At 55.1% G+C, this 57,671-nt stretch carries 42 protein-coding genes and 3 pseudogenes (1 of these 45 running past the window's edge); 23 read left to right on the top strand and 22 right to left on the bottom strand.

From position 1 onward, the window contains the following. Both tnpB and QRN85_RS23430 read left to right on the top strand, forming a co-directional pair. A protein-coding gene (gene tnpB, locus QRN85_RS23435) for an IS66 family insertion sequence element accessory protein TnpB (protein ID WP_284760353.1) crosses the window boundary here: on the top strand, positions 1-325 show its 3' portion. It extends 29 nt beyond the left edge of the window; 325 of the gene's 354 nt are visible here — the last part of the coding sequence; its start codon lies off the left edge, out of view; its stop codon occupies positions 323-325. A gap of 56 nt (positions 326-381) precedes the next feature. Beyond that, positions 382-591 (top strand): annotated as a pseudogene (locus QRN85_RS23430) (transposase domain-containing protein); the annotation flags it as partial. 70 nt (positions 592-661) lie between these two features. Here the strand turns inward: QRN85_RS23430 and QRN85_RS23425 are convergent. After that, positions 662-3,638: pseudogene (locus tag QRN85_RS23425) on the bottom strand (Tn3 family transposase). A 691-nt stretch (positions 3,639-4,329) separates the two neighbouring features. Here QRN85_RS23425 and QRN85_RS24550 point away from each other — a divergent pair. From QRN85_RS24550 to dpdD, 9 genes are all read left to right on the top strand, one after another. Beyond that, positions 4,330-4,722 carry a DUF736 family protein gene (locus QRN85_RS24550; protein ID WP_350225091.1) on the top strand — a complete coding sequence of 131 codons (393 nt, stop codon included), beginning with the start codon at positions 4,330-4,332 and terminating at the stop codon, positions 4,720-4,722. A 176-nt stretch (positions 4,723-4,898) separates the two neighbouring features. Further along, a complete protein-coding gene (gene dpdE, locus QRN85_RS23420; RefSeq protein WP_350225090.1) occupies positions 4,899-8,099 on the top strand; it encodes a protein DpdE in 3,201 nt (1,066 codons plus the stop codon). Beyond that, positions 8,096-10,663 (top strand): protein DpdF, encoded by a 2,568-nt coding sequence (dpdF, locus tag QRN85_RS23415; protein WP_284760352.1) that lies wholly within the window; start codon positions 8,096-8,098, stop codon positions 10,661-10,663. Before dpdE ends, dpdF begins: the two co-directional genes overlap by 4 nt. Then, positions 10,660-11,559: a protein DpdG gene (gene dpdG, locus QRN85_RS23410; RefSeq protein WP_284760351.1), complete on the top strand. Its 900-nt coding sequence runs from the start codon at positions 10,660-10,662 to the stop codon at positions 11,557-11,559. The genes dpdF and dpdG overlap by 4 nt, the downstream gene beginning before the upstream one ends. Next, positions 11,559-14,684: a protein DpdH gene (gene dpdH, locus QRN85_RS23405; protein ID WP_284760350.1), complete on the top strand. Its 3,126-nt coding sequence runs from the start codon at positions 11,559-11,561 to the stop codon at positions 14,682-14,684. The genes dpdG and dpdH overlap by 1 nt, the downstream gene beginning before the upstream one ends. Before the next feature lies 1 nt (position 14,685). Next, positions 14,686-15,408: a hypothetical protein gene (locus QRN85_RS23400; RefSeq protein ID WP_284760349.1), complete on the top strand. Its 723-nt coding sequence runs from the start codon at positions 14,686-14,688 to the stop codon at positions 15,406-15,408. Positions 15,409-15,513: 105 nt separating this feature from the next. Next, positions 15,514-19,959, top strand: a complete 4,446-nt coding sequence (gene dpdJ, locus QRN85_RS23395; RefSeq protein ID WP_284760348.1) for a protein DpdJ — start codon at positions 15,514-15,516, stop codon at positions 19,957-19,959. After that, positions 19,956-20,495, top strand: coding sequence for a phospholipase D-like domain-containing protein DpdK (gene dpdK, locus QRN85_RS23390; protein ID WP_284760347.1), 540 nt, complete (start codon positions 19,956-19,958; stop codon positions 20,493-20,495). The genes dpdJ and dpdK overlap by 4 nt, the downstream gene beginning before the upstream one ends. 4 nt (positions 20,496-20,499) lie before the next feature. Beyond that, the gene (gene dpdD, locus QRN85_RS23385; protein ID WP_284760346.1) at positions 20,500-22,746 is read left to right on the top strand and encodes a protein DpdD; all 2,247 of its coding nucleotides are present in this window, start codon (positions 20,500-20,502) and stop codon (positions 22,744-22,746) included. Between the two features lie 116 nt (positions 22,747-22,862). On the opposite strand, the gene QRN85_RS23380 is transcribed toward dpdD, so the two are convergent. The 10 genes from QRN85_RS23380 to QRN85_RS23335 are packed head-to-tail and all read right to left on the bottom strand — an operon-like array spanning position 22,863 to position 31,247. Further along, positions 22,863-23,663, bottom strand: a complete 801-nt coding sequence (locus QRN85_RS23380; protein ID WP_284760345.1) for an HAD family hydrolase — start codon at positions 23,661-23,663, stop codon at positions 22,863-22,865. Continuing rightward, positions 23,620-24,531, bottom strand: coding sequence for a Pycsar system effector family protein (locus QRN85_RS23375; protein WP_284760343.1), 912 nt, complete (start codon positions 24,529-24,531; stop codon positions 23,620-23,622). The genes QRN85_RS23380 and QRN85_RS23375 overlap by 44 nt, the downstream gene beginning before the upstream one ends. Further along, a complete protein-coding gene (locus tag QRN85_RS23370) occupies positions 24,528-25,091 on the bottom strand; it encodes a VUT family protein (protein ID WP_284760342.1) in 564 nt (187 codons plus the stop codon). The genes QRN85_RS23375 and QRN85_RS23370 overlap by 4 nt, the downstream gene beginning before the upstream one ends. Positions 25,092-25,105: 14 nt before the next feature. Next, positions 25,106-25,807, bottom strand: a complete 702-nt coding sequence (queC, locus tag QRN85_RS23365) for a 7-cyano-7-deazaguanine synthase QueC (RefSeq protein ID WP_284760340.1) — start codon at positions 25,805-25,807, stop codon at positions 25,106-25,108. A gap of 13 nt (positions 25,808-25,820) precedes the next feature. Next, positions 25,821-26,177, bottom strand: coding sequence for a 6-carboxytetrahydropterin synthase QueD (gene queD / locus QRN85_RS23360; RefSeq protein ID WP_075856540.1), 357 nt, complete (start codon positions 26,175-26,177; stop codon positions 25,821-25,823). After that, positions 26,174-26,806: a 7-carboxy-7-deazaguanine synthase gene (gene queE, locus QRN85_RS23355; protein WP_284760336.1), complete on the bottom strand. Its 633-nt coding sequence runs from the start codon at positions 26,804-26,806 to the stop codon at positions 26,174-26,176. The genes queD and queE overlap by 4 nt, the downstream gene beginning before the upstream one ends. Next, entirely contained in the window at positions 26,803-27,924 is a 1,122-nt protein-coding gene (gene dbpB, locus QRN85_RS23350; protein ID WP_284760335.1) for a DGQHR domain-containing protein DpdB, read from the bottom strand. The genes queE and dbpB (QRN85_RS23350) overlap by 4 nt, the downstream gene beginning before the upstream one ends. Continuing rightward, positions 27,842-29,209 (bottom strand): tRNA-guanine transglycosylase DpdA, encoded by a 1,368-nt coding sequence (gene dpdA / locus QRN85_RS23345; RefSeq protein ID WP_284760334.1) that lies wholly within the window; start codon positions 29,207-29,209, stop codon positions 27,842-27,844. Before dpdA ends, dbpB (QRN85_RS23350) begins: the two co-directional genes overlap by 83 nt. Beyond that, positions 29,206-30,330: a DGQHR domain-containing protein DpdB gene (dbpB, locus tag QRN85_RS23340; protein ID WP_112978557.1), complete on the bottom strand. Its 1,125-nt coding sequence runs from the start codon at positions 30,328-30,330 to the stop codon at positions 29,206-29,208. Before dbpB (QRN85_RS23340) ends, dpdA begins: the two co-directional genes overlap by 4 nt. Then, positions 30,327-31,247 (bottom strand): DUF6884 domain-containing protein, encoded by a 921-nt coding sequence (locus tag QRN85_RS23335; RefSeq protein ID WP_112998293.1) that lies wholly within the window; start codon positions 31,245-31,247, stop codon positions 30,327-30,329. Before QRN85_RS23335 ends, dbpB (QRN85_RS23340) begins: the two co-directional genes overlap by 4 nt. A gap of 373 nt (positions 31,248-31,620) precedes the next feature. Between QRN85_RS23335 and QRN85_RS23330 the strand changes: the two genes are divergently transcribed. Both QRN85_RS23330 and QRN85_RS23325 read left to right on the top strand, forming a co-directional pair. Next, entirely contained in the window at positions 31,621-33,825 is a 2,205-nt protein-coding gene (locus QRN85_RS23330; protein WP_284760328.1) for an McrB family protein, read from the top strand. Beyond that, entirely contained in the window at positions 33,825-34,907 is a 1,083-nt protein-coding gene (locus tag QRN85_RS23325) for a 5-methylcytosine restriction system specificity protein McrC (RefSeq protein WP_350225089.1), read from the top strand. The genes QRN85_RS23330 and QRN85_RS23325 overlap by 1 nt, the downstream gene beginning before the upstream one ends. 12 nt (positions 34,908-34,919) lie before the next feature. On the opposite strand, the gene QRN85_RS23320 is transcribed toward QRN85_RS23325, so the two are convergent. Next, a complete protein-coding gene (locus QRN85_RS23320; RefSeq protein WP_284760327.1) occupies positions 34,920-35,609 on the bottom strand; it encodes a GIY-YIG nuclease family protein in 690 nt (229 codons plus the stop codon). Between the two features lie 917 nt (positions 35,610-36,526). Between QRN85_RS23320 and wrbA the strand changes: the two genes are divergently transcribed. Next, entirely contained in the window at positions 36,527-37,123 is a 597-nt protein-coding gene (gene wrbA, locus QRN85_RS23315) for an NAD(P)H:quinone oxidoreductase type IV (protein ID WP_113098916.1), read from the top strand. A gap of 610 nt (positions 37,124-37,733) precedes the next feature. Here wrbA and traA read toward each other — a convergent pair. After that, on the bottom strand, positions 37,734-41,090 hold the full coding sequence (gene traA / locus QRN85_RS23310; protein ID WP_284760326.1) for a Ti-type conjugative transfer relaxase TraA: 3,357 nt from the start codon (positions 41,088-41,090) through the stop codon (positions 37,734-37,736). Positions 41,091-41,283: 193 nt separating this feature from the next. Between traA and QRN85_RS23305 the strand changes: the two genes are divergently transcribed. From QRN85_RS23305 to QRN85_RS23290, 4 genes and pseudogenes are all read left to right on the top strand, one after another. Then, on the top strand, positions 41,284-41,691 hold the full coding sequence (locus QRN85_RS23305) for a mobilization protein (RefSeq protein WP_284760325.1): 408 nt from the start codon (positions 41,284-41,286) through the stop codon (positions 41,689-41,691). Next, a complete protein-coding gene (locus QRN85_RS23300; RefSeq protein ID WP_284760324.1) occupies positions 41,688-42,020 on the top strand; it encodes a hypothetical protein in 333 nt (110 codons plus the stop codon). The genes QRN85_RS23305 and QRN85_RS23300 overlap by 4 nt, the downstream gene beginning before the upstream one ends. Further along, a pseudogene (locus QRN85_RS23295) lies at positions 41,986-42,832 on the top strand (type IV secretory system conjugative DNA transfer family protein); the annotation flags it as partial. The gene QRN85_RS23300 and the pseudogene QRN85_RS23295, both read left to right, overlap by 35 nt. A gap of 409 nt (positions 42,833-43,241) precedes the next feature. Next, positions 43,242-44,165, top strand: coding sequence for a nucleotidyltransferase and HEPN domain-containing protein (locus QRN85_RS23290; protein ID WP_284760323.1), 924 nt, complete (start codon positions 43,242-43,244; stop codon positions 44,163-44,165). 35 nt (positions 44,166-44,200) lie between these two features. Here QRN85_RS23290 and QRN85_RS23285 read toward each other — a convergent pair whose 3' ends face one another. Continuing rightward, positions 44,201-45,352 carry an FAD-dependent oxidoreductase gene (locus QRN85_RS23285; RefSeq protein WP_062585711.1) on the bottom strand — a complete coding sequence of 384 codons (1,152 nt, stop codon included), beginning with the start codon at positions 45,350-45,352 and terminating at the stop codon, positions 44,201-44,203. Positions 45,353-45,454: 102 nt separating this feature from the next. Between QRN85_RS23285 and QRN85_RS23280 the strand changes: the two genes are divergently transcribed. Continuing rightward, positions 45,455-46,039: a TetR/AcrR family transcriptional regulator gene (locus QRN85_RS23280; RefSeq protein ID WP_113100775.1), complete on the top strand. Its 585-nt coding sequence runs from the start codon at positions 45,455-45,457 to the stop codon at positions 46,037-46,039. 337 nt (positions 46,040-46,376) lie between these two features. Here the strand turns inward: QRN85_RS23280 and QRN85_RS23275 are convergent, their stop codons facing one another. The 4 genes from QRN85_RS23275 to QRN85_RS23260 all read right to left on the bottom strand — a co-directional run bounded on the left by QRN85_RS23275 (position 46,377) and on the right by QRN85_RS23260 (position 49,667). Beyond that, positions 46,377-47,360, bottom strand: coding sequence for a YiiG family protein (locus QRN85_RS23275; protein ID WP_284760322.1), 984 nt, complete (start codon positions 47,358-47,360; stop codon positions 46,377-46,379). A 1,109-nt stretch (positions 47,361-48,469) separates the two neighbouring features. After that, entirely contained in the window at positions 48,470-48,718 is a 249-nt protein-coding gene (locus QRN85_RS23270) for a DUF429 domain-containing protein (RefSeq protein ID WP_284760361.1), read from the bottom strand. Beyond that, a complete protein-coding gene (locus tag QRN85_RS23265) occupies positions 48,715-49,257 on the bottom strand; it encodes a DUF429 domain-containing protein (protein WP_284760321.1) in 543 nt (180 codons plus the stop codon). The genes QRN85_RS23270 and QRN85_RS23265 overlap by 4 nt, the downstream gene beginning before the upstream one ends. A 20-nt stretch (positions 49,258-49,277) precedes the next feature. Further along, on the bottom strand, positions 49,278-49,667 hold the full coding sequence (locus QRN85_RS23260) for a response regulator (protein WP_082469625.1): 390 nt from the start codon (positions 49,665-49,667) through the stop codon (positions 49,278-49,280). A gap of 171 nt (positions 49,668-49,838) precedes the next feature. Here QRN85_RS23260 and QRN85_RS23255 point away from each other — a divergent pair, with 171 nt between their 5' ends. Both QRN85_RS23255 and QRN85_RS23250 read left to right on the top strand, forming a co-directional pair. Continuing rightward, on the top strand, positions 49,839-50,081 hold the full coding sequence (locus QRN85_RS23255; RefSeq protein ID WP_284760320.1) for a hypothetical protein: 243 nt from the start codon (positions 49,839-49,841) through the stop codon (positions 50,079-50,081). A gap of 453 nt (positions 50,082-50,534) precedes the next feature. Next, positions 50,535-51,275, top strand: a complete 741-nt coding sequence (locus QRN85_RS23250) for a histidine phosphatase family protein (RefSeq protein WP_284760319.1) — start codon at positions 50,535-50,537, stop codon at positions 51,273-51,275. 181 nt (positions 51,276-51,456) lie between these two features. Here QRN85_RS23250 and QRN85_RS23245 read toward each other — a convergent pair whose 3' ends face one another. The 4 genes from QRN85_RS23245 to QRN85_RS23230 all read right to left on the bottom strand — a co-directional run bounded on the left by QRN85_RS23245 (position 51,457) and on the right by QRN85_RS23230 (position 55,603). Continuing rightward, positions 51,457-51,732 (bottom strand): helix-turn-helix transcriptional regulator, encoded by a 276-nt coding sequence (locus QRN85_RS23245; protein ID WP_284760318.1) that lies wholly within the window; start codon positions 51,730-51,732, stop codon positions 51,457-51,459. A gap of 13 nt (positions 51,733-51,745) precedes the next feature. Beyond that, the gene (locus QRN85_RS23240; protein WP_284760317.1) at positions 51,746-53,074 is read right to left on the bottom strand and encodes a type II toxin-antitoxin system HipA family toxin; all 1,329 of its coding nucleotides are present in this window, start codon (positions 53,072-53,074) and stop codon (positions 51,746-51,748) included. Positions 53,075-53,183: 109 nt separating this feature from the next. Beyond that, positions 53,184-54,431, bottom strand: a complete 1,248-nt coding sequence (locus QRN85_RS23235) for an MFS transporter (protein ID WP_284760316.1) — start codon at positions 54,429-54,431, stop codon at positions 53,184-53,186. A gap of 269 nt (positions 54,432-54,700) precedes the next feature. Further along, positions 54,701-55,603 carry a LysR family transcriptional regulator gene (locus QRN85_RS23230; protein WP_112960839.1) on the bottom strand — a complete coding sequence of 301 codons (903 nt, stop codon included), beginning with the start codon at positions 55,601-55,603 and terminating at the stop codon, positions 54,701-54,703. A 149-nt stretch (positions 55,604-55,752) separates the two neighbouring features. On the opposite strand from QRN85_RS23230, the gene QRN85_RS23225 reads away from it, so the two are divergent. Further along, entirely contained in the window at positions 55,753-56,016 is a 264-nt protein-coding gene (locus QRN85_RS23225; protein WP_284760314.1) for a hypothetical protein, read from the top strand. 26 nt (positions 56,017-56,042) lie between these two features. Then, entirely contained in the window at positions 56,043-56,837 is a 795-nt protein-coding gene (locus QRN85_RS23220; RefSeq protein ID WP_284760312.1) for an alpha/beta hydrolase family protein, read from the top strand. Positions 56,838-57,671 lie beyond the last annotated feature (834 nt).

Here is a 57,671-nt window from a genome sequence, read left to right as displayed (position 1 = left end):
CATGGAGGCGACCAAGCCTGTCGATTTCCGCAAGGGTCACCACGGCTTGGCCGCGCTGGTAAAAAACGAGCTGCACAAGGACCCATTCACGGGGACGGTCTTCGTATTCCGGTCGCGCAAGGCGGATCGGTTAAAGCTGATCTTCTGGGATGGCAGCGGTTTGGTGATGGCCTACAAGCGGCTGGAGGAGCATGCCTTTGCCTGGCCAGATATTCGGGACGGCCTAATGACCTTGGGACATGCGCAGTTCGAGACCCTGTTTGCTGGGCTTGATTGGCGTCGGGTCCGCTCCGTCGAGACAAAAGCGCCAACGGCAATCGAATAGGTGCGTCACGATGACTCGGTTCGCAAGTTCCGGGGGCAAGACAACGTCCAGACGATATTGCTGCCCTGAAGGCGCTGCTAATCGCAGCGCAAACGCGTGAAGCCCGCAAGGATGAGCGGATCGAACGGCTTGAGAAGCTGGTCGCTGCTTTCAAACAAGCCGCCTTCGGTCGTAAATCCGAGAAGTCTGATCCCGAGCAATTCGACCTCGCACTCGAAGACGTGGAAACGGCCATAGCGGCCTTCCACGCCGAAGACGAGGCCGACTGCGCTCCGGGTAAGGGGTCAGAACAAGAGCAGTCCGAAATCGTACGCTAAGGGCGAACGGAATGAGAACTTATGCGACCCGCCGCAGCCCAGCTGGAAGGCGGAGCGATCGAAATCCGTTCGGCATCTGATGTTCGGCATCCCATGTGTAGATGCCGGTAAGGTTGATATGTTCCCAACTGAGCGGCGATATGTGTTTCAATAGAGTATCAGGAATGTCTCGCCCCGCTCGTTTCAGCTGTGTGACCGCGCGATCAAGATAAACCGTATTCCAATGCACGATCGCACTGACGACGAGATTGAGCCCCGAGGCGCGGAAAGCTTGGCTTTCGAACGACCGGTCACGGATCTCGCCTCGCTCGTGGAAGAACACAGCGCGTTTCAGCTTATGGGCGGCCTCTCCCCTGTTGAGACCGGCTTGGCATCTCCGCCGTAGTGCCGGGCTTGAGTACCATTCGATCATGAAGAGCGAACGCTCAATCCGACCGAGTTCGCCGAGCGCCTTCGCGAGATGGCTTTGCTTCGGAGACGCAGAAAGCTTCTTCAGGATCGTAGACGGTACCACGGACCGCGTCGTGATCGACGCCGCGAGATGGAGCAGATCGTCCCAATGGTCGAGAATCAGGGCGGTGTTGATCGGCGCCCCGATATGGTTCGACAGCGCCGGATATGCACCGCTCTTTTCTAGCGTGTGGAACTTCCGGTCTTTGAGATTGCGCAGTCGCGGTGAGAACCGCTTTCCGATCAAGGCGAACAGCCCGAAGATATGATCACTGGCACCGCCCGTGTCGGTAAAGTGTTCCTGAATGTCGAGCACCGTGTCCTGGTCGAAGAGCCCATCGAGCACATAGGCCGCCTCGCTTTCGGTCGGACTGATGGGCAAAATGCCGAAGTAGCCGTACTGATCTGACAGATGGCTATAGAATTTCGATCCGGGCTCGCTGCCGTAATGCAAATTGATGTCGCCGCGCTTTGCAGCCCGGTCGCTCGTACGGAAGAATTGGCCATCGGACGACGACGTTGTGCCATTGCCCCAAAGGCGCGAATGCGGATGCTGGGTGTGGACATCGGTGATGCACGCTTGCGCCGCGCGGTAGGTCTCCGATCGGGCATGGAATGTGCGCATCCACCCAATCTGGTGAGCGCTGATCCCCTTGGAGGCGCCCGCCATTCGCTTTGGGCCGAGGTTCGTCGCATCGGCCAGTACACCAGCGAGCATGGCAGAGACATTTTTCGGGATGTCGCCGGTGCGAACATGCGTGAAGTGATCCGCAAAGCCGGTCCATTCATGCACTTCCCTTAACAAGTCGGGAACCTCGACCAACGGATACATATCGCTGATCTCGGCATTCAGTTCCTCTGCTGCCACGGGGACTTCGCCGACGGTTGGTGTGACGATCAACTTTCCGGCCTCAAGACGAACTCCTTCGAGCTTTCCGGATCGTGCTCTGTGCGCAAGACGCTGCAGGTTGAACTCGAGCATCTGGCACGCTTCAGCAAGCCACTGCGCGCCGTCGCCTTGGACCCCCAAACCGAGACGATCTTCTTCCTTCATCGTGATGAATGTCGACCGCGGCATCAGATGCTCGTCAATCGGCCGGAAAGATCGGCTGCCGTCGACCCAAATGTCCGCAGATCTAAGCGCGGTCTCGCAAAGCCGCTAGCGTTGCGATCTCGTAGAGACGGCGATCAGGTTTCCCTTGTTCGAGAATAAGCCGTCGATCAGTTTGGCTGAGATGGGTGAGCGGCACGCGATCAGGGAGTGTCCGCCGCTTCTCGGCATAAAGCCGTTTCAGCAGCGCAATTGCCGCCAGAAGCGGGTCGTGGCGATGCGCCGAGCGAAACGTGAAGGCCTGAAGAAATGCACCAATGTATTTGTGGACGGTCGCGTATTGTTCGGCTGCCACGGTCAACGGCGGTGCCTCGTTGTCGTCGACCATCGACTCAAGCTCAGGCTTCATCCGAAGCAACCGGTCCCAACCGACTTTTTGGTCGAGAACATCCAATGCGTTCCGACCATAGTCGTTGGCGGACTGCAGTGCGGTGATCGTATCTAGAAACATGCGCAGCGCTTTGGCGGTATTCGCTCTGCAGTCCATCTGTCGCTGCTTCTTTCGATTGTTGGCTTGCGAGAACAATTTACCCATCAGCTTGATGAACATCGTCACCGCATCGTCCGTGAGCTTCTGGCAAAGCTTGATGACTTGGGCCACGATCAGAGCGTGGCGACGGCTGGCGTTGAAGTCGTTGGCAAGCCAGGCCGGCGTTGCGTTGCCCTCCCGGATCATCTGGTCCCACCGTCCGGATGACACGCGCGCCTGCAGTTCTGGATCGATCTCCAGCCGCCGCAGAAAGGCTTTCCGCTCGGTCAGCCCGACGAGGTTCGACGCGGCCGGCGCTTCTGGTGCCGAACGCAGCCAATGAAAGCGGGTCTGGCCGATCGACGGGTCAACCTCTAACAGCCTATCCAGTGATTGAAGCCTATCGAGTGGGATGTCTTCAATCAGGGTTCTTTCTGCTCGCCGCCGGGCTATGGCACGGCCGGCAAGGCCGATGCGTTCGATCGTGTCGATCGCCGGCAGAAGAGCGCCGCGTTCGCGAAACGCGGCGACAGTCGAACTGGCTATCGCAGCACCGTCGTCGAACATGGTCGCCGCTTGAATTGCCGCCAATAGCGCGGCGCGGCGATCTTGCAGGGTCGCGCTTCTCGTATCCAGATACACCATTAGCCGCGCCATATGATCCCGACGGGTTTCTTCGCGGCGTGCATAGAGGGTAAATTCGTCTGGAGCGGCGCCGATCTGATCAGCAACATACTTCAGCATGGCGCGAGGCGGAGTTTCTTCTGCTCCAAGCACTCGACCCGGGTATCGCATTAGACATAGCTGGATGGCAAAGCCGAGCCGATTGTGATTACGTCTCCGCAGTGCAATCTCCAGGCGATCCGCCAATGACAACGAATAGTGTCGGATTAGGTTATCCTCGTCGACTGGTATGTCGACAAGCTTCCGGCGATCTTGATCTTTAAGAAGCTTGCGCTTTGCCATCGCCCGACTCCGTTGATGAGCAATCTGCTCGAAGCGTTGTCGAGTCGGGCCGGACAGAGAAATCAAAATTGGCGCATGTCGGTGGCAATCCACAGAGATCGGATGTTGCACATCGGATCTACGGCATCGTTCCGGTTTCGTTCGACCTTAGCGTACGATTTCGGACTGCTCTTGTTCCGACCCCTACAAGCCTCGGAAAAACCGAATCGGAAAAACAACTTGAAAATATTTCTGAGCAGGCTGCCGAGATGGGTCAAGGTCAGTGACGAATCGAATGCCCCGTCCGTGAAGCTGAACCTTCTGGCGAACAAACAAAAGTCCGTTCAGATCACTCTTGACCCGACGAATGAGGAGCACCTCGAACCCAATTGAAGGACGAGCCAGGGCACTGACGCAGGGCCTGACGATCAAGGATCGCAACCTGGTTGTTCGACATCAGCGCCACATGCACCCGACCGCGATCTCGTTTGGCGGGAGTGCCCTCGTTTTGCATTCTCGATATGTTCGCCGAGATACGTCGCCCCCGGCGATCTCTGTTGCCTTACATAACCGGCGGCCGGCGGTGGCGCCGCCTCGATCCCTATGACGCAACGGCTGCCCGCCTTTTTTCCGCCGCCGACCGTTGGTCGGCTTTGCATCGCGAAGTCAAAAAAGGGCTAGCTGCCGTCCTCCATTTTATTCCGGCCTAAGGGTGCGTCCGGATCGCCTCCGGTCAGTTGGCGGCTGTCGAGATCGCGATAGGCGCGATCTATACGGCGAAAGGACATCTCACTATGACAACAATTGGCACCTTCACACGTACCGACTTCGGTTTCACTGGTCGCTCGAGACCCTGACAATTGCATTTCAACCTGTAACCATTATTGCCACTGGCAACTGCTCTGAAAGCGATCCAGACTACCGTGTGTATGCCAGCGATATCGAAGTTGGTGCGGCTTGGACCAAGCAGACTTTCCGCGGAGGGACCTATGTTGCAGTGACGCTGGATGATCCAACTTTGATAACGCCAATCTCGTCCTGGCTCACGGAGATCGAGGCTGGCGTTCTTGAACTCGTCTGGTCGCGTTCCGCTCACCCTGTGTAAAGGACCCTACGGCAGCTTCTCCCGTGCAGTTGGAGAAGCTGCAACAATGCTATTTTCTACTCCGCGCCTTTCGCCACGGTTTCGACAACCACAGATCAATATAGTTTAAGATATTCAACAAAAAAAAGCTGACAACTAGCTTTGTGCACGACTAACCTGAAGAAATCGATTCGGGGGTGAAAGTGTTCGTAAGGGCGGTTAACGGCAACTGCGCGTCGTGGGGCGTCGGCAAGCTGATTGGGAGGACGGGCGACGAGTGTTCGGTGGAATATTTCGATAGCCCGACTGCGCCGACAATTCTCGTACAAATTCCCGTCATCGACCTAAAGCCAGCCGCAATACCAGAGCAAACACGGGTTTATTACCTAAATCCGTCAATCGGCGCATGGGAGATAGGCCGGTTGCTCGATGACCATGGCGATGTTCAAATCGTCCAATTCCCGAACAAGAACACGCGACATCTCAACGTAATCGACATTCATGTGCGGTGGAGCAAGCCTATTGTCGACCCGACGCCTTTCCTCGCCAGTCGCATTAACGAGAGTCCCCGGTTCTCAGATGGGCGAGCAGCTTTCACGCGCAGTCAAGTGACGCAGCGTGGTGCGTCGCTTGGAATGTCGGCCATCCTCTCAGCGGCTATTGATCTTGAAAGCCATCAGATCGAAGTTGTGCGGCAGGTGTTACAGGATCCGGTCCAGCGCTATCTGCTTGCCGATGAGGTTGGCCTAGGAAAGACGATCGAGGCCGGACTCCTCATTCGGCAATGCTTCCTAGATTGTGGCAGCAAGGCCAAAATCGTAGTGGTCGTGCCCGACGCACTGACCGAGCAATGGCGTACGGAACTCATCGAAAAATTCTACCTTGATGCCGCACTCGATCGGAATGTCTTCGTTCTTCCGATGAGCAAATCGGACAAGAGCCGAGATCTCCTTCAGAACGCTGACATGCTGGTCGTAGACGAAGCTCATCATCTCACGCGCGCCACGGACCACCCGGCCATCTTTAATGCAATAAGAACGGCCGCGCTTTCGGCCGAGCGTTTACTGTTGCTGTCAGCAACCCCTATTCTTCACAATGAAGCGAGCTTTCTCGCGATGCTGCATTTACTCGACCCGGATACCTATAGGTTGGACGACGTCGACGCCTTGAAGAAAAGAATCGCTGGGCGGCAGGAACTCGCGGAGGCTGTTGCTAGCCTAATTCCGGAAAACGCTCTTTATCTTGATTATTCGATAGACGTTATCTCGAACCTTTTTCCTGATGATGTTGTTCTGCAAAACCACGTCCGTCGACTCCGCGAGGCGATAGGAACGATGCCGATGGAGGACGATCCTGAGCTCATCGAGGCGATAGATCGCACGCGCGCTCATCTAAGCGAAATCTATCGCCTTGACCGACGCATCTTAAGACATCGTCGACGAAACGTCGTTGGGTTGACCCCCGACCGAGCAGGAGCGGATATTTTTCGCTACCAAAGTGAGGACAGAGCAGCGTTTACTCGTGCCTTGGACAACTGGCGTTTCAAAGAAGCGTCGGACCTGGACGGCAGAGACGACGGGGCGTGGACAAATCATTATCAAGAGTTTCATAGGATGTTGGAAAAGGCATCCGAGTACGCAATTCCAGACCCAGCCGCCGTCGATCTAAGCACGCCTGCGTCAATCGGTTCTACCATAAGCCGGGGCGGGATCTTTGATGATCGATATCGTGCCCTGTCGGAAGCCCTTGAGCGCTTAGTTTCGGGGCGCTTCAAATGCGTCGTCTTCTGCAGCGACGTCGCCACAGCAGATGCTTTGGCCAAACGTCTTCGGATCAATCTTCGACGTCCTGTTGATCGCCATGACCAAACAAGCGACCAGTGGCGGCAGTTCAACGACGATCCAGACCACTGCGTGTTGATATGCGATCGAACAGCGGAAGAGGGACTAAACCTTCAAGGCGGGCGCAAGGTCGTCGTGCACTACGACACGCCGTTCAATCCCAACAGAGTTGAACAGCGTCTTGGTCGCGTTGATCGTTACGGCTCGGGACAGACCGTACGTTCTGTAGTGCTGGTTTGTGAAGACGATGAATTTCAAGTGGCGTGGACAGAGTATCTCGAGAATGCTCTCAAAGTCTTCCACCGCTCGGTTGCAAGCCTCCAATATTTGATCGACCAGACAGTACGTGACCTAATTCCCGCTCTTTTCAACAGCGGTACCGAGGCGTTGCAGGATCTCACACTGCGACACGCGGGGGACAAAGGAGTTGTCGAACAGGAGTTTAGGGCGATAGATCAGCAAGATGCCCTCGATGCGCTCTCTACACCTTCGTCAGATCTAGTGGATAGGCTGAGCGAAGTAGACGGCGATTGGAGCCAGATAGCTCATGACACAACGCTTTGGCTTGAACGCACGCTCCTGTTCGAGCGCCTAGTTGCCGCTGGACTGGACAAGAAGGATCACACAGCACCTTTCCGATACCGCTTTGCTACTGGTGGATCCCACACGCTCATACCGCTGCAAACTTTCATGGACGCATGCTCCGACAGTGTCGACCTTGCGCCGGAAACCAGATTTTCCCGCGTCGTGAAGACCTTTCCCAATACCTTCCAACGCCGGACTGCGATCAGCAAAGTAGGCCGCAGTCAGCACACGCGCTTGCTGCGGTATGGCGACCCTTTTCTGTCGGGCCTCTCGAGTATCACCGACGCAGATGATCGCGGTCGATCGTTCGCAATGTTGCGTGTTGATCCCAGTTACAAACCGTCTCAATCTGCAGATGTCTTCCTTCGATTCGATTTTCTCGTTGAGGCAAATCTTGAACCACTCGAGGCCGTGCTAGCCAAGTACGGCAAAGCGGGTTCTGCGGCCCAATCTGCACTCCGCCGAAGGGGTGACATCGCACTCGCTCCCGCCTTTTCCTCGATTTGGCTTGATAGCACCTTTGCTGAGGTCACTAACCAATCCCTCAGAGATGTCCTCCAACGTCCGTATCAACCTACAAAGGGAACGAGCCACTACGATATCAACGTAAATCCGTATCGTTGGCCGCGTCTGGAACGCTTCGGAATAGATGAGTTGACCCATTGGGCCGATTTCTGCTCGAAGTCGAGGGCTGCAGCGGAAGCTCATCTCCGAGCAAATAGAGATTTCATTGAAAGATTGAGGCTCGCAGAGCGAAGTGCCGCCGAAATTGACTATCGCCGATTGAGCCAACTCGAAACTCGTTCCCGACGCGCCCTCACAAATGACAAGAATTCCCTCGCATTCGAGCGCGACTTGGCGGCGGCGATGATCGAGGGGATAAAGCGGCCACACATCCGGTTAGAGACCATCGGGGCGGTATTCTTGACTGAGAACTCGGCACTAGCTGACCAACTCGGTGGCGGCTCATGAAAATGGATTTCGCTGGCCTTGAGGAAACGCTTGCTGATCTTGATCGCGCAGATCTGTCGGCAGGCGGGATAGATGGCATATTCGATCGCATCTGCCAGATCCTTAGCGAATCCCGAGCGGCGGGCCGACTCGTTGCAGTAGACGATATGGCGGCGCTCGCTCGGCACGTCCTGCGCCGAGAAGGCCAGAAGGGGTCACGTTTTGCAAACCTTCGCGTTCCGATCGACAAAGGCTGGCCAAACGCAAGCCAGTGGGCTCGGTACGGGATCCGCCTGCACAGCGAACGCGATGGGTTCGGCATAATTGACGCTCATCGATGGGAACCCGAGTGGCTTCATGAGACTGACAGGCCTGTCTTCGAAGACGTATTCAAAGAGTTCAATGTAAGACGAAACCTACAACGGCCGATCGATCCTTTTCTTGGCGAAGTCAGCGGGTTTGACGAGTATGTGTCTCCTGGTCAACGGGAAGCAGTGCGCAGTGCCTTGCTGTTGCCGCCCGGAGAGACGTTAATCGTCGGGCTCCCGACGGGATCAGGGAAGAGTTTCGTCGCCCAAGCGCCGGTTCTTGCAAATGGATTCGAAGGAGGGTTGACGCTGTGTATCATCCCCACCACAGCTCTAGTGCTCGACCAGGCTCGGCAAATGGAACATCTGCTGAAGCGGCGTTATCCGTCGCGTGCCGTGCATCCGCTGGCTTGGCATTCCGATCTTACCGAAGACTCTCGAAATACAATCAAGTCCGCGATCCGTGAGGGTCGGCAAGGCGTCCTGTACTGCTCACCAGAAGCGGCCGTCGGAGCGTTGCTGCCTGCACTGTATGACGCTGCCCGTGCTAGCTTGCTCGCATATCTTGTCATCGATGAGGCACACCTTATCAGCCAATGGGGAGATGGTTTTCGCCCGGCGTTTCAAATGTTGGCAGGTATCAGACGCGGATTGTTAGGTGCATGCCCTACAACGCCGTTCCGTACGATACTAATGTCGGCAACACTTACCCCCGAGACTATTGGAACAATCGACTCTTTATTTGGCCCTGCCAAGAACGTTAGCCTTGTCTCCTCTATCTATCTTCGACCGGAACCTCAATACTGGATCCATAGAGAAGACAACCAAGAAGCAAAACGGCGCAAGGTGTTGGAAACGCTGAGGCACGCGCCGCGTCCCTTTATCTTGTATGTTACAAAACAGGAAGACGCGAAGAGTTGGCTGACAATTCTCAGGGGACAAGGCTATCGACGCGTAGCGTGCTTCCACGGATCGACGTCTTTTTCCGAACGGAAGCGGATAATAGATCAATGGGGGGATAACGAACTCGACGGAATAGTGGCCACTTCAGCCTTCGGGGTCGGAATCGACAAGCGCGATGTGCGAACCGTCTTGCATGTGACAGTGCCTGAAACAGTTGACCGGTTCTATCAGGAAGTTGGGAGAGGCGGACGTGATGGCTGCCATTCCGCTTCGTTTCTCATCTTTGGGGAATCGGATCTCCAAGTCGCAAAATCGATAGCTTCTCCATCCCTAATCAGTGACGATCTCGCCTTCGAACGGTGGCAAGCCATGTTTGGAGAGAGTACAAAGCTGGATGAATTCGGTCTCTTGCTCGAAATCGATTTGGGCAGTGTCCCTGAGCGCCTGCGGCAGGAGTCCGATTACAACCAAGCTTGGAACATGCGCACGCTGATTATGATGGCGCGCGCAAATATGATTGAGCTCCGTTCTCAACCGCCCCAGCGCTTTGCCGAATTCGAATCGCTCTCTCAAGATACAAGCGATGTTACGGATGAAGGGGGCTGGCCTGAGTATTTTCGGCATACAATTGTGCGCTTGAAGCTCATGGAGCATCTCGAAAAAGCCGAGTTTACAACGGCAATCGCCATAGAGAGATCTCGCGCATTTAACGCATCGCGTAACGGCGAGCGATTGCTCCATGAGCTCCTATCGGGAACAGAAGAATTCTCAACATTGCTCGATCGTCTCTACCGCAATCATTCACCGGGGCGAACGGTTGTGGTCTCCAAGGCATGCGGCGGTTGCCCCGCTGATCGGGCCCAGGGACATATTAGCAATTACTATGCGGAGCCGATCGCGATGGGCATCGCCGGTAACCACACCTTTGACATGAGTGCGTGGACGCGGCGTTTTCCGCACCTTGATCTCAGCCAGCCAGTATTACTTCTTTCTCCTCAATTGTTGGACGACGCCACCGCATATTCTGTTCTCGAGGCCATGGTTTCAACTTTCGGTATTCAAGAAATCGGCGTCGACCCCGGATATCGAATGCGGGAGACGCGGCTGAGGTCTCTTCATCGGCTAACTCCAAGCGGTCTCTTGTTCATCCAAGATACGGAGGAGGAAAGCCGCCAGTCGGCCCGTTATCACTTGCCCCGTTTGACCAAATCCGACGGAAGCATCAATAAATTTCTCTTCGACCTCATTAGACCGCTGCACGTCATTTTAGCCGCACGCACGGCGTCTGATCCCCATCATCCATTACGCAATGTTGGTGATACAGGAACAAACACTCTGAATCTTGACCAATTTCTACGTGGAGCCAGGTCGTGACTATACTCAATCAGCAGAACGACGGGCTGTTCAACGTACTCATCGTTTTAGTGCGCAGTATAATTCGCTTTTCGCCCCGCGACGAAGAGCAGTTGCTTTTGAGTTGCGGCGCCAACTTGGACAGCGTGATATCCACTCAACTCGAAAATACCGTCTTGCGTTGGAGAGAACTTGGCCTTTTTTGCAAGTCGGATGGCGTGATTTCGCTAGCCGAACCATATCGGACCATGCTGGGCTCTAAGCATGACAAAGCAGAAGAGCGACTGCCAAGAATAGCGCGAGCCGTCGTTCTCGATCCCGAAAACAACGAGCGGTTCTGGGACGCCGAAGGGGCGAAGAGTGCTGACTTCACTCGAGCGGTCGCATGGATGCTGGCGCAAGATGTGTATACACTCCCTCAATCCTCGCGCGAATTGGAGGCGTTGGTCAATGAGCAGTTGATTGATCCGACTGCAATCACGATCGTGCAAAACGACACGCGTTGGAACGGCTTGAATTCTTGGATGCCATTTCTTGGATTTGCGCGCGAAGCAAACCGCTGGGAAGTCGATCCGACCGAAGCGTTGCGCGACGTCCTTCCTGATGTCTTTGGATCTGCACCTCGTTTGATTGCCGGAGAATTTCTCGAAAGGATCGCCCTTGCGCTGCCAGTTCTTGATGGTGGCAAATACCGTCGGGAGGTCGAAAGTGTGTTAAAGGAAAGCAATTGGCCAAAACCGGAGGCGGGTACCCTTTCGACATCTCTATCACGGGCACTTCAACGCCTGGAACGAGAGGGTACACTGCGACTGCAGCAACTCAGCGATACTGGCGAAGGTGCCACACTCACGGGTCGCAATCGGCGGCGCTGGCGAGATTTCACGCACGTTGAGCTTTCTAGACGGGGATCCAAGTGATGTTGGAAGGCTACTGGCCGGCGGCCGACGAAGTGAACGCATGCATCAAGAACGAAGCTGAAACCGCGGATGTTTCAATCCTTCTGGCGGTGCATCAACCAACGCCGTTGATTGCTCGCGCTGCGGTTACAAATCGTGAGTCAGTCGTCACGGAAAAGCAACTCCTAGACTTCTTTCTCACTGATGATGTCCCGAGTGGTTACATTCTTTGCCCGATTACCGGTGCATCTGGCGCCGGAAAGTCGCATGTTGTTCGATGGCTCGACGCGCAACTCCAAAAGCTTAACCGGTCGGACAAATACCTTGTCATTCGAATTCCGAAAAGCGCAAGCTTACGGAAGGTCGTTGAACTTATCCTTGAACCGCTTGCCGACAATCCGCGCTACGCGAAGCCGCGTGATGAACTGAACCGTGCGGTGGCCGAGGTTGATACGAACCAGGTTATAGTTCGTTTCGTGGCCGAACTTCAGAATGCATTGGCCGAAAGAGCCAAGGACTTGCGTGCGCAGCTTTTGCAGGATGCGAGTCGCGGTCCGGAACTGAGACCGCTAATCGGCCATGCGGACGGCTTGCCAAAGCTATTCCGTGACGCTGTGCTCCACGACCACTATGCCAAGACGGTGTTCAGTCGGATCATAGGCAGAGCGATCAAGGGCAGGGACGAGGAGAGTATTGGCGGCGAGGCGGACACGCAGTTCTTTCCTGAGGATCTGCTGTTGCCCGAAGATGTGGCAATAAGCGACGCGGCGCATCCGGTTCGACACTACTATCTTTCCCAAATCGCGGTGGCCGACCCGGAACGACGTGATGCAATCGTAAAACTTCTTAATTCAGTCGTTGACCACGCTATTGGGCACGTCTTCCGCCTCGAACAAGCTAGCGGTGGCCTGACCCTACAGGACATCATCCTGGGCGTGCGCGAGACGCTTCATAGTGATGGGAAAGACTTGGTTCTCCTGGTCGAAGACTTCGCAGCACTTGCTGGAATTCAGGAAGCCTTATTGAACGTCTGTATTCAAGAGGGTACGCGCGATGGCAAAAAAATCTACGCTACCATGCGTACCGCGCTTGCACTGACGGATGGTTATCTCACCTCTCGCGAAACAATCCTCACAAGGGCGCAGCGGGTCTGGGCAGTTGGACAAACCCAACAAAGTAACGAGGAGATCACAGACTCTGCGGTGGAGATGATTGGGGCCTATTTGAATGCGGCGCGTTGGGGGCAAGCCGAACTTAAAGCAAAGTTTCAGCCTGACAAGCGGACCGCCTCGCTAACGGACTGGCTCCCAACTTGGGTGGATGAGAGCCAAGGTGAAGATGCGGCGGGCCGCCTAGAAGCATTCGGTTTCTCCAAGGCGGGCGATCCCTTATTTCCCTTCAATCGAAATGCAATCTCGCGCTTGGTCGGCTATCATTTGATGGAGGCAGGTGGCCGTCTGGTGTTTAACCCTCGCCGTATTATCAATGAGATCCTCCGTACCACTCTCCTTGATCGCGATTTATTCCTGAGAGGCGAGTTTCCTCCTCCCCAGTATCATGGTCTGCAGCCGAACGGATATCTCGCATCACTCGTACGGCAAACGAACGCACAAGAGTCAACCAAACGCCGGCTTCAGAGCGCATTGTCGATCTGGGGTGGTGATGCTTTGGATGTTCAAACCCTTTCGCGTGTTTCGCCAGTAATCTTCGATACTTTCGGCCTGCCAACTCCGCAGGAAATTACCTCTGCTAAATTTGAGAGGCAGTCAGAATCTGCCACTGCAGCAGCGGCGGTTGCTCCACTGAAGGCCTCTTCACAGTCCACGCAGGTAAAAACCACGAACGAGCAAACGACCCAAGACCGGGTTCTGACTGAATGGCGGGGGAAACTCGACCGATGGGCAACTAACAATGAGCGCCTCTCTCAGGCGGACTCAAGAGCGTTGCGAAACGCGATCGTTTCTATGCTTGCTGCCTCAGTAAATTCGACCCGTCTCAGACTTCGAGATACTGAGATTCAGGCCAACTCGCTTTTCATTGCAGGCTCATTTAGCAATCCGAACGGCGGCCTTGTGCTGCTCGTTTGCAAAGAACAAACGGATGAGGATGGTACGCTTCGCGAAGCCTTCCTGGCGGTCCTCCGTCACAAGCATCACGGAAACCATTGGGATTATCCCGAGGGTGATGACGACTACATTGCGGCAGTCAACCTTATAGAAGGCCTTCGGAAGCAACTGGAGCCAATCCTCATTGCCGATGCGCGAGGGGCGGCGAGCGCCATAGGCAATGCGCTTCTTACTCAAGCGCGCATTTGCGGAATGGAGCCGCCTCTAAAGGTGTCTAGTCCCGGATCAATCCTCGCCGGAATGTTTGATCCCGCCCGCTCTTTCGACAGCGCGAGTGTTGAACCGCATTGGGACCAACTCCGCAATCATGCCCTAAACGGAACGGGAAGTCGCCCGATTCGTAGTTTGTTGCAGGATGCGCTCCGGGACCGGTGCGTCAGCTATCAAGGCGATACCGGACGCAAGGCGTATGCAGTGGATACGCCGCGGCTTTTCGATGCTCTAACGATGGAAGCCGAAGATCGGCCGAAGGTGATGGAAGGGATACCCGACGAGGTCCGTACATTCCTTCCCACGATCTCTGATGATCGGATATGGAGTCGCATACAGGGAGTTTTGGGATTGATCAAAAGATTCCAGCAAGACGTTGGTGAGTTCCTTGCCGACGAGAAACTGGACAAAAACCAGTTTATTGCCGACGTTAAAGACGTTGTGGCACTACTCCATCAGACCCAATGCTGGCCGGCACAAGCCAATATCGAAATCGTTACGTTCGAGCGGGATCTCGCCGAATTTCAAGGTAGCCGCTATGCAGAACTGGTTGGGGCTGCATCAATACTGGACGGTTCGACACGGGATGATTTGCCAAAGGTTCTAAACTCTCTTGGAGCGTTGGATCTTGGATTGATTAACCGGACGTTATCGTTCCTCCAGACTGTTGAGAAACTCGTATCTCAAGCAACTCCACGCGTCGTGCGTCAGGAAGAAAGCCGTCGTCAATCTGATCCTGCCATCGTTGTCGCCGAAATCACCGAAGTGTTTGATCGTATTATCAACGCCGATCTCGCCGTGGAGGCATGAGATGACCGAGAATTTGCCTGCAACGTTATCCGCGCTTCGAAAACGGCTCACATCGTTAAACGCAATTGCGTCAGACGTTCAAGAAACAAGCCTCCTCACCGGGTTGAAACAAGACCTGACCCGCGAAGTCGAGGCTCTCGATCGCGCACTCACGCAGTGCAAGGTTCTTACGTCGGGTAGCATAAAGGTTGATATACCTAACAGTTTAGCAGTTTCACGGTCGCGAGCATCCGCAATGCGCGAAAGCTTTGCAAAGGATTCCAACTCGAAGTCCCTGAAGAAGGGAAGTCATTGGTCGAATCTGATCAAGGCGCTAAGTGACGCAACCTCTGACCTCGGAAATGAGGCTCGGGCCAGTTGGAAAGACTACCGAGATAAGAATTTTACGGGTGACGCACCGGCCGTCTTTCTACGCCGGATGGCGGGCACCGAGAAAAACCAAGACGTCTATCGCCGTTATGAAGCGAAATACCAGGCGCTCAGATCTGCATTCGACACGCTGCCACAAAAGCAAAGCGATATTGATCAAGCTCGCCTTTTGGCCAAGGAATTGACCGAGCTTGCCGGCGAGTTCGACTTGACGGTTCCGGCTGACGTCAAAGTCTTTCTGGATAAAGTCCAATCAGGGGGTGCGCCGCTGGACCACCTCAATCAAGCAGTCATAAACTGGCTGAAGGAAAACCATGCTTTTGAAAGCTACCGTATCGTTCCGAGTCGTTTATGACTGCTGATATTAATCTCCTCACGGCAGTTCTTGATAGCGTTGAGCAAATAGAAGCGCGGTTGCTCAACTGGGGGGCTTGTCGACGGCTATCTTTCTGTCGGCGATTTGTCCGAAATTATCGATCCTATTCTCGATGATCCAAACAGGGAAGCAACGAGTTACTTCAGCGCGGCGGAAGTGATCACTGCGTTAGTCGATCGCGCACTCTTGTACAATGCCGGTGACGCTCAGACGCCGCGATACCGATCCCGCATGGCGGAGGCCGTGCGCCTCAGCTTTCGCCTTCGGCAGCTTTTTCCAAGACACCAGGGACCGACGGGCTGGCGGATGGCCCCGACGCTTGTGGCCGATTTCCGGTTCCTTTGGCGCCGCCGCCGTTATCCGGACCGTCATCTCACATGCGACGAAGCATTGAAGAAAATTGACGAAACGCCTCGCGATCCCGTCGCGCGACGTGCACTGACTGCCCTGCTACAGAGTTACGGCCCGAGATTGCGGCTCGCGGAGTTTCAGGTGCAGGCCACTTCTAGGATATTGTCTAGTTTTGCCGCCGGGCGGTCAACAGGTACTCTCGTCAGCGCCGGCACGGGTAGTGGCAAGACGCTTGCCTTTTACTTGCCAGCTCTCTCCAGAGTTGCTGCCCATATTGAGGCTGATCCATCGGCGGCACGATGGGTTAAGGTCTTGGCTTTGTACCCCCGAAATGAACTTCTAAAGGATCAATTTGCGGAAGTTTATGCACAGGCGCGTCGCCTCGATTCAATGCTCCTCAGCAGAGGCCGTCGAAAAATTCTGATTGGTACGTTCTTTGGCCCCACGCCGACTTCCGCGTCATATGCGCATGAAACGCGCTCAGGGTGGCGTCAAACGGGCACTGGCCTGATTTGCGACTACGTTCGTTGCCCCACCGAAGAGTGTAGGGGTGACATGATGTGGCCAGACGTAGATCGTTTCGCAAAACAGGAGCGACTTTGTTGCACCGTATGCGGCAACTCGATCGAAAGTGATGAGATCGTTCTCACCCGTGAACGGCTGAAGCGCGATAGCCCGGATATTCTCTTTACGACGACAGAAATGCTCAATCGGCGGATGGGTGACGGTGACTCTCGCCATCTCTTTGGGATTGGCGACCGGGCAATTCGCCCCGTGGAGATGATGCTGCTTGACGAGGTGCACACGTATGCCGGGTTTTCAGGATCTCAGGTTGCGCACTTGATTCGGCGCTGGCGTTCGATCCTGGGCCGAGCGGTCTCATTTGTTGGGCTTTCGGCAACGCTCAAGGACGGCGAAAGGTTTTTTGCGAAGCTCACAGGTCTAACAGAAGATGCGTGCTTTGAAATTGCGCCTGCGGCGAGTGAGATGATTGCTGAAGGGGCGGAATACATGCTCGCCCTCCGCGGTGACCCTGTATCGCGGACAGCACTCCTCTCAACAACAATTCAGACGTCGATGCTGATTTCGCGAATGCTCGACCAACCATCTGTCCGCAAAAGTGGGGGCTTGATCGGAGAGCGGCTGTTCGTCTTTACCGATGACATTGATGTCACGAACCGGATGTACTTCTCTCTTCTAGACGCAGAAGGAAGAGATCGAACTGGTGCGGTAGACCAAAGACGAAAGCCCGGAGGGGGACTTGCGACGCTTCGTTTCCCAATGACCGTAGAAGCCCGCCAACTAGACGGTCAAGACTGGCGGATGGCGACAGAGATCGGGCATAGCCTCCAGCCGCCCGATCGCAAGTCCATCGGACGCGTTATGTCGATGGATCCAGGTGTCGGCAGCGATCATGACGTCATTGTTGCAACTGCAGCATTGGAGGTAGGTTTTAATGATCCCCGCGTCGGGGCTGTCGTTCAACACAAGGCCCCGCGAGACGTTGCACAATTTCTACAACGCAAAGGCCGGGCTGGACGATCACGACAGATGCGGCCATGGACGATCGCTGTCCTATCAGATTATGGTCGGGACCGCATCTCGTACCAGAACTATGATTTGCTCTTCGATCCAGAGTTGCCTGCGCGCTCGCTTCCGATCAAAAATCGCTACGTTCTTCGAATGCAAGCGGTTTACGCTATGTTCGACTATCTAAGCCTTTCGACATGGGCTGATCGCTCAAGTATCTGGCAAGACCTTGCAGGACCCGGCAGCAATTCCACAGTTCGTGATCGACAAAGACGTCTCGCACGTATCTTGCGTCGAATCCTCGTGTCGCCTGTGGAGCAGGATCGGCTGGCCGATTTTCTGCGGCGGTCGCTAGACGCCGATCCCGGCGATATCCAGGCGGTGATGTGGGAAAAACCACGTCCGCTCCTCACCGAGGTAATCCCTACGGCCCTTCGCAGACTTGAGAGCAATTGGCTTTGGCGAGGACAGGAAGGCGGGGAATTGTGGCGACGGAACGCACCTCTTCCCGAGTTTGTGCCTGAGAACCTTTTCAGCAATCTGAACCTTCCTGAGGTCCAGATTTACCTGCCACCCCCAACTCGTCCGGGAAACGATAACGTCGTAGCTATGCCGATCGGGCAAGCGATGCGCGATTTCGCGCCCGGACGGGTCTCAAGACGCTTCGGCTTACGGGACGAACGAGAGCGCCATTGGATCGCTCCACCGCAACTCGACACTGCAATAGAACAGGCGCTACGCTTGGAAGATTGCGTAGTTGCGGAGCCTGCGGGTTCTTGGTTGATCGAAGTTTCCGGTAATGCTGTCCGCATCCCCGTCTACCGGCCACGCCGTTACCTTGTGGCAGTTCCACCGCAGTCGGTCGTGGACACCTCGAACGCGCGACTGCGGTGGCGTACACAGATTGTTGCTCGCATGAACGGGCAGACGTTCGCAATGCCGCAAGGCAGTGGTTGGACGCAATTGGTGGATGACCTCACATTTTTCACTCACCAAAGCCAGAGTCCAATCGAGATGCGACGAATGGCGCTCGGAAGTGATGCAAGCATTCAGTTTCAAGATGGAACAACAGTTCGGAAAGAATTCCACTTTCAGCACGATCAGCTGTCAGCCGCGCTGGGCTTTGCACTCAGCGTAGACGCCGTGCGATTGAAACTCTCGATACCGGAGGATCTGTGGTGCGAAACTGAGGCAGCGGGGACACCGCTCGACCGCGCCTTGCGCACCGCCTATTTCCATCACGAGGCAAGAAACGGTGCCTATCTCGCCGCCGTCGACAACCCATTTGCAAGGGACTGGCTAGCGCACCTCCTTATCGCAACGCTGACTAATGAGGCGATCGCTAAATCAATCAACATAGAACAAGCAAGAAGCAATCTCGAAAGGGGAGAGGCAGACCTCGATCTCAATCAGACGCTTAACATTCTTTTCCAATCACCGATCGTCGACGACGCGAATGCCATTGGGAATCAACAGGACCGATTGCGCCAGGAGCTTGCGGTGCACCTTGCCGATCCCAGGCTGGTCTCCAGCCTGTTATCTCTGTCTGGCGTACTGTTTCAGCCTAGAGACAACTCTTGGGAAGGATGGTTGCGGAAGCGATTTGCCTCAACTGTGGCTGCCGCAACAGTTCACGTTATCCAAAGTCTATGCCCAGACATAGATACAGCGGATTTAGTAATCGACATCGATCCCGGTCCACGGGAGCAGCTTGATGTCTATGCCGGAAATGCGCCGAGTGAGGTTTGGATCAGTGAGTTGTCACCCGGTGGCAACGGGCACATCGAGGAAATACAACGCGTTTATTCGGAAGATCCGCGTCGGTTCTTCACGTTAATGACTGCGTCTCTCCGCGACAACGATTTCGCGCTTACCGATTTTCAGCTACGCCGATTTGTTCGAGATGCGATCACTGAGGCGATTGATAGCCCTCTTGCTGAAGCATTGGGAGATATGCGAGGCGCGACCGGTGCAGAAGCGACCCATCAAGCATTCTCTCGCCTCAGGCATGTGCTCGCTGAGCGAGGCTACATCACGTCGCACGCGTTTGTCGTGGCGCTTGCCAATCGAGTGATACGGCCGGGTTCAAGCCAGGATACCGACCATTTTCTGTTTAACGCACTCGCCCTATGGGATGACGAAGAGGCTCGCTTGGGCGTGGAACTCGACTCAAGAGTTATCGCTTACCGTCTTTCACGAGGCGATCAACTAGACGAGGCATTGAACGCGATCGGCATCGATGCACCGAACATCAACCCAGAGCAGTGGCGCTACAGTGCGATATACGGACTGCTCTGGCCTCGGGGCGCTCACATTAGACAGGCCGGTTTGGGAATCTATTCCAGCTTCTCTGAACTTCCCAGCCCTGAGCCTCTGCTCGTCAGGCCACACTTGCCTGAGGCGGCCCATATTGTAAGTTTGACTGATCCGTCGTGGCGCGAGAACTGCCTCGAGCACCTGGCGGTTGGCGGTGCCGTAACGTTGATCTGCTCCATCTATCAGAGCGAACTGGTTGCAGACGCATTATCGTTTCTCGCTACCAACCCCGTGCAATCGCAGTATCTGTCTGTCTTCGCTCGAACTCAAGCGATTCGGCGCGTCGGAGACCAATTTGAGGTGGATGTCGACATCGCGGAGGCTCTGCAATGACATTCACGACACGTCGCATTTTTAAGAGCGCGGTGACCAGTCAGAATCTCATCCGCGAACTGATTCAACAAATGATCCTTTCGGAGATGCTAGCCGCCAGTGGTCAACGGGTTTGGCTGGTAAGTCCTTGGATCAGCAACGTGGTCATACTCGACAACCGTGCTTCCGGGTTTACATCTCTTAATCCCGATTGGGGTGAGCGGGAAATTCGGCTTGTTGAAGTCTTGATTTATCTGATGTCGCGCGGAACGTCGCTCGGTATCGCAACCAGTTTTGACAAGCATAATGATCCGCTCCTCGCCCTTCTCGAAGACGGCGTAAAGGAACTAGGAATGTTGGAGAAGCTCACGGTAGTCAGGTTAAAAAAACTACATACGAAGGGCATGCTAGTTTCTCGAGGTTTTCTGACAGGATCCATGAATTTTACCTATAATGGTTTGGAAATAAACGACGAACACGTGATTTACGATACTACTCCTCAGTCAATTGCGCAGGCCCGCCTCGCTTTCGAATCCTATTTAGAGCGAGCGATTTGAGATCATGACAATGTTAAACGAAGGGTGGCTAGAGGAATTTTTTGCGCCACCCAATGGACTGGCTTGGTCAACCATCTCCGACGGTGCGGAGCCCGCAGACGTTGCTGAGGTTCTTAGACCCTGGCTTGCCCTACTGGGAGAGGCTGATGGAAAGGCTCCGTTAGTCCTCCCATTTGTCCGAGATGGTGGGGTGACAGGATGGTACGCGGTTGCGCAACGCGCCGACCGCAGTGATGAGTTGCGCGATCTGCTTATGGCGTGGTTCGGGCTCACTTGGTTTTCCCGATTTGAGATCACATCATCCTCGATGGCGGACCCCTTAGCCGCGATTCTGCGATCGGCGTTCGGAGCAACCGTCTTTCGTTTCACGGGAGGCGGCCCAGAGCAAAATCGTCGGATTTCTGATGGTCTCGTCACGATGGCCGGAGTTCTATCGAGAAAGCCGGCGACAGACGCTTTAGTAAAAAGGCCAATTGGAACGGTTCGCGCAGAGTTTGACCGCGCCTTGTTGCTGCGTGATGAGACTAATGCGACTGCCCTTCTCGAAGAGTTGCGGGACGCCGGTCGTTTGAGCGATGAAAATCTCCGCTACCTCGAGGTCCGGTTTCGCGCCGGCTTGGGCCTCTGGAGAGAAATTGCACACGATCATTGGCTCATCAAAAACCTGTCGGACCTCGCTCTCCCGCCGCAGATTGTGGCCGATCTCATTGAAGCTCTTTACCGGATGCATCTCGATGCAGTCGAGAAAACTGAGGACCCGGATGCGCTGAAAGCGGCGTTTGTCGAACATCTTGGGGGAAGGTATCCACGGCTATTCGCATCGCGCCGCGGCGTGCGGACAGAGCGCGTCGTTAAGGCGTTTATACTTTACGAGCAGTGCCAAGACACACCCAACGCTCTGATCCTAGGAGAGTTGGCCGATCTGCTTTCTCCGGTAGAACGGCTGAAGCCTCCATTCGATGCGATTATTGCACTTCCATCCGCCGTCGAGGACCCGGTTGATCTGTTGTCCGTTGCCGAGGCGGCCTTTAATGATCATCAACTTGATAGGGCGTTTGTGCTTTTTTTGGAGTGCCCGCCAACGTCTCGGTCATTAGCCCGTGCTGTTATGTGTGCAGTGCTTATTGATACGCCGGAAATCACTGACAAGTTGGCCTCGGCAATTCGAGGCGCGGGCAGTCTGTTCGAAGCGCTTCCCTCCAAAATAAGAGCCAGCTACGAAGCACTATCAGATCGTCACCACCAACCAATCATCAACTCGGCGGCTGCCAGTGAGACCGCCGCGACGGTTCGGGCCACTGACTGGCTGACTTGGGCTCATGGTCTGCAGTTGGGGGATCGAACTCCGCCTCCTGCAGATGCCGCCATCACTTGGGAGACGTCCTCGATACTTGGGGACATCAATGCCGCCAATAATTTCGCCGATGCAATAGGTTTCTTGACCAGCGATTTTCAACTCGCTCGCCAAGTGGTGCCAATCATTTACGCGGCCTTCGTCAACGACCTTTCCATGGGATCGTCCGCCAGACCGATCGCTATCAATCTGTGCATGATTATCGGTATGGATGAAAGCCTATCGAAGGTGGATCTTGCTCTTCTGTACCAGCTTACGGTGGATCTCACGTCGTCAAGTATGACGACCCAAGAATACCTATCGCTTATCGAAATTGTTAGCGAGGTTCAGGAGCGCGTAGCCTCCTATGTTCATCTAGCGTGGGCTCTCGACATGGCTGAAGCTCTGGCGGTGACGTCCACTCCCTCGGAAACCGCACGCGCAGCACGAGATCAATTCTTCAATCTGGTTATCAGGAAGGCTCAAGGATTTGCCCACCGATTGCGGCACGATGAGCGCCAATCATTCATAACGCTTTCGCAAGACTACGCGGTCGATTTTAATGCTCTTGGCCTGGTTGCGAAAGTCGATGAAACCTCGGAAGAGCAGAAGCTTCCTAGTCTCAATGGCAAGACGATTGGTATCTATACACTTGTGGAAGCAGCTGGTGCGCGTGCTAAAAGCGAACTGGAAGCGATCTTCCCGGGCGTGACGGTCGTTTTGAATGGCGACACGGTTGCGACCGAAAAGCTAACAAACCTAGCAGCGAATGCAGACTATTTTGTTTTCGCGTGGCGTAGCAGCAGCCATGCAGCATATTACTGCATCAAAGACGCTATGGGAGGTCGGGATTTGATACTCCCGCAGGGTAAGGGAACAGCCAGTATTCTTCGCGCAGTTATCGACTCAGTCAAATGACAAAGCCTAGAGCGAAAAGTTGAGCGCATTCCCACTCTAATCGGATGTCAGGTTGGTCGACCTGCAATGCTACGTAGCACGAAGTAATATTCGGCTGGTTACGCGGCTAGCCGATCTCAGCCTTCTGAACGAAGAAGAAAGGCCACGGCCTCATCGAAAGAATGGGCTTGGAACGTCGGTAGGCTTTCAGCCTCAGATTCCCACTTCGGCTGAAACCCGCTGGGTATGTAGATTGTCGTGACGCCCGCTTCGTTCGCCGGCTGAATATCGCGCGTAAGCTGGTCACCAATCACATATATCCTTTGATCGGCCGATGCTAACTTCTTCACCCTCTCAAACATGCGTACCGTTTTAGGCGCTTCGAACACTCGATAAATGAACTCGCCGAGTTGGTGAAATTCGATCGTACGTACGACCCTCTTACGACTTCCTTCGGTGAAAACTACCAGTATAGCTCCAATGGACGAGAGTTCTCGCAAGCCCCTGGAGACCCCGGTAAGAAGGACGGGCTGTTTTGATATGTCGGCGATAAAGTCGCTCTCAATCTGGCTGACTACGGAGCGGTCTAGACGGGAAGCGTCCCCGCGGGTCCAGGCTTGACGCGCTGCCTCGCCATAAGGCATCCCCCGGAGGCCAAGCGCCAGCGCGTCAACTAGGAGGCGCGGTGGATAGCGAAGGCCCAAATGGTGCTGCTGAGCAAGCTGCTGATCGAAGGTCCGTACGAATTCAAGTCGATTTTCGACCGGCCCCGCGAGCCCAGTTGTCTTCTCAACGGCCCCCAGTAGGCTCAGTTGTGCCGCAGCAAACACCCCATCAGTGTCCCAGAGCGTATTGTCTGCATCGATGAAAACCAGCGGTGCCGTCTGGAGTTCATCACGTCGTGCCGCACGGCTTAACAATTGCTGTTGTGGGGACATCATTTCCACCGGTTACACACACAGTCGAATTCGGTGTTTCGATTCGAATCAACGAATTAGACTCCTTTTTCGCTGACGGGACAAAGGAAAATACAAGCGCGGTAACGATGATCCATAGGAACAGCGCCTTGATGGCCAATGATTGGATCCGCTGAGCCGGTTCTAGGAACCTCACCTTGTCGGCGACTTTAGCTGCGATCAGGTAGGTCTCAGCGATATAGTTCTTTATATACTCAGCTTTCAGGTCAGCCGAGATTTTCTTAGGATCATTCTGATCGACGAACGCCTTTCCCCACTGGTCTGGTTGAGTTCGCGATATCCCTATCCAGAAGAGCATCGAACTCGGCTTTTTGTCCTTGGCCGCTTCCCTAGGATATCGGAAACGCGTTCTAATGGCATGGAATGTTACCAAAGCTCCAGCGGTTGCGAGTAGCGCGAATGCGGCGAACAGCGTGTAGCTTAGGAAAACGAGCACACTGTTCATCGACGGCCAGCGTTCGGTCCAAGTAATCATCGAGACTGGGTAACCGTCAGCTAGGCGATTGAATGCCAGCCCGGAGAAGGCGGACATAAAGGTCACAATGGTCAGTAGCCTAGTCGCCTTTCCGTCCTGATAATCCGTCTGGGCTGTCACCTCATCGAGAGATTCGCGGGCGAGCTTCAACTCAGCATCGAGCGCAACCGGATCCGGTGAGAGACTATCGAGTTGATCAGCGATGATCTTGACCGCTTCTTTGGCGGTGAGCGTGCGGAGTTTTCCTGGGGCGCGGTTATCGTCGACGCGAGGAAAGAAGGAAATATCCTGGTAAAAGAAAGCCTGCCAGACGGCCCGAATGCAGCTTAGGGTTTCCTCTTTCGCTTGTGTCATGCTGGCATCAGCCCCAATCGCCGGTCTCGGTTGCGGATCCAAAACAGGACTGGAAGCGCGGCTACAACCATGATCAATTTGCCCATAACCTGTCCAGCCAGAAAATCGAGAGAGCCGAAAGCCAGCCAAAGAAACATCACACTGTCGACGACGAGGCCGGCAACACTGCTGGCGAAGGCCGCTTTGACGAGACCTTTTCTCTGCAAAGGCGTGAAGACCAGCAGGTCGACGAGTTCCGACATCAGGAACGCGCTCGCAGATGCCAGCGCAAGCGCAGGTGCCGTAAAGGTCGTCGACAGGAATGCACCAACGATGATTGCGCCGATCGCCCACATCAAGCCCAAGCGCCTCTGAACAAGATCGCGTAGCACAAGGGCAAGGCCCACCAGAAGCACACCGCTAGGCGCAGTCAGGCCCGGTCCCACAGGTATGAGGCATGGCCCGTCCGGCACGCAGACCGTGCCGACGTGGCCAATCATATAGTTGGCAAGCGGGATACAGGCGGCGAAGCCTGCCAAAAACACTGCACCTTCGATCAATTGCCGGTTTCGCGAATTCATCCCGCTCTCCACTTTCAAACTTCTTGCGCCACGAACTTTTCGTATCCCTTTGCCCGCAATTCGCAGGCCGGGCACGTGCCGCAGCCGTGACCCCATTGATGAAGCGCGCCGCGCTCACCGAGGTAGCATGTGTGGCTGTCCTTCACGATTACATCGACCAGCGCTTGACCACCGAGATCCTTTGCAAGTTGCCATGTCTCGGCCTTGTCAATCCACATCAACGGCGTATCGAGGACGAACCGCTTCTCCATGCCAATATTGAGCGCCACCTGCAGCGCCTTGATCGTATCGTCCCGGCAGTCCGGATAACCGGAATAGTCTGTCTCGCACATACCACCGACGATATGCTTCAGACCTCGACGATATGCCAATGCTGCAGCGAAGGTTAGGAAGATCAGGTTTCGACCCGGTACAAAAGTGTTCGGAAGGCCCGATTCTGCCATCTCGATCTGCATGCCGCTCGTCAGGGCGGTATCGGAGATTTCGCCCAATGCGGCGAGAGAAATCGTATGATCTTCGCCAAGACGATCCGCCCACAGAGGATTGAGAGTGCGCATCTGAGCCCGCAGTGAATCGCGGCATTCGAGCTCGATACGGTGACGCTGGCCATAGTCGAAGCCCACCGTCTCAACGCGCTCAAACCGATCGAGTGCCCAAGCAAGGCACGTGGTCGAATCTTGGCCGCCCGAAAACAATACTAACGCCGTCGACGACATGGTAGGCTCCCCGTTACTCACCCTCATACTCCGCCCAGCAGGCCGGCGTCTCAAACACCTTGACCGAGTTCAACTCGTCGAGGAGCGGTTTGACCTTTTTCCAGATCCACACCGCAATATTCTCTGCAGTCGGGTTTTCGAGACCTTCGATATCGTTGAGTGTATGATGATCGAGGCTTTCGAGAACCGGTCCGAAGACCTTCTCCACATCAAAAAAGTCGATCACAAAGCCGGTCTTCGCATCGACAATGCCTTTCAACTGCAGTTCGACACGATAAGAGTGCCCATGCATGCGGTGGCACTTATGCGTCGACGGCACGTGTGGAAGACGGTGAGCCGCCTCGAATGTGAACGCTTGGGTGATTTTCATGGGATCCCGATCATCTTGTGGGTTTGAAGACTTAGGCGCCAGCGCGGGTTCTCAAGGCAGAACGCCGTTACGGCAGCAATGTTTTCCAACTGCGCAGGGCCATCCATCGGTTGAAGAAAATAATGCTCGAAGTTGAGGTCAGGGAGATCGTTCGGAAGCAATGCGGACTGCGGGTAGACGAGCTTCAATTCGCTTCCCGTTCTCAGGTTAAACGGCGCCCCAGCCTTCGGGCTGACGCAAATCCTGTCGATGCCTTCAGGGGGCTCGATAGTTCCATTTGTTTCGATCGCGATTTCGAAGCCGTGATCGTGAACCGCCGCAATCAATGCCTCGTCGACCTGTAGAAGTGGTTCGCCGCCCGTGAAAACGACATAGCGCCTGGTTTGCCCGCTTCCCCAGGTGCGGGCGATAGCACTCGCGAGTTTCTTTGCATCGCGAAACTTGCCGCCGCCATCGCCATCGGTTCCAATGAAATCGGTGTCGCAGAACTGGCAGATCGCTTTATGGCGATCCTCTTCGCGTCCTGACCAGAGGTTACAGCCGGCAAAGCGGCAGAAGACGGCCGCTCTTCCGGCTTGGGCACCTTCACCTTGGAGCGTCTTGAACAGTTCTTTCACTGCGTAGCTCATTGGGGATCCACCGCCGTCCTCTGGCTTGGTTCTTCAGCGATTGTCTGGCCCTCGTTGCGCCTACGTCGAACGTCGGCGCGGACGATGCCGACCAGATATTGGGCGAGCGTGACAATGTCTCGGTTGACGTTTTGAACCGACTTCCAATGGCGCTTGTCCTTTTCCGCAAAATTCCATTCGCCGGACGTCCAGGCGGTGTTGTCGACCAAACACGAAAGGCCCTTGGCAAAATCATCGAATGCCCGAGCGCCGTCCAGCAGGACCAGGATCTCCATGACATAGCCGAGCGACATGATCCCCGCGCCGTGGACAAGGCGCGACGTCTTGGGGGTGTGGTTCTTCCATGCGTCCTTGAAAACAAACTGAACAGCTTGGTAGAAATCACTGATCAGCTTGAAGCAGAGGTCGGCGCCGTCGGGTTCGCGGATTAATTCACGCATGACGCCGTCGCTCAGCGAATTAATGATGACGCGCTGGATCGCCGTATCGCGAATGAGACCACCGGGATTAGTGTGTTGGTAGATCTGACCTTCGAGCGAGGACGTCTTGTCATAATTCAAGCGAGCGGCGATATCGGCAGCAACCGAACGATCGCCAAGCCGGCGCGGCAGGCCGGTGACGGTCGGCAGCAGTTCATAGATCAAGGATTTTGGAAGCGGCCGCGTATTGTTGATCAGCACAAATTGACGACGAAGTTCCTCGTCGTCCCGGCAGATGATGGCCGAGACAAAGACCTGGAAGTCCTTTTCGTGAACCTGGCCGAGTGCGGTCAGTCGCTGCTGGCCGTCGACAACCATGCCAGGCGCGCCCGCGGCAGTGTCGATCTCGACCATGCACCGGCCATCGTCGCCCTCTTCGCTGATCTCAACATTACTCGTGAAGGCCACGACGATCGGGTTTGGAAGGATCGCCTCCGGCTTTTCCAGATAGTCGCGGATCTCACGGATATGGCCCGCAATCTGCGGACGCTGAAATCCGCTCAGTCCACCCTCAGCATCGCGCGCAACACGCTCGATAACCGCGAATTTCTGCAATTCAGACGCTAGCGCTGCAAATGAAAGAACCGTGTGCGCTTCGCTCTGTCTGGCTCTGATCGCTGGAAATTTGAGTATCGTCATTTCGCCCACTATTACTCGGGAGTTGGTCAACAAGGGCGTTGTAGACACCCAGATTATGAATTCCGCGCCGCTTATTACGGTTGCTCGCGCGAAAGATCACCACTTCGATCGAAAGTGATGAACAGATAGGGCAGGCGCAGCGCTTCCACGGTTTGTCGCTCAGCGTCCGCTTATATCGATCTCTCAGATCTTTGACGGCTTTCGCACCGGGCAAATCGCCAATCGTTTCGCCCATGACAGCCGGCGTTGCGTAGGCCAGTACCGTATCAAGCGTTTCTTCGAGTTCGGCTTGCCCGCGGTCGTAGGATCTAAGCGCTGCAAGTGCGTCTTTTTCCATCGCGACAAGCTGCTCCTGGTTGAGAGCGCCACGTTTGGCGAGCCTCATCAACTTGGGATTTTCGAGTGCCTGCGGTACCCGAATGGCCGTGTAATAGTCGAGTTTGCCTGACTTGTTCGGGAGATAATAATTCGACTTGGCATCCTTGAAGGCGCGGATCAAAGGTGACGTCGTGTCGAAACTCGTTACATTGAAGGGGCCGAACGTATCGATCTCGTCAGCCTTCGCAAAGCCAAGGATATGAAGACGTGTCTCTTGCGGGATCACGTCACGGATTGCAGCAAGGCATGCTTTGATCTGCGAAGCCTTTAACGGGACGGTACCGCCGAGCGCCAGGTAATCGTAGCCCATCGCAACCAGTCGCCGAGCACCTTCGGCCATGCTTCCGGGCGACCATCCCTGGATGACGCCCATTGGCGTGAACCGACTTGACATGTGATGGGTCGAACCGCGGAACGCCGACGCGTTCTCAAGAGTGATCTCGAAGCGCCGGCGCGCTTCTTCGGTACCGCCCTCGAAACCTTTGAGGCTTTCGTCAAAGTCAAAAATGATATGGTCGACGGAGCATCCGTGCGTAAAGCGTGCATCGTCGTAAAATTCGGCGGTATCGTCGGGCGTGTAAGGTGGCTTGTCTTCTTTGTGATAAGTGAAGGCCCCGCAGTCGCCAAATATTGGCAAGCTCTCAAACTGCGGCTTGTCGAGACGCAGGAACTCGCGGGCGCCGACCCGACGAAAACGCATCGCCTGAGCTTCGGTGTACTTACCTCCGACGGCAGCGCCCCCCACAATTCCACGGGAAACTAGCATCCCCTTATAGGGAGCATAGCCCATAATTTCGTGTGGGTAAGCGTCATCCCAGTAAGGCACGCGGTTCTCCGCATATCTGTCGCGGAGGAAGTCGTAGTTAGGGTCAACATGATCGAGGCTATCGGCAAAAATGAACTTCATCGGCTTGGCCTTGAGAGCTTACGGTCGAGTTGAATCAAGTGGTCGGCTAATTTGCTAATATGCTGGGGCGTACCCTGAATATCGTTCCAGGCCAGCCCCAAATTTTCCCACGCCCCTTCGGTCCAGGCGCAGTAAGGCTCCAGGCGTTGCAGTGCCTCGCGGACTTCAGCGTCGGGATCCTCCGAACTGTCGGCACGAAGCATAACTTGGTCCATGAGTGACCCCATAGCCTTGATACCAGCGGAATGCATGAGGCGGCTCTCTGACGGGCTTTTCCCCCAAGCATGAGGGAATGTGTCCCTGACGGCTGACCAATACAGGGTCAGTGTCTCGTACATTGCATCCGGGTTCGCGGTCTCTGGCAGATGTTTGTACTGGCTCAGTGCGCCAAGCGGTGGGCGGAGATTCTGCTTAATCGCGGCGATCAAAGCCGTGTCACTGACAACACTAGATTCGTCGCCGGTGTCCGACGCACGTTTAATCAACTTATAGAACGGCGACTTGGGTTGCCTATTCAACAGGTTGCACAACTCACTTGGAAGCCTATTAACGGCGAGATCTTTTGGAAGAAGAGAACCAACTTCGGGTAGAAGTTCATTTATTAGACGTACGTCGAGCGCCTTTACCTTGTTTACCAGGATGAACTGCTCACGATGGATTTGGAGATCGCGCGACACGAAACCGATCACCGGTACTGGAAACCGACTATTCTTAGCCTTCGCAAGTGCGAGCGAACGCTGCTGGCCATCCACGATCCATGCTGCCCTATCGCCTTCGGTCCGAAATGGAATTGTCAGCGTGCCTGAGACGCCTACCTCAGCCAGACCGTTTGGCTTCGGTCCTCTGGAAGGTTCAAAACGGATTTCAGGCGATAGAGCGAGTGTGATCGCATTCGGGAACAAAACCGGCCCACTATCCAGAAATTCAACGATAGATCTTACGTGACTGCGAATTTCTTTGCGTTGAAAGCCTTTAAGCTCTCTCTCATCGCGATGAATTCGGCTGATGTCGGCAATTCGCGTTAAATCCGATCCAAAAAGGAAAAACGCATAAACATCGATTCCCTCACCTTGTTGCGTCCTGACTGCCCGCACTACCAAGCTCTCAAAGTCTTCTGTCATACGCGCTTCTCCTCGTTCCTCACCTCTGCCGCTAAACGGGAGAACCGTTTTTGCTCACATGCAATAGAGAGTTCATCGCGAAACACCCGCAGAAGTTTCGTGGATGATCCATTGGCGCTTTCCCAATGTTGCCGCAGAAGATTTTTGATTTCTGGATCGGAACACCGGCTACCTGATCCGCGCTTCGGTGTGCCGTAGCCTCCTAGCGACGTCTCAACTAATTTCGCCTGCTTGCTAAAACTCGAACGTGGGTACCGCAAAAGAACAGTCTCGGCAAAATGCCACAGTGCTCGAGAAGCAAAATCAATCTTCGTTCCACGGAACGGGCTTTCGGGACCATCCAACCGCTCATCGTACGGCACGACGCTGGTGGCGATGCGCCGTGTGAGAGGCAGTTTCTTTGAGCCCGTGAAAATCCGGAGCCGCTTTAGCTCATCATCCGCTAGTTTTTCTAGAATCGGTTCGACCATTTCGAGATAGGTTGAACTAAGAGCGATTAGTATGAGACCGGCGTTAGACCTCAAACTGGAATGGATGATGTTATCGTCGACGAGTTGTGCCCACCACGCTGCGCTTGAGACAGGTGGTGAGACATGGCTCAAAACAAAATCCGGCGAACCAGGAGAGACGGTCAGATCATATGGAGCGACCAAATCATCCGGGCGGACGAATCCTAGGCCTGCGGAGATAACGTATAGCTGTGCACCCAGTAGGTCTGCTGTGACTTTGGAAAGTGAGAAAGCGCGGCCGCTATAAAGATTCTGCGCCGGTGTCGCTATGGAGACCGAGGCCACACGCCTCTTCCATTCAGAAACGACATCTTCTAGCGAGCCATAGGGAAGATTCCTCGCCGCCGTATCGGGGGGGCAAATGTGCCGCTTTTTGTTGGTGCAAGCAGTTATGATCACATGCATCATGCAGTTCCCGGCGGGGCGCGTCGGCCACGAAAAAGTCACGCACGCAATAACTGCGCCGGTGAGGGAACGTCAACAGCAAAAACTGCGGTGTGAATTTTCTCCGGCTGGAAACTGCAGTGGCGCTCCGCAGACCGTCATGGATACTGTGGGCTAGGAATGCGTGATAAATAGACTTGGCGTGAGGAGCATCGAAAGTGGGTGGCGCTGACGAAGTTTCGCTACAGTTGTCGCAGCGTTCTCTCTTTTACCTTTCCAATGCCTGCTTGATGGATTGAGGCACATAACCACACGCGAAGGGCGTAAATGTAGCGTGACACTTGCACAGGCCATAGTCTATCGTCTCGGGATGTGAGCGAGGGGTTGGATACAAGGTATGCAGGTGAATACGCAGGAACTGAAGAAGTTATATTCCAGTGATTTTCAGTTATATCTCGAAGAGGAATGGGCAGTCACCTGGCGGACGAATTATCTTCGTGACCTGACCCGGGCAAAGAGCGCTTCCCGTGAAGAGTGGTTAACCCCTACATTTCAGGAATTCCTTTGGAATCAAAACTCGGTGGCCAATATTGGTCCTGGTCGCTCAGTAACGGTCACGTCCGCCTATGAAGATACGGAGTTGGCCGAACTGCTCTATGACTTAAAAAATGAACCGAGGCCGACAACACTAATTGAGCGTGGGAAAAGGCTGCAGAATGCCTATAAGGCTGTCCTTTCAGCCGTATGGCAAAAGCACAATGAGCGTAGACCACGAGCACGCATCATCAGACTTCTTGCGATGCTTTATCCTGATGACATGACGTGTCTCATGGACGAAGGCCGGATCAATTCGGTCCATGGCCTCATACAAGCTGCCGACCCAGTAACGGATTTCATGGCGCGCCACGCCTCTGTGCGCGAACGCATTGTAGAAGCCATCGGTGCTCCGGATAGCGATGCGGCGAATGTGGGCCAGGCGATATTTGCTTGGTTTCTATGGCAAAAGATAGTGAAGGCACCGAGCACCGGCACGGTCGTAACACATAAGGAAGATGACGTTTCCACCGATCTGCCGCCTCTTTATCTGATGCCTGCAGACGCGCAACGAAGAAGCCTAACCTGCGTCCAAGACAATGTCCGGCTTTTGGTGACGGTAGTTCGCGAGGCGGAGCACGGAATTACGCGTGAAGACCTCGTGACGACGATTCTCAGTGATGCCACGCAACTAAACGCCAGCAGTGCGGGAAATATCATTTCTCAAGCCCTGGGAGGCCTTGGTCTTCTCCAGATGGCAAATGGAACATACACTCTGACGGATTTAGGCAGGGAGCTGCTGCTCTCATCCGATCATGCGTCTGTTTTGCGCGGCCCACTTGTCGGGCGCGTTTTTGGAATGGGCCACTTATTGCTCCTGCTTAAAAGGCATCCTGAAGGCATCGGTCGCACGGAGGCGGCGGGGAGGCTGCAGGCGTTGGTACCCAGTTGGACCACCAAGATGCCCGGATCACACATAATTTCCTGGGCGAAGCTCACAGGAATGGCTTTAAGCGAGACCGTCGATGGGGTCGCGAAGCTCAAGCTAACGGAGGCGGGGGAAGAATTTGCGCTCGCTCTGCCTGACGACTTTGAGTCCAAATGGATAATAAGCGGTTCGGAGGATATCGATGCTCTCGAACCGGCTCTTAATTTAGACGCCGACAAGGCTTCGACGCCCTACGCTGTGGGAGACATTTTAGCTGACGGATGTTTTTTCCCCGGCGAACACGTGAGACGTGCACTGGAAATCCTCAAGCGTAAGAAAAATCTCCTTTTGCAAGGCCCTCCGGGTACTGGAAAAACTTGGTTGGCAAAGCGCTTGGCATACGCGCTGATCGAGGAAAAAGACGACACTCGCGTTATGGCCGTTCAATTTCAGCCTTCGATGTCATACGAGGATTTCGTGCGTGGATGGCGTCCGGATGGATTGGGTGGTTTAAAGTTAGCTGACGGAGCGTTCCTCGAGGCTGTTGCACAAGCGAATGATGAGCCTGGGCGCGCGTTCGTCATCGTCATCGAGGAAATCAATCGCGGAAATCCTGCTCAGATCCTAGGCGAACTGCTGACTCTGCTCGAAGTTGATAAGAGGGTGAAGGAAGAAGGGCTGCGCCTCGCGTACCCCAGAACGACGGAAGAGAGAGTATTCGTTCCGCCAAACCTGTATATCGTTGGAGCGATGAACTTGGCCGATCGGTCATTGGCGCTAGTAGACCTGGCTATGCGTCGGCGATTTGCCTTTGTTAGCCTGGAGCCCAGTCTTAACGATGCCTGGAAAAAATGGTGTCTCGACCTAGGGGCAGATGCTGGGTTCCTCGCTGATGTAAAAGGGCGGATCGATGAGTTGAATGAAAAAATTGGAAGCGACAGTCAACTTGGGTCGCAATTTGCGATTGGCCACAGTTTCGTTACCCCCCCTGCAGCGCTGGAAAAAGCTCCGCAGGCAAATTGGAAGCTCTGGTTCAACGAGGTCGTCGACACCGAGATCGCTCCACTTCTTCAGGAATATTGGTTTGAAAAACCTGCTTTTGTTTCGGCCCTTGTCGAAGATCTTCGGCTGGTCGAGTGATGAACCAGGCGATGTGGAAGAGTGCGGCAGGAATCCCGATCAGAAACCTATGGGTTTTGCTGACATACGCGGCCGGTCTTGCGCAATTTGGCGATCTGGTAGAGGGGGATGTGGATGACGCGACGGAACTCCCCGATCTTTTGGCCCGGTACCTGTGTGATGCGGTAGAGCGTCGTCTCAGACGCAACCTCTCTCTCGCTTACAGGTCAGATGAGCGTGCTCTGACGCGGGTGCGCGGTCGGATCAACTGGCTCCAAACGGAGACACGTGGGCTGCTTCAACAAGGGCGAGTGGCATGCCAGTTCGAGGAATTCACGTTTGATACACCCCGAAATAGGCTTGCGGTTGTCGCGCTCAGATCTGCTGCGGCCCGCATACGCGATACCACGACAGCGGACCGCTGTCGTAGGTTAGCCGGGGAATTCGCCGCAAAAGGTGTCTGCACTGTCAGGCCCACGGCAAGCGAACTACGTAGGGATGCAATTGCTCGTCATCAGCGCGACGATTTTCACATGGTCACCGTCGCCAACCTCGCGCTCGATCTCGTCTTGCCCTCCGAAGAGGGGCACGAGGCGAAGATCAGTCGGCTAGAGAGAGACGAAATTAGGCTTCGACGGATATTTGAAGTAGCCGTTGCTCAATATTACTTCCGCGAGTTTCACGGCCGTGACGGATGGACGGTATCTCGGCAAAAGCGGATAAAGTGGAAAAGTAGTGCTCACTCAGAGCGGGCCCGCGCGCTTGTTCCTGGAATGATCCCAGATATCAGGCTGGATCAGGGGAGCGCGCGAAGAGTCGTGATTGATACAAAGTTTGCTAACGTCCTTACGCCAAAGTTGCGAGGAGGGCATAGTTTTGTGCCGGCCAACATCTTCCAAATCTTCGCCTATCTCGCTTCACAGTCCGGTAGCGGTAGCCCTCTTTCTGACGTAGCAGAGGGAATTCTCCTATACCCATCGGTCGGCGTTGATATCGATGAATATATGACCGTTCGTGGACATAAGATCCGCTTCACCACCGTTAATCTTGCTGCAACGAGCGATGAGATGCTTTTCGAGCTACGGTCCAAGATATCAAGCTAATCATCGCACTGCTTATATTTTCTCCATCCTGGTGTTCAGCAAGTCATTGGCAAATCCACGTATAAGCAACGCCTCTACAGTGCTGATCAGTCCTTTCGATACTTCATAGGCGCTGACGTAACTAGCTATGTAAGACAGTTGAACGTTAAGTTTGCCGATACGGCGGTGCTGCTCCTCATAAGGGCGATATCTAACTTTTTTACTTGGATGCTCTACCACTTTGATTTGCTGATAGTCTTTGCGGTCGCGATTGAAGGCTAGGTTCATCTCTTTCCAAAGTGTCTGAAGGACAGCTTTCCCCACGTAAATTGCCCGGCCTCGACTATCGTAAAAGATGTATATGCCGTGGGATGATCTCAGCCGATCCTGGATACCGGCGATATACGGATGTTGTCCAGTATCAGTCTGAGAAGAGAACATTTCAAACTTGACCCCATGGCTTGAATAGACGGGGTCTAGGCCGTAGAACTCGATGATAGGTCGAATTGCTGCTTGTTCAACATCAGTGACCGCCTTTGCGGCTGCCCTATCGATGAGATCAGCCACCTGCAACGGAGTTAGGTTTGGCTTTTCGGCCAGGGCACCTAGCTTCTCTGCGGTGATGTTGAGATGACTAGCGATCTCCGCACGACTGACTGTCTTAACGTCCTGTTGCGCCGCAAGTCGCTTTCCCAAAGCTGCGATAAGATCTTCACCACGCATAAACGCTCCATCAACTGTTAGGTCGAAGTAGCATCACCGCAGTTGACGCATCTTTAATCGGCACGGCTAAATCATCATGTTTTGAAGCGCTCTAGGAATCGTTTGGCTTGGTGCGATGCAATGGTGTAACAATGGCGGCGGCCAGCAAAAGACACGGATTTATCGCGGCAGCCCGGTTTCTAGGATGCTGCGAACAAACCGATTCACTGTCGAGATAGGCGAAATAACCCTCTAGTGGCGCTTGGCCTGCGACTAGGCTCAGGATTCACAGAACAATCTAGATTTCAATTGCTTAAGAAATGGGAGACGGGTCCCGGGTTCGAATCTGTTCAAGAGCGCCATAACCCACCTGCTTTCGGACGAACCTGCTTTCCAGAGGGTGCGGGCCTTCCTCCAGACGCGACTAGGCATCACCTTATAACGGCAACGCGGTGTCTCAGGAAACGATCATCCCTGTATTGACGAGACGATTTTAGCGACTCAGAGAAATACGATGACTGGTGGTCTCCGCGCTGTTGATTAGTCAAGCACGACGCCTCTATAGTAAGCCCAGAGATCAGGGTCACGAGAGATAGACTCACTGTCGTTATGCATTTCACCTCGGCAACGTGAAGCTTTGGGACCTTTTTTACTGAAAATTGCGCGCCTTCAGCTTCAGCATGTCGATGCGCAGTTGCGGTATGGACATGTTCCTCGCTGGGCCGAACTCTTCAGGTTGCCTTACGGGTGGAGACCGCCGCCTGTAGCGAAACGGTCGTCGCACCCTAGCCTGGCATAACGATCCACCCCGTCTATTAACCGTGATCGAGCCTCACGCTTGTACATTGAACGATGTGTCTCCGTTGAGGTGGCTAGAAGTAGCCACAAACATCTGTATCCATATCCGTGAACAGCCATTCTTTTCGAAGGGAAATCATATGTCCAAGGTTCTAGTTCTCTACTACTCCGCGTACGGTCACATCGAAACGATGGCAAACGCCGTCGCCGAAGGTGTGCGTTCCGCAGGCTCCGAGGCTGTCGTTAAACGGGTTCCTGAACTCGTTCCTGAAGACCTCGCCAAGTCTTCGCACTTCAAGCTTGATCAACCGGCCCCAATAGCTGCTGCCGATGAGCTGACTGAGTACGACGCAATCATCATCGGCTGCGGGACTCGTTTTGGAACTGTTGCCTCCCAGATGCGCAACTTCTGGGACCAGACCGGTGGCCTGTGGGCGCAGGGGAAGCTGGTTGGCAAAGTCGGATCGGTGTTTACGTCGTCGGCCACACAGCACGGCGGGCAGGAATCCACTATCCTCGGCTTCATTCCAACACTCCTACACCACGGCATGGTAGTCGTGGGACTTCCCTACGCATTCCAGGGGCAAATGGGCGTCGAGGAAGTTAAGGGCGGCTCGCCATACGGCGCGTCCACGATTACAGACGGCGACGGTTCTCGCATGCCGTCGCAGGTCGAACTTGACGCTGCCAAATTCCAGGGCGCTCACGTGGCGAAAATCGCAGCGAAGCTCTCCTGACCTCAATAGGGTAACAACAAGAATTCTCCCGACTGAAAACAGACGAAGATAGCCATGGCGAAACCTTGGCTATCTTCGCAGCATCGTCGTGAAGCCGTCACGCCTTCATATACATTCTGTGCCAGTATCCGGCCTTGCTCATTGTTAATTCCGCGCCTTCACATTCAGCATGTCGATATGCTCGTCCGTTACCGTTCTTTGACGGCGTCGATGAGTGCCTTTTGTTTCGTGCCTGGCGTTGCCAGCTGTTTGATTGTCTCGGCGATCTAAAAGGTCTCTTTGAATTTCGTCTTGCCCATGATTCCCCACGTTGCTGATCCGAGCTCTATGGGGGGTCATGAGAGATTTGACGCCCTGCGTTGATTAAACTGTGTGAAGCAATCTCACCCGACAGCTCGGCGCATTGAGTTATCGTCGATGGCGTCCTTTGAGTAGGGGTTATCAGTACGCCACTCGATATTGATCGAGTGTACGATCGTGTTGTGAAGGGTCAACCTTTGGAAGACTATCGTCTCGACACTAGGTGAGTCAGCGATCAATGCTGATTTTTAGGCGCTAAGGCTGGGCTTGCAACGGCTGTCGATAGTATCGACCGTTTGGCTTGATGACGTTATAGTTTCAGGCTCAGACTTCTCGACAAGGACTGCTTGAGCTCGTGTTGGTGGATAAGCTCTGCACGTTGAGCGCGCTCAACGAGACGGGCAACGTGCTTGATGTGCTCGAGTTTTAGGTTGATTTCGGGTCCTAGCCTTAATTGGTCTGGTTTCAGGTTGCGTAGGGCGGCGCTACCAAAGCGCTGATCGAGAGCACTTGCGATTGTCTGTGCTTCGGTGATCGCCTGCTTGCCCTCTGGCGTGGCGCGAAGATGCGCCAGGAATGTCGGCCTGTCTTCATGCGCCAGACTGTCAAACTGCTGAAGAAGGGCTTGGCTGCGTTCTGTCAGGCCTGGGACTTCGACAATGTCCTGGCGCTCACGTTTCCAGATTTCTGACTTGCGCTCTGCCTCCAGGCGACGCTGCCAGGTTTGGGCGGCAGATGCCACGTGGCTGCCAAGCGCCTGGGTGAAGTGACGGGCAAGCTTGCGCTCCTTGTTGTCACCGAGAAGGCCAGACTTGCCGCGCAAGGCTCCGAACTGCTCAGGGGTCTCGATGAGCGAACTGGCAAGGACTTGCCCGTCAATGCCTTTGTCTGCGATTGCGGCACTGAGCGTTGCTGCCGCCTGTTCAGGATCGCGGTAGACCTGACGAGCGACCGAGCGGGCGGCCTGCATGTCCTGCTGCAGAGACGGCTTTGCTTTTTCACGGGCGATGTCTTCGACGGTGCGATCGTAGAGACGAACGGCTGGAATGAGCGGGGCGGGAACGTCTGCGGGGACAACGAGGCGCGCACCCTGATCGACTTGATCGTGTTCCAGACCGTACGCGGCGTCGAGGGCGTTGAAAGCAGGGCCGGCCAGATCAAGGGCTGGCTCCTCGTCAGCCTGCCTGCGATCATGCGGCCGATCCTGCGTCTGGCCCACCGGCCGCCCGGTGAGGTGCTGGACGGCATGCGCCACAGTTGTCGTGACTTCAAGTTTCATCTGATCTGTGTCGTTCACCTTTAGTGTCAGCCCGCGCCGCTCGGCAAAGACGTTGGTATAATCGAGCGTTGTTTCCTTGGCACCGGACCGGCTCATGCTGGCCACCACCTCCTTCATGTCGGTCAGCTCATCGCGACCGGCATAGAGCTTTGCCTCATGACGATGGCGGGTCATGGCGACATAGGCGAGATGCCGGTCCATGGTTGAGGATGCCATGACGAAGGACCGGTCGACGGTGGCACCTTGGGATTTGTGAATGGTGGTGGCGTAGCCGTGATCAAAGCTTTGGTAATCTTTGACGGGTAGGAAGAGAACACGGGCGTTGTTTTGCCCGCTGGCAGCCCCGTCGAGCCGCAATTGTATTGCGTCCGGCTCGACGGCCTCGACTGTTCCCAGCATGCCGTTTTTGACGCCGAGATGACGGTTGTTTTCCAGAAGAAGAATACGGTCGCCGGGCGCAAAGGAGCGCTTGCCATTGACGGTCTGATAGACGATCTCACGGTCACGTTTGTCGCCGGAACCCCTCGCGACGTTCACGGTCGACGCTTTATCGTCGCCGACGCCCAGACCGCTGCCCTTCGCCAGCTGCGCTTTGGCCTGAAGCGCTTGTCTGATCCCATCATTGAGAGCGCGAACATCGATGCGGCGATGGGCCAGGGCAATGCGGGATGCTGATGGATGCTGGTTGATATCGGCAAGATAGTCAGCCACGAGTTTTTCGCGCGCCATCTCCCGGTCATCGGCAAACACAACGCTTCCCTGTTCAGCGTAAGCTGTCAGTCCATCACCGGTGCGGTGGGTGGCGAACGCCACCGATGCCTGCCGCTGCCAGTCCTGTGTCTGCCGGCGGATCTCTGTTAGTTCGACCGATCCGACGCGCTCGGCAATTGCGCGAAACGGCGAGCCGGCACCGATGGCTTGAAGCTGCTCGTGATCGCCGACCAGAACGAGCTTGGCACCACGCGCTTCGACTTGCCTGACGATCCGCGCGAGCTCACGGCTCCCCACCATGCCGGCCTCATCGATGACGAAGATGTCGCCGTGGCCAAGCAGGTTTTTTCCACTGTTCCAGCCATACTCCCATGATGCCAATGTGCGAGCAGCAATGCCGGATGATTGCGTCAAGCCTTCGGCTGCCTTGCCGGCAAGCGCAGCTCCATAGACACGATAACCTTGCGCTTCCCAGGCATCGCGTGCAGCCGCCAGCATGGTGGATTTGCCCGCACCGGCAAAGCCGATCACGGCGGCGATCTGCTGGCTTGAGGTGATGTGACGCACAGCTGTCCGTTGCTCGTCACTGAGCTTGCTGCCATTCAAGAGGGCATCCTGATGATCAAGCGCATCGTTGACACGATCTGCTCTGACACCACGGCCATTGCGCTCTGCCATCCGCAGCGCACTGGCTGCCATGGCATGCTCGATTGCGACCATCTCGCGTGTCGAATAACGCGCCAGTTCGTCGTCCTGCCCGGGCTGCAACTCGACCAGTTGCGGTGAGGCCATGACGGCAGCAAGCGCGTGTTGGAAGCTGTGATTGTCGTTGATGTAGCGATGGAGCGTTCGGGCGATATCGTGACGGGTAAACACACTTTTTTCGTCAGTGATAAACCGCAGGACTTCGTCGGGTTTGCGTCGGATGAGCGTAGCGTTTCGCTTTGCTGCCTGCTCCTCCAGCCGGGTGCGCGACACATCGAGACCGCGTCGTTGCATCTGGCTGGCATGCACGCCCATATGTTCGGTTGGCTCGATCGACAGGCCGCGCTCCAGATGTGAGCGATGATCGATCCGCGCATCAAGGCCAGCGCGCATCAAATGTCGGTTCGCATGCTCTGCAAAGGTCTGGCGGATATCGCGCATCTGCAGGTGAGAAGTGGGCAGATCATGGGCGAGCAGCCATTTGTTCTCGCGCTCGATCAGTGTTTTGTCGCCAAGGCCACCAGACGTCACTACCCGCGTGGTCATCATCAGATGGGCGTGGATATTGCGGGTATCGCTTTTGCCTTGGGGCACATGGATGGCAAAGTCGATGGCGGCGCCATAGTGGTTGGCGAGATCCTGTGCGAAGGCACGCGTCAGCGACAGACGCTCCTGCTCACTGAGCTCATGGGGAAGGGCAATCTCGAACTCGCGGGCCACGCGCGCATCGCATCGTTTTTCTGCTGCCTCTGCTGCGTTCCAAAGAGCTGACCGATCCAGCGCCCAGTCTGCGTCGACATCGTCGGGTAGAACGATCTCGCAGTGGTCGACGCCTTTCTTGGCGGTAAAATCATGGGTGAGACCATCGCGCTCATTTTTCAGAAGACTTGCAGTGCGGTAGGCGATTGCCGCGACGGCACTGCGACCACCTGATCTGGAAACTGGCTTGCTGCTTAGATGGTAAATCGCCACCGCCACCTGTCCTTTCGCGGTCCTGACAACCAGCTGGGTGAGGAACGCAGCAACTCGTAAGTGCGCCCTTGTGCCTTAACCGGGGGTAGCTGTGGGGAGGTCGGTATTCAACTAGCACAAATGCCAGTGGCCAATTGGAGAGGGGTTTCCTTAAATGCCGTGCTTTGACCCACAACCAAGAGGGAGAGCAGGGATGCGCAAACCCATCGAACAACGGATCAGACAACTGGAAGAGCAGAAGAAGGCGCTGCAATCGCGGCTGGAGAAGCAGCAGCGGGCGGAGACGACACGGCGCAGGATGCTGCTCGGATCCTTCCTTCTGGAACGGCTGGAGCAGGACGGAGATCGGTTCCCATTCAACGATCGGGACGGGCAACCAAACCTCAGACAATGGCTAGTTCACGAGTTTGCGGCCTACCTCGGCCGCGATGCTGATCGGCTTCTGTTTGTCGATCTGTTGTGGCCACAGAATGACACCAACACGTCAGCACAGTCCCCGAGAGGCACTGGACTGGACGGCTCCGTCGATGAGGCTGCACTGACAATTCGAGGTGACGCGCAACGCTCTGCGAACGACGACGGAGGCACCGTACAGTCATGACGGCCTGGGGCTTTGTGAAGGCGGTTGTGACTGCACCATTTCTGGGAGCCATCTGTGCAGCGATCGGCTGGGTGAATGCGGGCACGATCATCTTCCTCGACTTGGTGATCCATTGGGCCCTGGGCGCGGAGCAGGGACTGATCAGTCAGGTCCTGCTGGTCGTGGCAAAACACCTGCCGCTCGTCTTCGGGGTGCTCGGGTTCATGGGAGCATTCGTCTTCGAGGTGCCGGTGCAATCCGTGTTCGGCACGGCACGCTGGGCAAGTGCAAAAGACATCGTAACGATGCGAGGACCTACTGACACGGATGCAGGAGAGCAAAGGTTGTGACGGTCTGATAGCACGTGCCGCCAACCGGCATCTGGGCAAGTCCGATCGCGAGGCATCGGGCGTCTTGTCATCGGCGCAGCGGCACACACACTTCCCCGACAGTCCGCGCATGAAGCGGGTGATGGAGCGATCAGATTTCCAGTTCATCGATCTGAAGCAGAGGACGCAGTCAGTATTCCTGGTACTTCCGCCCGACAGGCTTGCGACCTTATGCACGGTGGCTGCGATTGATGATCAGCTTGAGCCTGACGGAGATGGTGACGACGCGCACCGGCGCATCACCATTCGAGAGCAGCATCCCGCCAGAAGTGGCCGATACGACACTCGGCAAGCAGAAGAAAGTCGCTCCCTTAAACAAGTCCGTTCTTTTTCTGCTCGACGAGTTTGCGAGCCTTGGGCGACTTCAAGCTGTCGAGCGTGCCATGGGGCTGATGGCGCGATATGGCGTGCAGCTTTGGCCGATCCTGCAGGACATTCATCAGCTTCGTTCGCTTTACGGCAAAGGTGCCAACACCTTCCTTGCCAATGCCGGCGTAATGCAGGTGTTTGGTGTGAATGACATCGAGACCGCCGAGCTTGTCGCACGCTCGATCGGCAAGCGCGACGCGCATTACATGACGGCGTCTTATGGTGAGGGCAAGCAGACGAACTCTCAGCATATTGCAGCTCGCAACCTGATCAATGCCGACGAGATTATGCGACTGCCGGACGACAGGATGATCCTTCTTCTGCAGGGTCACTATCCAGCAAAACTCAACAAGATCCGGTACTACGAGGATAAGGAGTTCAAAGGATTGTTCGAGCGGATTTAAGAACGATACAGGCGAAGAGAAAGCGACTGGCATTGCACGTCAACGCGCTTCAGCAAGCAACGAGAACGGGCAGCCACTGCGACGGAAGATGGAGGGCGATGATTGAGCCTGTCCTGACGGGAACGCGCTCTCCCATAGCGCCGAAGTGAGCGGCAGGATAGGCGCGCGTCTTGCTCCCACGATAAAAGGGAAACGGCCCATAGTCGATCAAGACGTTCGACGATCAACGACAAAACGAGAGCCGCGTGGCAGTCGGTATCATCATCTTTCTGCCTGTCGGATCCCGACCTCTAAAAGTTGACTAGCACTTTTGCCATTTGATGAATGTTGCGAAGCGTATAAGGTCCACAGATACCACCAGCGCGATGAGATCGCAGCGATAATCGGAAGCCAGTCAGACCCCGTTCCCATGATGAAATCCTCCCTCGATCATATCCCGCATAGAAAGCAGCGAGAGCTCGCCCGTGCGCTGGAGATCTTGCACGAGGAGTTCGAGGATGCGTTGAACGAAGGCACCGCTGACTTCAAGAAGCGCGGGCGCATTCTCAAAATCATCCTGTTCGGTTCCTATGCCCGCGGCACCTTTGTCGATGAACCGCATACGATGAAGGGCTATCGCTCGGATTTCGATTTGCTGGTGATCGTCAACAATCGCAAGCTGACGGATCATGCTACCTACTGGTACAAGGCCGCCGACCGGATCATTCGTGACAGCTTCATCGAAACGCCGACGCAGTTCATTGTGCATTCACTGCGCGAGGTGAACACGGAGCTCAAGAAAGGCCACTACTTCTTCTCGGATATCCGCAAGGAAGGGATCGTTCTCTACGAGCTGGACGACGAACCGCTCGCTGAGCCGAAGCTGTTGACGGCTGATGAGCGGCTTCAAGTTGCTAGGGAGTCGTTCGAAAGTAGGGGGCGGCTTCTAAAGCAGTTTTCGGAGGGAGCGTCTTTTCACATCACTAGAGGAAACGTTGACTTGGCGGCGTTTGACCTACATCAGACGATTGAGCAGGCCTACACTTGTGTACTGTTGACGCTCACTAATTACGCCCCGCCATCTCACAACGTGAAGTTCCTGCGATCGCTTGCCGAAGAGCAGGACCTGCGCCTTGTGGAAGCCTTTCCACGCGATCACCATCGGCAGAGAGCCTGGTTTAACACGATCAACGAAGCCTATGTTAAAGCTCGGTATTCTAAACATTTCGAGATCAGCGAAGAGGCTCTGGTCTGGCTAGGGGAGCGAACTGACCATCTCCTGGAATTGGTAAAGGTTGTCTGCGACGAGCATATCCAGAAGCTGGACGAGGACGTCTCGCGGGGAAAGACATAACACCAGATTTCGATCAGGATGCTGGCTTATGCGTTCTAGTAGTCGAGGCCCGCGATCCGCCGGGCGATTGCATTTCGTGCCGATGGTATGCGGCGGATCGTGTTCACGATCCCGTTTCGGACCGTACAGGCGGCGGGCGATCGAAGCGTAGCAAGTCTTGTCATGCGATCGGTAAGCCGGACAACAGAACGTGCAACCTTCTGTCGAGCATCAGCCCAGGCCAAAAGCGGGGTGCGATCTCCGTTCATCGCATGGAGGAGTGGGTCGGCAAGCGAAACGGCATCCTGAATGCCGGTATTCATGCCTTGGCCGCCAGCAGGACTATGAACATGCGCGGCGTCGCCGCACAGGATGATGTTGCCGGAAATGACGTTGGCTGCCAACCTGTGATGAACATGGAAACGTGAGCTCCAGATGACATTGTTGATGCGGCCAGGCTCACTGGATGTACCGCGTTCATCAAGCAGTCTCTGAATGAACGACATGTCGGGTTGTTCTGGTGGTTTGCTGGCGGTCGCAACAATTCGATAACGGCCATGCGGCAGAGGCGCCACCACCATCAGTCCTCGCGGGGCAAAGAAAAGATCGACCTCGGAGCGGGCGAGCGGCCAGTCCATGTCGACATCAGCAAGAACAAACTCTTGCCGATACGTGCCACCGACGAATGGTATCTCGGCTTCCTCTCTGACTTTGCTATGAAGTCCATCGCATCCGACCACCCATGAAGCATGCATGTCGATGTTTCCGGCCGCACTCTTCAAATGCGCGACAAGCCGATCCCCTTGTTGGGCGACAATGTCGAGTTCGGTCGCCCACTGTACCTCAACGCCGACCTCTTGCAGACGAGCGCGCAGAATGGCTTCGGTTTGCTCCTGTGGCAGCATAAGCGTGAATGGATAGCGTCCTGGCAGTTCACCAAAGTCTATGTCGAGTAGCAGCCGGTCACGATCGCGAACGCGAAACTTCGGCACGATGATGCCCTCCTCAAGCAATTTTGCCGTGACGCCAAGTTGTTCGAGGACCTGCAGGGTCCGCGCGTGGATAACGGCGGCGCGCGATGTATTTGCGCCATGAGGTTGCCGGTCGATGACGATTACACGAGCGCCTCGCTGCCTTAGGGCAATCGCCAGAGACAGGCCGGTTGGCCCAGCGCCGATGATCAGGATTGGAGACATATCGGCTGACATACGGCTACACCTCGCTCGAAAATGTAAACAGATGTTTGCATGGAAAGTCTAGGATGTAAACATGTGTTTGCATAAAGTGATCGCTGATGGCAGGGTAGGCTCATGAATCAGTCGAGCAACAAACCCAAAACCCTCAGGTCCCAACCCACGAGAGATCGCATTCTGGCAACAGCACGCGAATGCTTTTCTCAGTTCGGTTTCGAGAAAACGACGATACGCACCGTTGCGTCCGGCGCTGGCGTGGCACCTGCAATGGTCATTCGCTACTATGGCAACAAAGAGGGCCTGTTTGCAGCGGCTGCCAGGATCGACCTGCAATTGCCCGGCTTAGGTGGTGTCGCGTTCGAGGGGATGGGGGAGTTGCTGGTCAAGCATTTTCTCGATCGGTGGGAAGGTGCGCTCAGCGACGGGCAGTTGCAAGCGCTCCTGCGTGCAGCGATCAGCCACACGGGCGCACGGGAAGAGTTAAGCCAGATTTTCGAAAAGCAGTTATGCGCTGCAATCGATCGGTCCGGCGTCGATCAGCCGAGTACGAGAGCAGCACTCGTTGCATCACAGATGCTTGGTCTGGCGCTTGGGCGATATATATTGGAGCTTAAGCCACTTGCTACGATGTCGCCGGACACGATCACCTCGCTCTTTGCGCCGACGATTCAGCACTATCTTTCGTTTGAGATTCCCGGGTAGCCCCTCCAACGCGAAGCATGGCGTTGAAAAGAACAGTTGTAGAGGAGGGACTTCTGCAAGGCACACGCGGCTGCGCGGGCTGAGTCAATATCACAGACCACCGCAGCGCATGACCGCAGGCCCCGCTTATCGGTAGATCTGGAGCAACTGGGAATGATCCCTGGCGAGCCCGCTCGGATATCGAGGCGGTCGAAGTATTCTGGGATCAGGCTCTCATCCCAATTTACAAGATCATGACCTGGTCTGCATCCGACGCCGCAACAACATGGAATGCAGACTTAGGGAAATCAGCCATCAGATCAGCAAGTCATCCGCGACACTATCGATCGTCTCGGGCTTAGCACTGGTTCATGTTCAGTCGGCTGATCATATTGTTGTAGTCTTGCAGCAGCGAGTTGGCATCCTGCTGCTCCCGCGATTGCATCATCTGGAACTGGGAGCGTTGCTGCTTATCCTTTTCGTAGGAGCCGTCCTCTGTCCTGCTGATGATCTGCCTTCCGGACGAGAGATAGGCGTTGGCTCTTGACATGATGGCCGAGCAACCCTCGTTGCTTTGCTGTCTGATTTTATTGTCATAACCGGTTGCCATAGTATTGAACTGGTCAAGCGACGCCTTCAAGGCTTCTTTTTTGTCGCCAAGCCCAGTTCCGCTCAAGAAGCCGGAGGCGAGATCCATGCTGTCCTTGATGTGATAGACCATTCCAATCCGGAAATAGGCGAGCGTGTCTTTTTCCGTGTTGTCGAAGGCGGATTTGATGCGGGCGCGGTCCTTCGCCTCTATGGCATTGTTGTAGCTTGCCTGGGCGGTGGCCAGTTCTTCCATAGCGGCGATATAACCGGGCTGTGTATCGCGGCCATGCGCGCCCTTGTCGCTCAGATAGGTTTTGGCCTCGATGTAGTTGGCCATGTTGCGATCAAGCGGGACTGCGTTTGCCAATGCATCGGAATAGGCTTTTGCTGGCCCGTCGAGTTCGGGCATATCGGGCTTCATCGCGCGTGCCTTGTCCAGGTTTTCCTTAATCCGGCTCATTGGCGATGAAGACGGGAAGAGAAGATTGTCCTCCTTCTTCTTGCCGTCAAGCACGGGCTTTACGGCGGTTTGGTAAGTTGCCAGATCCTCAGCGTAAGAGCGTTGAACCGAATTGGCGACCTCCACATAAGCATTGTACTTTTGGATATCTGCTTGCTCGCTTGCCGTTTGCTCTTCGTTGGTCTGGCCTGATTGGGTCGACGTGCTGTCATCGCAGGCCGAGAGCAGGATCAGGGATGCGGCAAGGGCTAGCGAGCGGATCAGGGGTTTGGAAAGTCGATGTGATGTCATTTCGGTCCTCATTTGCATTCTGAGGAGATCGTTAGTTTCGGCGCTCGCTCGTAGTCGATGTGCCGCCTAGCTTTAGGATCCCGCTCACGTCGAAGCGCCTGTTCGGTATCTTGGGATGAAGGCGCAGAGACTGGTCGCTTTTGAACCGATCGCTTTTTCAAGACAAGCATAATGAATTTTTTCGCTCTTTTCGCGGACGGGGGACGTCTTGCTGATGAAGAAGAAGTGACGGGTGAGGATTAGCTGGAGGACCCAGATTGCCGGGCCATTTGGCCGTTGCGTCCGGCTTAAGGTTTTCTGTGACGCTGACGCGAGCGTCGGAGATGACTTTGTAGCGGAGTTGGATCACCGGGTTGAAACTAACGGTTCTGGTTCACAGCCTCCGATCCTCTCGGTCAAACATTCAAATATCTCGCCGTTTTATCGCCAGAAATGAGCGGGGCTTCCATCGAATGAAAATAAAGGTGAATTCCGGCCGGCTTGGTCTTTGGGTCTTGCCGATAGTTGGCACGTTCGCGACGTGTGGCACCGGCTTTGCCGCCGATGGAAAGTCACCCGGTCCGTCAGAGGCTTTGTTCCTGATTCAGATCATTGTTCCTGTATTCGTTGGCAGATTGCCCGGCGAGGCTGTTTGACGCCGCTACGTTCGATGTAGAAACGTCTCTGTCTACTATCACCGATTGATCCTGGACGAATTGTCAGTTCTTTACAGCACGCGCTCCAGGCGACGGCATGATTGGATCGCGAAACTCACCCAGAGGCTTCAATCGGGTTCCCAAACAGATCAACTGGTGAAGGCTCAGGCGAACTCTTCTGCGCGGACAGGCGGCCGGCAAATGAACGCGGGCTATCTGCTCGTCCAGCCCACAGCGCGAACTCGACCTTTTCTCCTGCCTTTATGTCGCGGTCTGCGATGAAATACCCGCGGTGGTCAGGAGCGGTGTCGTGTCCGGCTTTTTCATTTTCGAACAGGCAAACCTCTCCCGGCCTCGACTTGTAAGCCATTTGAGCGTCCTCTTTTTGAATTTGGTCTGTAGATTAATGGTCGGGCGTCTTTGTCGTGATGATATGGGATTTAGCACCGTTGGCACCAAGAGAGATCGGTACGGCTATTTTGCAGCTATTGGCACCCAGATGGCCGAAGTATCGTCGCCATACGCTGTAGCGGTCCCGCCCAGAACACATGTGCCGACCCAGGCGCATACGACTGCATCCAAGCAATCCTCGAAGGCTTTCAGTTCATAGCCTCGCGAGGACGGGTTTGGTAAAGGCAGAGCGGATGCCACGCCCTCGATGTGATGGTCCAGCAATCTGACGATGTCGGTCCAGACACTTAAGAGCTTGTGCCGACGATCTATAAGGCTGTCCTCTGGCCAGTATTTACGAGATTTCGCGTGCTTGTAAGGAAGCCTTCGGTTTGCTTTGCCAGTTCGATCAGAGCCGGATGCGGATAGACTTCGATGAGAGCAGGAAAAGACGCTCCGGATGTCAGGAGGGGATAGCCTGCTCGTGCAAAACCCAAGGTCAGGTCGTCACTGAGCTTTCCGGGCCGGCTCTGGCTTGGCGTATGCGTACCGGCATGCCTCGATCCATAGAATGAAGAAATCGCGTTATCGGAAACGCGTCGTCCAGTAATGGGGTCAGTCGACAAAGGCATGTCGATTGCAACGACACTGACTGGCGACGCGGTGAGGTCGGCCGTCTTCGAAAGGAGAGCATTCGGGTCGGGCTTCGAACCGCGATGTCTACCCACTTCCAAATCCTGATCAGCAAGAAACGCCTGGTAAGACGCTGCGACCCGAACAAGTCGCCAATCAACGCCGTCATGTTTTACCAGAGCTACGCCACTTGGCTCAGTAAACGTCCATGCTGCATCAATGCCGAGAACTGCTGTCATAGAGCGTCGTTATTCCACGTTCACACTGCTTGCGCCATCTCAAGCGTCTCGTTTGCCACACGTTGAGCTTTATCCAATAAGCCTAGCAGCTGATCCAAGCTGTATGGCTTTGGCATGAAGACCCACTCTGGCGCGACGTCGGCGGTTACATCGCGACCCGACACGACAATGACCTGCGTTCGTGCAGACACGCCTGACACCATACCGGCGAGATCGATGCCGGTGAGGTGACCTCCCATGTCGACGTCAGTGACTAATGCGTCAAAAGACGGATTGCGTCCGACTGCCGCGACAGCTTCAAGAACGTTCGCGGCCTCGACGACAGCGTACCCGTCGTCCTGGAGTGCCTCAACCAATATCAACCTGATCAGAAGATCGTCTTCTACGACGAGCACGGTACGCGGGGACATGTGTGGCTCCAATAGCTATCGGTTACTCAACTTGTCCACGCCCGTTTCGATCATCCCTGTTAAGCAGTATTTGCGAACATATTTAATTAAATCTGAATGACCGGGCATGCACTTGAAAGCTTATGGGTCTGCCATCACATGAACGTAGCAAGAACATTCATAGGAGCCGTCATGACGACGTCTGGTGAAAAGCAGCTTTCTAAGACCGCAATCCGCACCTTGTCGGCGATAAATCAGTATCGCTACCAGCGGCGTTCCGGTCGTGTTTGGCTGGTTGGCGACAACCGTATATCGGCCTCAACGGTTACCAATCTTGAGCGAGAAGCTTACGTAAGAGAGGTCACCTCGAACGGGGTTCCTCGCCTTTTTCTTACCGAGCAAGGCAAACGCGTTGTTGGCGGTGGGGCTGAGTAAAGGTGCAGGTGCTTTAACACCAAATGAGCACTCTGCTCCCGCCGCGGTCGTCGCGCTGTCAGGGAGCCTTTGAGGACTTGTGCGCTTGTTGCCTGCCGCAGTGCGGTCTACCGGACGACCAAAGCATAATCTATGAGAGTGCTCGCTTTAAAAGATACGCAAAAGTCTTAATACTACCTCCAAATATACGCTTGGAGATCATGTATTGGTGAAGTCGGAAACCTTGGTGAGAATTGGCAGTCTATTGAAGGCGGCGCCAGGAATTCCGTGATGGGCCACCAAGTTTAGATCCGGTGGGCGGTCATAGCAATTTGCCTGACCTTATGCCGTTTTGCAGTCTCTCTGTTTATAGGTCATATGATAATGGAGGGTCGTGAAGGCCACCAATACATCGATCTGTCGACACAGGTTCATGGGAGAGGTGGCATCCAAACCCTTGCAGCAGGATAGCTTATGCGCATCTTTCTTGTTCGTCACGGCGAATCTCTGGGTAATCTGGACGAGCGGGCTTACAGTCAGTTTGGCGACCACAATGTCCCGTTGACGCAGTGGGGATATCGCCAGGCCAGTGAAGCTGGATCTGTGATCGCAGCCTATCTTGCAGGACTGACCGAACCGGGGTCAAAACCGATACGCATATGGTATTCACCGTTCTTGCGCACGCGTCAAAGCAAGGACGCTTTACTTGCGGCCTTGCCTGGCGAGCGCATCGACAAGGTCCGGGAGGACTATCTCCTGCGGGAACAAGATTTCGGCCTCTTCACGGAAATCTATGACCATGCTGAGCGCAAGCAGAAGTTTCCCGACGAGTTTGAGAAATGGGCGAGGCTACGCAGCAACAGCGGCAAGTTCTATGCCCGACCGCCCGATGGCGAAAGCCGTGCGGATGTGGCGCAGCGGATGCGGCTTTTTCTGCAGACCATTATGCACGAGGCGCGCCACGGCCACGACAATGTGGTGATTGTCGGCCACGGCGTCACCAATCGTGCCTTCGAGATGAGTTTCCTTCAGCACCCGGTTGACTGGTTTGAACGCTCCGTCAATCCCGATAATTCCGACGTCACACTCATCGAGGGGACTCGCGAAACCGGATACACCTCAAAGCTACTACACCAGTCGAGTGATCGTCAGCCTGGCCAGAACGATCTGCAAGATGTGTATGGTGCGCAAATAACGCTTAGGTCAGGACCTTAGTCGCAAAAGAGCCTCGTTGACCGCTTCAGCTCGCAGATCTTCATATTCGAGACGTGGCGCTGCGAGCGTAACCGCAATCCCCAGCGGTCGTGCGAACGCGCAGGGATCGTTGAGAGATTGTGGGTCTGCTGTCAAAGCCTGCCTTGTCAAGCTTTGGACTTAGATTACTGGCTAAGACGGTTTAAACCCGGGGTACGAAACCGACGCTGAAGCCAAACAGCCGCCCGACTTTCTCAAGGGTTTCAAGCGTCGGATTTGCTGTACCACTTTCAATCTCGGCGACCTGGCGTCTGGTCATCGACAACATCGTCGCAAACTCTCCTTGGGTCAGCCCGAGGCCCTTACGAATTTCCGCAACGGCAGCAGGCAGGCGTAACGTGCCTGAACGTGCCCGTTCAGCAAGATCATGGCGGTTTTGAAGTACTTCTTCTTTGGTTGGCTTTTTCCACCGCGGCATGACGCGTCCTTGCTCAGTCTTTTGATAGGGAATCCTGAACGCTCTGCGCGATTTCCGCGTAGCGGCTCATAGCGCGTTCAACAATATCAGGCGGCGCGCCCATGTCCTTCGCAATACGGGGTACTCGTTGGAGACGTTCTGCGAAGTCGTAAAGCGCGCCGGCGACGGACTGTCGATCGTCGTTGTTTGGAAAAAGAAGAGCGCAGATTTCTTTCCAGTCAGGAAGATGATCTCGGCCAGCATCTCGCATCAATGCCCATCGAGTTGAGCGGATAATACCTTCTCTTGCCAGTTTCATTGGCGCGAAATCAAAAAGTGGAGATAGCCTAACCGTGCCGTCTTCACATTTGGTCAGAGCGGAATTCCGGCCGTGGTTATCCGGATTGCCGAGTGCCAGGTTGGCTATGTCACGCTTGAGGTATTCAATCGTGTCCGCAACAGGATCTGTGCAATATTGTCTGAGGCTGTCGATATAGGCCTCGTGCGTCCCGATATATCCGAACTCGGCCACGCCGATCGTGGACACAAGGCTTTCCTGGCCCAGTCTCACTACATTTCCAGTCCTGCTACGCGCTCTGTCAAATCGGGGGATAATTAGTACACCCTCGGCATAGATGGATGGTTCGGCGACATTCAGCCCGATGTTTTGAGCGATCTGCGAATATAGGGCTTCGCCTTCGAGAATGATCCGATCGGCTGGATCGTTGCTACGCACAAGCTTGACAATAACGTGGCGCACGGCTTCCTCGTCGGTCACGAAGCTGTCGGGGTAATACAGACCGTCAGCCGCCTGAGTCATCGAGACTTTCGGCCATTCGCCTTGCAGGCCGCTTGAGCCCGACGCGAGCATGGCGAAGCGGTCTGCAACCTCCATGAACCGCTCTGAGCGATCAAGTATTTCGGCTTCGGTAACGCCTTGGCGCTGCACTGCTTTCAGCCGAGCCAATTCCATGTCGACCGCTTCTTTGAGCCGGACATTGCCAATCCCGCCTGTGGCTGACCGGAGGAGTAGCGGAAGGTCAGAACCGCGAGCACCCTCGTTCAGTCCGAGGTGTTCTGCCAGCTTCCTTCGCGCATGCCCTTGGGGCATCAGATCAAGAAGGAATGGTGGCCATGTCGTACTGTATCGATTTTGAAGATCGACTGGATATTTCACAGAAAGGGCGCGATAATCGCGCGCTGCGTTTCCGGCCGCGTAGTCCGCCGATGCGTGTGTGATAAAGTAGTCGAGATCGTAGTCAACGATAGACGCGCTGTGATATCCAGCGGTGTCGTCGCGGAGTTCCAGCGTGGCGGCTTCATGCCACGTTCCATCAAAATGAATTTGAATGGTGAAACGCATCTATTGATCCCTTTGATGGGATCATAAACCCAATAACTCCTTCAATCAACCCTGTCTAATGGGTCTATTAATCGAACTTATAGGTCTCCAAATTAAGTTGACACGCCGGTCATCCCATTTGAGTTTTTTTGGGCGGCTCGAGACTATCGACCTTCCGAAGCTTGGGAAAACGCGCCGCCCAGATGGCTGCGATCATAAGGGTGCCGATTCCTCCGATGACGACGGAGTGCACCGCGCCGAAAACGGATGCCATGCTGCCCGCGCGGAATTCGCCAAGTTCGTTGGAAGCCCCGACGAAGACCATGTTGACGGCGTTGACACGGCCACGCACCTCATCCGGTGTCCACAGCGCGATCAGCGTTTCACGAACATAGACCGACACCATGTCCGCTGCGCCCATCACCACCAGCGCAGCAATTGACACCGATGGCGTAGTTGAGAGCCCGAAGACCATCGTCGCGGCACCGAAGAGGGCGACGCCTGCAAACATCATCACGCCGGCGTGGTGGCGGATCGGACGAAAGGCCAGAAAGATCGCGACGACGATCGCGCCAATGCCCGGTGCCGCGCGCAAGAGGCCAAGCCCCCACGGGCCAAGCGTCAGCACCTCCTTGGCGAAGATCGGCATTAGCGCGACCGCGCCACCCAGAAGTACGGCGAAAAGATCGAGAGAGATCGCGCCCAGCACCACCTTTTCATGAGAGATGAACCGGAAGCCTGCCAGCATGCTTTCCAGCGTCACCGCGCGTGGTGGTGTCCGCTGCTCAGGCTTCCTGATCATGAATGCAAGGATAGCCGATAGCGCAAACAGCGTGAGTGCGACCGAATAGGATACAACCGGGCTTGCGCCATAGAGCAGGCCACCGGCAACCGGCCCGAGAATGGACGCCAGTTGCCATGACGATGAATTCCAAGCAATCGCATTGGGCAGGTCGCTTTCCGGCACCAGATTCGGCGCAAGCGACTGTACAGCCGGACCCATGAATGCCCGCTCTATGCCGAACAGGATGAGAATGAGAAAGACGAGCGACGGCGTAAAGGCATGCGCCAGGGTCAGTCCCAGCAGCGCTGCCGCGCAGGCACAGGCAACGAGTAGGCAAAGTGACATGATCATGCGGCGATTATAACGGTCTGCGACCGTTCCGGTCACTAGAATGAGAAGCAGCGATGGCAGGAACTGAAAAAGCCCGATCAGGCCCAGATAGAACGCGTTGCCCGTGACCTCGTACATCTGCCAGCCGACCGATACGCTGACGATCTGCACTGCAAAGGCGGATAGGAAGCGCGCGGAGAAAAATTGCCGGTAGGCAGGATGGCGAAATGCGCCGAAGCGGCTTTCACCGGCTAATAAGGACATTGTGGTGATCTCTTACAGAGTGGGTGGTGTCTTGGGTGGTGACCGTGATGTCATATACTACGAGATGACAATGCGCTTTAGCGGCTGAAGATCCTCGCAAGCAAGGAGAAACCGTTTTTCGCGTTTCGGCGACAGGCTTCTCTTGATCTCTATTGCCCAAGGCTTTTTGCCTGGAGGGGTGAGTAGAAGATCGATCTCGGGGCCGGCCGCCGCCGCTGTTGGCGCAACGCTACAACGGCAGCAGTGACCTCAAGAACGGTCAATCGCGGCTAATTGTGACGGCGCAGCTTTGCGCTCTCATCCGTATGGCCTTCGACTCTAGCGGAGACGGTTCGCATGGTGTCGCGTATTCGTTCGCACAGTAGTCGTACGCGCAGAGTTTGCCTTGTGTCACTATGAGTCAGTAGCCAAACATCCCCTGTTTGGACGACCGGACTGCCCGCTACGCGGGACAGCGACAAATCCGCGTCGCCGACAAAACAGGGCAGTGATGTAATGCCCATACCCGCGCGGGTAGCTTGAAGCCTCGAGCGCATCTCGGAGAAGAGGACAGGAGTTGCGGCCATTTCAATCTCGTCTGGTACCCAGTCACTGGGAGCGACTTCGCCAGGTCCAAGCAACCAAGCCAGAGACGACGAAAAGCCGTCTTGTCTGTTGGAGCTTTCGTAAAACGCCGTGTGGAAACCGCAGAGCTTGCTTCCATACAGGCTTTCCGGCGGCGACCCTTTTCCAAGAACGACGCGCAGAGCCACATCCGCTTCCCGGTTGCTCAGGTTGGCAACCGTGCCGGTTCCGATGATTTCGAGCGCGATGTCCGGATAAGTGGACCTGAACTCCGTCAGGGTCTCCATCAAAAGATCGGTCGCAAATGAGACTGGGAGGGTGAGGCGCAGCGGACCAGATACGCTCTGGTCGCGAGCGAAAATCCTTCCCTCGATCTTTGTGGATGCCTCCGACATCTGCACGGCAAGATCCACAATGTCGGCACCCGCTGACGTCAGCCTGTATCCGGAAGGCATCTTTTCGAAGAGTTTGGTCTTAAGCCGCTGCTCCAGACGGGCAACGCCCCGAAGCACCGTTGCGTGGTTGAGGTTTAGCTGCTCAGCCGCCGCACGCACCGTGCCGCCTTTTGCTACAGCAAGGAACATTCGCAACTCATCCCAATGATCCATGGTGCGTTTCTTCACATCCCTTGTGTCTAATTCCCTAGTTTATCCTCAGGATACAGCTGTTGTACACCAGTAAGGTAAGAGAGACATGTGAATTCGCACCACTCAGCTAATTTCGCCAGTTATTAAATGATCGCTCCACATGAAGGATTATGATGCATATTCTTGCCAAAACACAGGCAACCGTTCTTGCCATTCTGCTCGGTACAGCCGGTGCCTCGGCTCAATCCCTCTCCGATATCAAGCCCTCTCCCGAGCCGCTTGTGCTTCAGAGCCAGGGTAGTTTCTTCGTCGGTGGGCGGACTGTCAGGACCGAGAGCGCCGGCTGGGGCGACCTTAAAGACATCTTCGGAGAGAGCTTCGAAGCAGGCGTGTTGTCGTTGATCAGATGTACGTCCAGTTCCAGACCCCGTTGAAGCCGACGCACCCTCCGATCGTTTTCATGCACGGCGGGCTCCTCTCTTCAAAGCAGTGGGAGACGACGCCGGATGGTCGCATGGGCTGGTTCGAGTATTTCACGCGGCAGGGATTTCCCACCTATCTTGCCGAACAGACGGGCCGTGCACGTTCGGGCTTCAACGGTACGATTTTCAACCAGGTGAAAAACAAAAGTCTGCCACCTGAGGCGCAGCCGAAGGTTTTTCTTGGCACGTCGAGCATGGCCTGGAAGGTGTTCAGGTTCGGTCCTGAACTTGGCAAGGCCTGGCCGGACATCCAGTTCCCTGTGGAGGCTATCAATGAATTTTCCAAGCAGGTGATCCCTGACATGATCGAGACACAGGTGCCGAGCCTGCTGGGCGAGTTGATTGAGCCTGAAACGAAGAACCCGACGGTCGCCAACGTTGCTGATTTGGCCGCGGATCTTGGGGGTGCAATCCTGGTAGGCCACTCGCAGTCGGCGGGATTTCCGACTCAGGCAGTCCTGAAGGGTAAAGGTGGTATCAAGGGGCTTATTCAGCTTGAAACCGGCTGCTTCTCCAACCTGACTGACGAGCAGGTCAAGGCGCTGGCCGAGGTGCCCATTCTCGTGTTGATCGGCGATTATATGGGCAGCAACCCAGCCTCGGCCTGCGAAAAGGAAATGGAGCAGATCAAGGTAGCCGGTGGTGATATTACCTTCCTCTCGTTGCCCGATGTCGGGATTAAGGGCAGCACGCACATGTTCATGCAGGGCCAGGAGAATATCAGGGTCGCGGACGTCCTGATCGACTGGATCGACGATCACGTTGCTCAATAGCGACAGGGCCCATGTCTTGGGGATGTGCTCAATTACGCTGAGGCTTCGATCTTGTTCAAGGAATTTGCCATGGTAAGATCTTACCATGGGCCTGATTGCTCTCGGATGGCAGCGTAAGCCTCGGCAGCAACTGGGTTAGGCAGGCTGTAGGCGGAACGCCGGTTGCCCTCACGATCAAGTTTCAGGTCACGGTCGCTCAGAACGCGATTGAACTGCCTCTTGCGATCCTGGGAACGCAATATCGGTCGGCTTGGGGTCACTGCGCGAAATCAGCGGCTCGAAGGGATACCTGGCGCCCGTGGTGCTCTTGCAGTCTGTCAAAGCTGCGTTTGCCCCATACTTCCATCAGCAAAACGCTCCTCGCTCTGTGCATCCTTCTCGATGGTCACATCACGGGATTGCAGGCGATAGCCTGTTCTGACCGAAAGTGGGTGAGGTATATTATACCTAATTATACTAAATAAATACATATTATTTATATTTTATACTGTATTTACAGAATGATTTACCCATTTACGGTTTGCTCCGCGATTTGGGAGTCATGCCGGTTAGCCGGTGGTAGGGATTGGTGCAGACTTATTGATAAAAAAATATAAATTAGTGCAAGATCATCCTTGGAAAGGGATTGAGGCGCGGATTTGTTTGGAGTGCATTTGTTTGCGAGGACCGATAATTCCGGCTGTACTAAATAGATGATTTTATAGGTTTTTTGATTGTGCGAAATTAAATGGCAGCGAATCCCAAGGGGCATCCAGATAGGAAAAGGGCGACAATAATTAGCGGCGACCAATTATAATAACAGTATCATGATACTGTTATTATAATTGGTCGCCG

Source organism: Agrobacterium sp. fls2-241-TYG-188a (assembly GCF_030209845.1).
This window is presented reverse-complemented; position numbering and strand designations above follow the sequence as displayed.

Excerpts from the sequence above, each read along its gene's own strand:
- queE (WP_284760336.1), bottom strand. The coding sequence starts at position 26,806 with ATGAGCTACGCAGTGAAAGAACTGTTCAAGACGCTCCAAGGTGAAGGT.
- QRN85_RS23240 (WP_284760317.1), bottom strand. The coding sequence starts at position 53,074 with ATGCGTTTCACCATTCAAATTCATTTTGATGGAACGTGGCATGAAGCC.
- QRN85_RS23280 (WP_113100775.1), top strand. The coding sequence starts at position 45,455 with ATGAATCAGTCGAGCAACAAACCCAAAACCCTCAGGTCCCAACCCACG.
- queC (WP_284760340.1), bottom strand. The coding sequence starts at position 25,807 with ATGTCGTCGACGGCGTTAGTATTGTTTTCGGGCGGCCAAGATTCGACC.
- dbpB (WP_284760335.1), bottom strand. The coding sequence starts at position 27,924 with ATGACGATACTCAAATTTCCAGCGATCAGAGCCAGACAGAGCGAAGCG.
- dpdK (WP_284760347.1), top strand. The coding sequence starts at position 19,956 with ATGACATTCACGACACGTCGCATTTTTAAGAGCGCGGTGACCAGTCAG.
- QRN85_RS23265 (WP_284760321.1), bottom strand. The coding sequence starts at position 49,257 with ATGACAGCAGTTCTCGGCATTGATGCAGCATGGACGTTTACTGAGCCA.
- QRN85_RS23370 (WP_284760342.1), bottom strand. The coding sequence starts at position 25,091 with ATGAATTCGCGAAACCGGCAATTGATCGAAGGTGCAGTGTTTTTGGCA.
- QRN85_RS23330 (WP_284760328.1), top strand. The coding sequence starts at position 31,621 with ATGCAGGTGAATACGCAGGAACTGAAGAAGTTATATTCCAGTGATTTT.
- QRN85_RS23290 (WP_284760323.1), top strand. The coding sequence starts at position 43,242 with ATGATGAAATCCTCCCTCGATCATATCCCGCATAGAAAGCAGCGAGAG.
- QRN85_RS23400 (WP_284760349.1), top strand. The coding sequence starts at position 14,686 with ATGACCGAGAATTTGCCTGCAACGTTATCCGCGCTTCGAAAACGGCTC.
- QRN85_RS23220 (WP_284760312.1), top strand. The coding sequence starts at position 56,043 with ATGCACGGCGGGCTCCTCTCTTCAAAGCAGTGGGAGACGACGCCGGAT.
- QRN85_RS23225 (WP_284760314.1), top strand. The coding sequence starts at position 55,753 with ATGATGCATATTCTTGCCAAAACACAGGCAACCGTTCTTGCCATTCTG.
- wrbA (WP_113098916.1), top strand. The coding sequence starts at position 36,527 with ATGTCCAAGGTTCTAGTTCTCTACTACTCCGCGTACGGTCACATCGAA.
- QRN85_RS23285 (WP_062585711.1), bottom strand. The coding sequence starts at position 45,352 with ATGTCAGCCGATATGTCTCCAATCCTGATCATCGGCGCTGGGCCAACC.
- QRN85_RS23325 (WP_350225089.1), top strand. The coding sequence starts at position 33,825 with ATGAACCAGGCGATGTGGAAGAGTGCGGCAGGAATCCCGATCAGAAAC.
- QRN85_RS23375 (WP_284760343.1), bottom strand. The coding sequence starts at position 24,531 with ATGACACAAGCGAAAGAGGAAACCCTAAGCTGCATTCGGGCCGTCTGG.
- QRN85_RS23235 (WP_284760316.1), bottom strand. The coding sequence starts at position 54,431 with ATGTCCTTATTAGCCGGTGAAAGCCGCTTCGGCGCATTTCGCCATCCT.
- dpdD (WP_284760346.1), top strand. The coding sequence starts at position 20,500 with ATGACAATGTTAAACGAAGGGTGGCTAGAGGAATTTTTTGCGCCACCC.
- QRN85_RS23305 (WP_284760325.1), top strand. The coding sequence starts at position 41,284 with ATGCGCAAACCCATCGAACAACGGATCAGACAACTGGAAGAGCAGAAG.
- queD (WP_075856540.1), bottom strand. The coding sequence starts at position 26,177 with ATGAAAATCACCCAAGCGTTCACATTCGAGGCGGCTCACCGTCTTCCA.
- QRN85_RS23245 (WP_284760318.1), bottom strand. The coding sequence starts at position 51,732 with ATGCCGCGGTGGAAAAAGCCAACCAAAGAAGAAGTACTTCAAAACCGC.
- QRN85_RS23335 (WP_112998293.1), bottom strand. The coding sequence starts at position 31,247 with ATGATGCATGTGATCATAACTGCTTGCACCAACAAAAAGCGGCACATT.
- QRN85_RS23255 (WP_284760320.1), top strand. The coding sequence starts at position 49,839 with ATGACGACGTCTGGTGAAAAGCAGCTTTCTAAGACCGCAATCCGCACC.
- dpdA (WP_284760334.1), bottom strand. The coding sequence starts at position 29,209 with ATGAAGTTCATTTTTGCCGATAGCCTCGATCATGTTGACCCTAACTAC.
- QRN85_RS23380 (WP_284760345.1), bottom strand. The coding sequence starts at position 23,663 with ATGTCCCCACAACAGCAATTGTTAAGCCGTGCGGCACGACGTGATGAA.
- QRN85_RS23320 (WP_284760327.1), bottom strand. The coding sequence starts at position 35,609 with ATGCGTGGTGAAGATCTTATCGCAGCTTTGGGAAAGCGACTTGCGGCG.
- dbpB (WP_112978557.1), bottom strand. The coding sequence starts at position 30,330 with ATGACAGAAGACTTTGAGAGCTTGGTAGTGCGGGCAGTCAGGACGCAA.
- dpdH (WP_284760350.1), top strand. The coding sequence starts at position 11,559 with ATGTTGGAAGGCTACTGGCCGGCGGCCGACGAAGTGAACGCATGCATC.
- QRN85_RS23250 (WP_284760319.1), top strand. The coding sequence starts at position 50,535 with ATGCGCATCTTTCTTGTTCGTCACGGCGAATCTCTGGGTAATCTGGAC.
- dpdF (WP_284760352.1), top strand. The coding sequence starts at position 8,096 with ATGAAAATGGATTTCGCTGGCCTTGAGGAAACGCTTGCTGATCTTGAT.
- QRN85_RS23260 (WP_082469625.1), bottom strand. The coding sequence starts at position 49,667 with ATGTCCCCGCGTACCGTGCTCGTCGTAGAAGACGATCTTCTGATCAGG.
- QRN85_RS23275 (WP_284760322.1), bottom strand. The coding sequence starts at position 47,360 with ATGACATCACATCGACTTTCCAAACCCCTGATCCGCTCGCTAGCCCTT.
- QRN85_RS23230 (WP_112960839.1), bottom strand. The coding sequence starts at position 55,603 with ATGGATCATTGGGATGAGTTGCGAATGTTCCTTGCTGTAGCAAAAGGC.
- QRN85_RS23300 (WP_284760324.1), top strand. The coding sequence starts at position 41,688 with ATGACGGCCTGGGGCTTTGTGAAGGCGGTTGTGACTGCACCATTTCTG.